The following is a 46,179-nucleotide window of genomic DNA, read 5'->3' as shown; positions in this document are numbered from 1 at the left end:
CGGGGCTCAAACCAGGCACCGAAGCCGCGGATTCACACTTATGTGTGAGTGGTAGGGGAGCGTTCTGTAAGTCTGCGAAGGTGTATCGAGAGGTATGCTGGAGATATCAGAAGTGCGAATGCTGACGTAAGTAACGATAAAGGGGGTGAAAAGCCTCCTCGCCGGAAGACCAAGGGTTCCTGTCCAACGTTAATCGGGGCAGGGTGAGTCGACCCCTAAGGCGAGGCCGAAAGGCGTAGTCGATGGGAAGCAGGTTAATATTCCTGCACGACTTGTAATTGCGATGGGGGGACGGAGAAGGCTAGGTGGGCCAGGCGACGGTTGTCCTGGTGAAAGTGCGTAGGTGGTGTTTCCAGGCAAATCCGGAGACACAACACTGAGACACGAGACGAACACACTACGGTGTGGAAGCCATTGATGCCCTGCTTCCAGGAAAAGCCTCTAAGCTTCAGATTACAAGTCATCGTACCCCAAACCGACACAGGTGGTCGGGTAGAGAATACCAAGGCGCTTGAGAGAACTCGGGTGAAGGAACTAGGCAAAATAGAACCGTAACTTCGGGAGAAGGTTCGCTCTTGATGGTGAAGTCCCTTGCGGATGGAGCTGTCGGGAGTCGCAGTGACCAGATGGCTGGGACTGTTTATCAAAAACACAGCACTCTGCAAACACGAAAGTGGACGTATAGGGTGTGACACCTGCCCGGTGCCGGAAGGTTAATTGATGGGGTTAGCGCAAGCGAAGCTCTTGATCGAAGCCCCGGTAAACGGCGGCCGTAACTATAACGGTCCTAAGGTAGCGAAATTCCTTGTCGGGTAAGTTCCGACCTGCACGAATGGTGTAACCATGGCCATGCTGTCTCCACCCGAGACTCAGTGAAATCGAATTCGCCGTGAAGATGCGGTGTACCCGCGGCTAGACGGAAAGACCCCGTGAACCTTTACTACAGCTTGGCACTGAACATTGAACCTACATGTGTAGGATAGGTGGGAGGCTTTGAAGGCGTGACGCCAGTTGCGCTGGAGCCGTCCTTGAAATACCACCCTTGTATGTTTGATGTTCTAACGCAGGGCCCTGAATCGGGCTCGCGGACAGTGCCTGGTGGGTAGTTTGACTGGGGCGGTCTCCTCCCAAAGAGTAACGGAGGAGCACGAAGGTTGGCTAATCCTGGTCGGACATCAGGAGGTTAGTGCAATGGCATAAGCCAGCTTAACTGCGAGACGGACAGGTCGAGCAGGTACGAAAGTAGGTCATAGTGATCCGGTGGTTCTGAATGGAAGGGCCATCGCTCAACGGATAAAAGGTACTCCGGGGATAACAGGCTGATACCGCCCAAGAGTTCATATCGACGGCGGTGTTTGGCACCTCGATGTCGGCTCATCACATCCTGGGGCTGAAGTCGGTCCCAAGGGTATGGCTGTTCGCCATTTAAAGTGGTACGCGAGCTGGGTTCAGAACGTCGTGAGACAGTTCGGTCCCTATCTGCCGTGGGCGTTGGATGATTGAAGGGAGTTGCTCCTAGTACGAGAGGACCGGAGTGAACGAACCTCTGGTGTTCGGGTTGTCACGCCAGTGGCACTGCCCGGTAGCTAAGTTCGGAATCGATAACCGCTGAAAGCATCTAAGCGGGAAGCGAGCCCTGAGATGAGTCATCCCTGACCCCTTGAGGGTCCTAAAGGGCCGTTGGAGACCACAACGTTGATAGGCGGGGTGTGTAAGTGCAGCGATGCATTGAGCTAACCCGTACTAATTACCCGTGAGGCTTAACCATACAACACCCAAGAAGTGTTCTAAGGCTTGTAGCAAATACCAAGCGAACTACTAATTCAGTGATAACGACAAGCCACGAGCAACATCGTTATTCACGTCAGCTTTCTGGATTGAAGAATTTGCCTGGCGGCCATAGCGCCGTGGAACCACCTGATCCCATGCCGAACTCAGAAGTGAAACGCGGTAGCGCCGATGGTAGTGTGGCATTCGCCATGCGAGAGTAGGACACTGCCAGGCATCCAATTTAAGAACCCCGCTCATCGAGCGGGGTTTTTTATTGCCTGCAATTCAGCAAATCGTCTGATAACTGACCTTTTATTCCCTCTTCCCTGCCGTTTTCTCCATTTTTCCTCCTCGACTTTCTCCGGTTCTGCCATCGCCGCTGGCGTTGGTTGTCGTTATAATGGCCACCCTCAAGCAAGGTGGTGGTATGAAAGCAGAATATCTACAGCGATTCGGGGGCATTGCCCGTCTTTATGGTCAGAACGCCCTGCGTTCCTTTAGCCAGGCGAAAGTCTGTGTTGTGGGGATCGGTGGCGTGGGCTCCTGGGCGGCGGAGGCGCTGGCCCGCGCCGGTATCAACCAGATCACCCTGATCGACATGGACGATATCTGCATCACCAACACCAATCGCCAGATCCACGCCATGAAGGGGACAGTTGGTCGCCTCAAGACCGAGGTGATGGCCGAGCGCATTCGCGCCATCAATCCGGATTGCGAAGTGATCGAGGTGGATGATTTCGTCACCGCCGATAACCTGGCCGAGCATATCAAGCGGGAGTTTGACTATGTGGTGGATGCCATCGACTCGGTCAAGGCCAAGGTGGCGCTGATTGCCTTCTGCAAGCGCAACAAAATCCCGGTGATTGTGGCGGGTGGTGCCGGCGGGCAGATGGATCCGACCCAGATCACTGTGGCGGATCTGGCCAAGACTATTCAAGACCCGTTGGCGGCCAAGGTGCGCTCCGACCTGCGCCGATTGCACAACTTCAGCAAGAATCCGGCGCGCAAATTCGGGGTGGAGTGTGTCTTCTCAACCGAGCAGTTGAGTTATCCGGATGGCAATGGCGGTACCTGTCAGGCCAAGGCGGCCAGCGATGGCACCATGAAGATGGATTGCGCCTCCGGCTTTGGCGCTGTGACGCCGGTGACGGCAACCTTCGGGCTGGTTGCCGCATCCCGGGTATTAAAGAAGATTGCCGAACGGGGCGCCCGAGCCGAGAAAGAGGCAGGGAATGAAAACGCGGGCTCGATTGGCGAAGCCTAATCGACCACTGAACAAGGCGGGTTAGACCGCTTGCTCCCGGATCGCCAGCGCGATCGCTCTGAGCCCGTTACCTCGTGACGGGCTCAAGTGTTTCTCAAGTCCCAGTTCGGTGAAATACCCTTCCATATCAAAAGCCTGGATCGCCGTAGACGATTGGTGGTTGAGTGCCGCCAGCACGATGACGATAAGGCCACGCACGATGCGGGCATCGGAATCACAGGCAAAGTGCCAGCAGCCATCCTCGCTTTGTTCTCCCTTCAGCCAAGCCTGGCTTTCACACCCCTTGAGGCGGAACTCCTCCTGCTGCCATTCGCTGGGTAGCACGGGTAACAGCTTGCCGAGCTGGATGATGAGCCGGTACTGGTTCTCCCAGCCGTGGGCGGCGGCAAACTGCTGGCGGATGGTGTTGGCGTTGGGCTCAAGGCCAATCTGGGTATAGCTTGCGAGGTCACTCATTCGGTTGTCTGCCTTAGAAGAAGTCACTGAGTTTGTGCAGGGCGGCTAGCAGGGCGTCGACATCATCCCGATTGTTGTAGCAAGCCAGCGAGGTGCGCATGGTTCCGCCGATCTCGAGCGATTCCATCAATGGCATGGCGCAGTGATGGCCGACTCGCAGGGCGATCCCCTGCATATCGAGCAGGGTGGCGGCATCTTGCGGGTGGATGTCGTCTAGCAAGAAAGAGACCGAACCGGCGCGTTGGCTGGGTTCGCCGACCAGACGCAGCCCCGGCACCTGTTGCAGGCCAGCTACCAGATAGTCGGTCAGTGCCTGCTCATGTTGGGCAAGCCATTGCCGATCTTGCCCCATCACAAAGTCGATGGCGGCGGCGAGGCCGATAGCACCAGCGATATGGGGGGTACCCGCCTCGAACTTGAAGGGCAGGGTATTGAAGGTGGTGCCGCTGAAACTGACCCGATCGATCATCTCGCCACCGGCTTGCCAGGGCGGCATCCGCTCCAGTAGTTCGGTGCAGCCCCACAACACACCGATGCCGGTCGGGCCATAGAGCTTGTGGCCGGAGAAGGCGTAGAAGTCGCAGCCGATGGCTTGCACATCCACCTCGAGATGAGCCACTGCCTGGGCGCCGTCGATCAGCGTCACGGCGCCAACCGTTTTGGCGGCCGTCACTATCTCTTTGACCGGATTGACGGTACCGAGGGCATTGGAGACGTGGGCTACGCTCACCAGTCGGGTCCGTGGCCCCAGCATGGCGTGATAGGCGGCCAGATCGAGATCGCCCCGCTCATCAAGGGGAATAACCCGGATGACTGCGCCGGTGCGCTGGGCGACCAGTTGCCACGGGACGATATTGGCGTGGTGCTCCAGGGTGCTGAGGATGATTTCGTCCCCTGTCTTGAGCTCGCTCATCCCCCAGCTCTGGGCCACCAGATTGATCGCCTCCGTGGTGCCGCGAGTCCAGATCACCTCGTGGCTGCGGGGCGCATTGATAAAGCGGGTGACAGTCTCGCGGGCAGCCTCAAAGGCGCGGGTCGCGCGGCCACTCAGGGCGTGGGCGGCGCGGTGCACGTTGGCGTTGTCGGCCCGATAGTAGTGAGCGATGGCATCCAGTACCGCTTGCGGTTTCTGGGTGGTGGCCGCGTTGTCCAGATAGACCAGAGGGTGGCCGTTTACCTCCTGCGCCAAGGCCGGAAACTGGCTGCGCAGTTGGGTGTGCTGTTGCTGATTCATGCTCCCCTCATCATCCGGAAAAAGTCATCATCTCGAAAGGTCGGCCATGATCCTGAAAATAGCGCCCGAACACAAGGCGCGATAAGCCGGAATGGCGGTTGCCTGCCGTGCAGCAGGTACGGCTCGTCGGGTGATTTCTGGTACAATGCCGCCCCTCATCATAAGCCAAGAGATCCGGCCCATGAAGCTCAACCCCAATCAGAACGAAGCGGTCAAGTATGTCTCCGGCCCTTGCCTGGTGCTGGCGGGTGCCGGATCGGGCAAGACCCGCGTCATCACCAACAAGATTGCCTATCTGGTGCAGCAGTGCGGCTACAGTGCGCGCAATATCGCTGCGGTCACCTTTACCAACAAGGCGGCGCGGGAGATGAAGGAGCGGGTCGGCCAGACTTTGGGTCGCAAGGAGGCGCGGGGGCTGATGGTCTCCACCTTCCATACCCTGGGCCTCGATATCATTCGCCGTGAGCACAAGAGCCTGAATCTCAAGGCCAACTTCTCCCTGTTCGATGACACCGACCAGCTGGCGCTGTTGAAAGAATTGACTGAAGACGAGCTCGACAACGACAAGGACAAGCTCTCGGCCCTTATCAGCCAAATCTCCAACTGGAAGAACGATCTTATCCTGCCCGCCCGCGCCATGCGTATTGCTCGCGGGCCGGACGAGGTGTTGATGGCCCAGCTCTATGAGCGTTATCACCGCCAGATGGTGGCCTATAACGCGCTGGATTTTGACGACCTCATCGTGATGCCGACCCTGCTGCTCAAGAGCAATCAGGAGGTGCGCGAGCGCTGGCAGAACAAGATCCGCTATCTGCTGGTCGATGAGTACCAAGACACCAACACCAGCCAGTACGAGCTGGTGAAGCAGATCGTCGGCGAGCGTGCCCGTTTTACCGTGGTAGGGGACGATGACCAGTCCATCTACTCCTGGCGCGGTGCCAAGCCGCAGAATCTGGTGCTGCTGAGTGAAGATTTCCCCAGCCTCAAGCTGATCAAGCTGGAGCAGAACTACCGCTCCAAGCGGCGGATCCTCAAGTGCGCCAACATCCTGATCGCCAACAACCCGCACGTCTATGACAAGGCGCTCTTCTCCGAATTGGATGAGGGGGTGAAGCTCAAGGTGCTGTTCGCCAAGAACGAGGAGCACGAAGCGGAGCGGATCGCTGCCGAGATGATGGGCCACAAGTTTATGAACCGCACCCGGTTCAAGGATTACGCCATCCTCTATCGGGGCAACCATCAGTCGCGCATCTTCGAAAAGGCGCTGATGACCAACCGGATCCCTTACCGTATCTCCGGCGGCACCTCGTTTTTCTCCCGTACCGAGATCAAGGACATCATGGCCTACCTCAAGCTGCTGGTGAATCCGGATGAGGACACTGCCTTCCTGAGGGTGGTCAACCTGCCGCGTCGCGAGATCGGTCCCACCACCCTCGAAAAACTGGGTCAGTATGCCAATCAACGCGGCAAGAGCCTGTTTGCCGCCAGCTTCGAGCTGGGGCTGGAGCAGCACCTCTCTGGCCGTGGCCTCACTGCATTACAGGCCTTCACCAACTGGTTGGTACGCCTTGGCGATCAGGCGTTGCGCGGCAATCCGGTAGAAGCGGTGCGGGACATGATCAAGGAGATCCACTACGAAGAGTGGCTCTACGAGACCTCGCCCAGCCCGAAAGCGGCCGAGATGCGGATGCAGAACGTCTCCACCCTCTATCGCTGGATCACCGAGATGCTGGAAGGGGATGAGCTGGAGGAGTCGATGACGCTGGCTCAGGTGGTCACTCGCCTCACCCTGCGCGACATGATGGAGCGCAACGAAGGTGAGGATGATGCGGATCAGGTGCAGTTGATGACGCTGCATGCCTCAAAGGGGCTGGAGTTCCCCTATGTCTACATGGTGGGGATGGAGGAAGGCTTGCTGCCCCACCAGACCAGCATAGACGAGGACAACGTGGAGGAGGAGCGGCGTCTCGCCTACGTGGGGATCACCCGGGCTCAGACCGAACTGACCTTCACCCTCTGCAAGGAGCGGCGTCAGTTTGGCGAGTCGGTACGGCCAGAGCCGAGCCGCTTCCTGCTGGAGCTGCCGCAGGATGATCTGGATTGGGAGAATAAAAAAGTAGTCAGCCCTGAAGAGCGTCAGCAAAGAGGTTTGGATGCTCTTGCTCAGATAAGAGCACAACATAATTTGAAAAAGGGGTAGGGCGATTCTTCTCTACTTCTTGAGTTATCCCCAAGGGGAAAACCAGAAGAAGGTGACCGCCAAGGAGCGCCAGCAGAAGGGGCAGGTCGGTGTTGCCAACCTGCGGGCGTTGTTCAAGAAGGATTAACCCTAAGGATTGGCCGGGGTCAGTAGCGGTACTATGTCTGCTCCCGGCATGGGCGGTGAGATATAGCGCCCTTGCCCCATCCGGCAGCCAATATCGATGAGCTTCTGTAACTGCTGCTGGTTCTCGATCCCCTCGACGACCAGGGTGTAATCAAGATCCTGACAGATATCCCGCATGGCGCGGATCAGCGCCAAATCTTTGGGTGATTGCAGCATCCGCTGGGTAAAGCTGTCATCCACCTTGATGTAATCCACCGGGAAGTGGAACAGGGCGTTGAGAGAGGAGAAGCCAGTACCAAAATCATCGAGGCTGATCTGGATACCCTTGGCGCGCAGCTCGTGCAGGGATGCCAGCGCATCGGAATCTTGCCGCGACAGCTCCCGCTCGTTGAATTCAAAAATCAGATAGCCGGGGGCGACCCCTTCCTCTTCGATGATCCCCATCAGTCGCATGATGTGGTCATGGTTGACCAGATGCTTGCCCGACAGATTGATGGCGATCTTGAACTTGCCCTGCCCGGAGATTGGCAGCCAGTTCTTCAGTTGCTGACAGGTGTGGCGCAGGATCTGGTAATCCAGCTCCAGAATCAGGCCGCACTGCTCTGCCAGCGGAATAAAGTCGAACGCATCCTTCAGAATCCCCTCCTCGGTCAGCCAGCGCGCCATCACCTCCAGTCCGGTCAGGCGGCTATCTTGCAGCCGGATCACCGGCTGGAAATAGGGGACGATACGCCCCTCCCGCAGGGCTCTGGCCAGCATCTCTTCCGGCGAATTCCAGTTCTGGTTGATGCAATCATCCGAGTAGCTGACGATGCGACTGCGACCATTGCGTTTGGCCTGATACATGGCCAGATCGGCCTGATGGAGCAGCTGGCTGATATCTGAGGTTTGCTCGGATACGCTCGATACCCCAAGGCTGACGGTAATGCTCAGCTCGTTGCCGAGTAGCCGGAACGGGTAGGAGAGACGGCTGATAATGCGGTTGAGCACCGGGCTGATGTCATCGTCGCTCTTGCTGCTGTCCAGATAGATGACGAACTCATCGCCCCCCAGTCTGGCCACCAGATCGTTTTGCCGGATGCAGGTTTGCAGGCGGCGGCTCACCTCCTTGAGCAGCTGATCGCCAGCACTGTGGCCAAGGGTGTCATTGATCTGCTTGAAGTGATCCACATCGATAAAAATCACCGCAAATCCCGGCGACTTGTAGCGGTTGTAGTGGGTCATGGCATGGTTGAGGTGGTTCATCAACAGCGCGCGGTTGGGCAGCTGGGTCAGCGGGTCGTGAAGCGCATCGAATTGCAGCCGCCGTTCCAGCTCCTGATGCTGCTTGAGCTGCTTTTGCAGCCTTAGGTTGGTCTGACGCAGCTGTTGCAGCCGCTGGTTGATGGAGTCTTCGGTATTGATGTCGTTGAGCTGCTGGCGGATCCGTCTCAGCTCCAGCAGCAGGGTGAGCTGGCCACGCAGGAAGTCGAGAAACAGCTTGTCGTCGGTCTCCAGCGGTTGAGCCGTGCTGATGATGAAGTGGGCGAAGTACTGTTGTTGCAGCCGCAGCGGCATGCTGTGCCAGTAGCGAGACTCCCTGCTCACCTCGATATTGCTGGTGCTGTGGCACAGGCCGCTGATGAACTCGTCTCCCTGATGGGGATGGGCGGGGTAGATTTTTTCCAGCTTTTGACTGGTTAACCTGACCAGCAGCATGTCCTCAATGGTGAGCATCTGGCGCAGTACCGCTTCCAGCTGGGAGAAGAGCGCCTGAGCCGGCAGGGTATTGGCGAGCCGCATGATGCGGCTGATGCTCTCGATTTTCTTTTTCCAGTTCGGGTCTTTGCGGATCAGCGGTGAAGGGAGCTCGGTGAGATGGGATCCCGCCTGGGTTTCGGTCAGCCGTTTGGCCAGACACTCCAGCAGCAGACGCAGGGTCGGCAGGTCGGCTGGTGTGCCACGCGCCAGCAACCACTGTATCTGGCCATGCTCGATGGGGAAGACGCACCACCCTTCGGCCTCATCCAGCTGGGTGAGCTGATCGGTGATGCGGGACTGCTCCCGGCCCATCTGTTGCTTGAAGATGTCGCTGACCTTGTAGGCGTAAAGCCAGTTCAGACCGGTATCGGAGAGGCCCAGCATGCCGAAATGTTGCAGCGGGCAGAGTTGGTCAATCTGCTGGATCAGGGAATCGTAATCGTCAGACGTGGCGGTTTGTGGAGCCGGGAAGTCCATAATGGCAGAGACCAACGCCAACAGAGGAGTTGAGTAGTGGGGTTCGATGGATTGGGCCGACATGTGCAACTCCCGATATGTCTACCTTACAAGAGTAGTCGGAAGCCGATAGATTGAAAGGGCCGCAATTGCGGCCCTTTCAAATACTTACAGCTTGTCGATCATGTAGTGGATGGCGTTTTCAATCTCTTCATCACTACAGTTCGCACAGGTGCCGCGCGGAGGCATCATGCCGGACTTGCCGGTAAAGCCTTCAATGGCATGTTTCTTGAGAGTATCAATGCCCTGGGCGATGCGAGGATCCCAGGCTGCCTTGTCACCCCGTTTGGGGGCACCGGCGGCGCCGGTGTCGTGACAGGCAAAGCAGGCGCCCTTGTATACCGTTTCGCCATCGCGGGGACCGGAAGAGGCGGCCGCCGCCGGAGCAGCACTCGCGCCGGCAATACCTTCCAGATCCTTGGCGGTATAGACCTGACCGATTGGTTTGATCCGCTCGGCAATGGCTTCCGGTGACATCTCATCGGCAGCAAGCACTGCCCCAGACAAGCTGGCGGCCGTCATCCCGACAGCCAGCAAATAGCTCAGTTTTTTCAACACGCTCATATACTCCCAGCAGTCTTTTATTATCCATGTAAACGACGGGATTATAACCGAATAGTTACAGCCATTTAAACGCTTGTGTGTGAAGTGTTAAACACTCTGCGTACAAAGTTTTGGGTGATATCACGGCAATTCGGGCGGTGGAGATAAAAAGAAACCCGGCCTTTGCCGGGTTTCGGGTACCCAAAGGGTGAAATGGGTTATTTGTCCCAGCTCAATATCACCTTGCCGGAGTGGCCGGAGCGCATCGCATCGAATCCCTGCTGGAACTCGTCGATGTGGAATCTGTGGGTGATGATGGGGGAGAGATCCAGCCCGGACTGGATCAGGCTGGCCATCTTGTACCAGGTCTCGAACATCTCGCGGCCATAGATCCCTTTGATAAACAGCCCCTTGAAGATCACCTTGTTCCAGTCGATGGCCATGGTGGAGGGGGGGATGCCGAGCATGGCGATCTTGCCGCCGTGGTTCATCTTGTCGAGCATCTCCTGAAAGGCGCTTGGGACGCCAGACATCTCCAGCCCCACGTCGAACCCTTCGGTCATGCCCAGCTCGCTCATCACGTCGGCCAGCTTCTCTTTGCTGACGTTGACCGCGCGGGTGGCGCCCATCTTGCGGGCCAGCTCCAGTCGGTATTCATTGACGTCGGTGATCACCACGTGGCGCGCACCCACATGGCGGCAGACTGCGGCAGCCATGATGCCGATAGGGCCAGCACCTGTGATGAGCACATCCTCGCCCACCAGATCGAAGGAGAGGGCTGTGTGCACCGCATTGCCAAAGGGGTCGAAGATGGCGGCTAGCTCGTCCGGGATGTTGTCCGGCAGCTTGAAGGCGTTGAAGGCGGGGATCACCAGATACTCGGCAAAGGCGCCCGGGCGGTTGACGCCAACGCCAATGGTGTTGCGGCAGAGATGGGTGCGCCCGGCGCGGCAGTTGCGGCAGTGACCGCAGGTGATGTGCCCTTCGCCGGAGACCCGATCGCCGATGGCGAAGCCCCGCACCTCCTGACCGATGGCGACGACTTCCCCAACATATTCGTGGCCGACCACCATGGGTACCGGAATGGTCTTCTGGGACCACTCGTCCCAGTTGTAGATGTGGATATCGGTGCCGCAGATGGCGGTTTTGCGGATCTTGATCAGCAGGTCGTTGTGGCCGAGCTCGGGGGCCGGTACGTCCGTCATCCAGATGCCGACCTCTTTGTGCAGTTTGGAGAGTGCTTTCATGGCTGTTCCTTCAATATGAATGCAGAAAAAAGGGGCTGCAGCCCCTTGATTCAAATCAGATAACGCCGAGTTCACGGCCGATGCGGATGAAGGCGTCGATCGCCTTGTCCAACTGCTCGCGGGTGTGAGCGGCAGACATCTGGGTGCGAATACGCGCCTGACCCTTGGGCACGACCGGGAAGGAGAAGCCCACCACATAGATGCCAGCTGCCAGCATGCGGCTTGCCATTTCGGAGGCCAGTTTGGCATCCCCCAGCATCACCGGAATGATGGCGTGGTCGGCGCCTGCCAAGGTGAAACCGGCGGCGCTCATCCGCTCGCGGAAGTAACGGCTGTTCTCTTTCAGGCGGGCGCGCAGGTCATGACCCTCGGCCAGCATGTCGATCACCTTGATGGTGGCGGCAACGATGGAGGGGGCCAGCGAGTTGGAGAAGAGGTAAGGGCGGGAGCGCTGACGCAGCCAGTCGATCACCTCTTTCTTGCCGGAGGTATAGCCGCCGGATGCGCCGCCGAGCGCCTTGCCCAAGGTGCCGGTGATGATGTCGACCCGATCCATCACGCCGCAATATTCGTGGGTGCCACGACCGTTTTCGCCGATAAAGCCGACGGCGTGGGAGTCATCCACCATCACCAGCGCATCGTATTTGTCTGCCAGATCGCAGATGGATTTGAGGTCGGCGATGACGCCATCCATGGAGAAGACACCGTCGGTGGCGATTAGCTTGAAGCGGGCGCCATCGGCGTCAGCCTGCTTGAGCTGGGCTTCCAGCTCGGCCATGTCGTTGTTGGCGTAGCGATAACGCTTGGCCTTGCACAGCCGCACGCCGTCGATGATGGAGGCGTGGTTGAGGGCATCGGAGATGATGGCATCCTCGGCGCCGAACAGGGTCTCGAACAGACCGCCATTGGCATCGAAACAGGAGGAGTAGAGGATGGTATCTTCGGTGCCGAGGAAGGCAGACATCTTCTGCTCCAGCGCTTTGTGCTGATCCTGGGTGCCACAGATGAAGCGCACCGAGGCCATGCCGAAGCCGTGGCTGTCGAGTCCCTGATGGGCGGCAGCGATCAGATCCGGGTGGTTGGCCAGCCCAAGATAGTTGTTGGCACAGAAGTTCAGTACCTGCTCACCGCCGACGGCGATGCTGGCCTGCTGGGCGGAGGTGATGATGCGCTCCTGCTTGTACAACCCTTCAGCTTGCACCTGGTTCAGTTGCTCGGTCAGGTGACGATAGAATCCGTTAGACATCCTCGATCCTTAGTGGCTATTTCAGCTGCGTATCAACAGAGGGCGACATTTTACTGCAATCTGTTGCGGTAAATTCAAATGATTGTGCTGATATTCAACAAATGTGAAACAGATCTCACCCAGCTGGTTGGGCCAGCTGGCGGTAGTGCTGTTCCAGCTGCTGGATCTGTCCGGCAACCTGGGGTTGCACATAGGGGCGCAGCAGGAACAGCACCTTCAACACGCCCTGATAGAGCAGCGGTTTGGTGATGCGGGTGTTGGGGGCCTGGGCAATCTGGAACGGGATCCAGCAGGTCACCACCATCTTGATGGTCTGGCCCAGATCTGGCAGGTCTTCATCGCTGACATCTATGATGCCCCCTTCGCGCAGACTCCTGAGCAGGGCGACCACGGAGGAGCGCATCTGCTCCTGGGCCTTGAGGTACTTCTGTTGCAGCGGTTCGTCACGGCTCAGGATGTCCGGCAGGTTGGCGTAGAAGAAGCGGAACTGCCACATCAGATAGAAGATGGCATCGAGATAGCCCATCAGATCCTGCAGAGTGATTTCACGGTTGCGGGTCGGCACGAAGCTCTCGCTCAGGTGACGGGCATACTGGTCGAAGATGGAGTGGATGATGTCTTCTTTATTGCGGAAGTGGTAGTAGAGGTTGCCCGGGCTGATACCCATGTGCGCCGCAATATGGTTGGTGGTGATGTTGCGTTCACCCTGATCGTTGAACAGCTCGGTCGCGCTGTGAATGATCCTGTCTCTGGTTTTCATCACTCATTCCTCCAACAGGTTCCGCTCGGGGCAGTTTTGAACAAGGTCGAATCCCCGGACGGCCCGTGATAAACTTTTCGGCAATTTCAAATTGGCTCACTATACACAGCTTTAACAAGCAGTCACATGTAGCCATCAACGTACGAGAGGCAAACTCCATGATCGTAGTAACTGGCGGTGCTGGCTTTATCGGCAGCAATCTGGTCAAGCAGCTGAACGCTCAAGGACGGACCGATATCGTGGTCATTGATGACCTGACCGACGGCACCAAGTTCGTCAACCTGGTCGATCTGACCATCGCTGACTACATGGACAAAGACGAGTTTCAGGCGCGCATCGTCTCCGGTGACGAGTTTGAAGAGTGGGACAACGGCATCGAGGTGATCTTCCACGAAGGCGCCTGCTCTGCTACCACCGAGTGGAACGGCAAGTTCATCATGGAGGTCAACTACGAGTACTCCAAGGATCTGTTCCACTACTGCATCGAGCGTGAAATCCCGTTCATTTACGCCTCTTCTGCCGCGACCTACGGTGGCCGCAACGACAACTTCATCGAAGATCCCAAGTTCGAACAGCCGCTCAACGTCTACGGCTACTCCAAGCAGCTGTTTGACCAGTACGTGCGCCGCTGGATGCCGGAGATCAACTCTCAGGTCGTCGGCCTCAAGTACTTCAACGTCTACGGCCCGCGCGAGCAGCACAAAGGCTCCATGGCTTCCGTCGCCTTCCACCTCAATACCCAGGTGAAGAAGGGCGAGAATCCCAAGCTGTTCGAAGGTTGCGATGGCTTCCCGAACGGTGGCCAGATGCGTGACTTCATCTATATCGATGACGTCTGCAAGGTAAACCTCTGGTTCTGGCAGAACCCGCAACACTCCGGCATCTTCAACTGCGGTACCGGCCGTGCCGAGCCGTTCCAGAACGTGGCCGAAGCAGTGATCAAGCATCATCAGAAGGGAGCCATTGAGTACATTCCCTTCCCAGATCACCTCAAGGGCCGCTACCAGAGCTTCACCCAGGCTGATATGACCAAGCTGCGCAGCGTGGGTTATGACGCCGAGTTCAAAACCGTTGCCGAAGGGGTAGCGGATTACATGACCTGGCTCAACCGGGCCTGATTATTCGCTTTTGCGGAATGGCCGCCAATGAGGCGGCTTTTTCATTATTTCCTATGTGGTTAGCATGAAGAAAAAAGTTTTATTTATAATGGAAACATTGGGCGGAGGAGGCGCCGAAAAGGTCCTTATTGAAACGCTTAAGCGTTTGGATTTTAGTAAATACGCTATTACGCTGCTGTTATTAAGGCGTGAGGGTGTATATTTATCTCAAGTTCCTAAAAATGTAAAAGTAGAATTTCTGTTGCCGACCGAACCATCGGGGTTGTTTCAGCGTAGAATTTTTTTCTCTATTAAAAAACGCTGGTGGAATTTCGTGCTAAATAGCAAGTGGTTAGCAAATATCGTATTTAATGAACGATATGATGTTGGTATCGCATTTTTGGAAGGGAATAGCTCTCTGTTGTTATCGCACCTGAATTCTGTTGTTCGAAAGATAGCATGGGTCCATATAGACTTGTTGTGCCATCAAATTCTCTCCAGAAAAATTGAGCGTACCGTTTATAAAAAAATGGATAACATTGTCTGTGTCTCTAAAGGTGCACAGAATGCATTATTGAAATTGTATCCTGAAGTGAAACCATATACTCAAGTGGTTTATAACCCTGTTGATATAGAAGGCATAATGCGGAAAAGTCATGAGCCTATTACGAGTGAGGGGCAAATAAAAGTTATTGCTATTGGACGGCTATGCAATGCCCAGAAAGGATTTGACATCTTGCTGGCTGCTCATAAAATAAATATTGATGCAGGGGTTAAATATCACCTTACTATTTTGGGAGAAGGTGATGATAGAGCTGGGTTAGAGTCATTTATCAATATTAATAATATTGGTGATAGTACGAAATTACTTGGATTCAAGGAAAATCCATATCCATATCTTGCTGATGGCGATCTATTCGTTATGTCCTCACATTATGAGGGTTACCCAGTTGTACTCGTAGAAGCAATGGCATTGGGGAAGGCCATTGTATCGACAAATTGTACTGGACCTAATGAAGCTCTCGATGGCGGGAAATATGGTGTTCTCGTTCCTGTCGGGGATGCAAATGCGCTTGCATTGGCAATACGAAAAATGATTGAAAATCAAAAAATGCTATCAACATATAGTTCCTTATCGAAGGAGCGAGCCAAGATTTTCAATCTCCGAGAGAGTATGAGGCAGATCGAGCAATTATTAGATGGGGAGAGCAAACATCCTTCCAGTTGCACTCTTCATTCGAGTCTTGCGAACGGAGGTGTAGGGTGAATATATTGATGGCACTCTCCCAGCTCGAGGTAACGGGAGCTGAGGTCTATGCCACCACGGTCGGTAACGAACTGACCCGGCGTGGTCACAACGTCTTTTATGTATCAGATACCCTGACCAAGCCGACTCTTGGCCCAGTCTTCAAGCTGAGATTCAACAAGCGCAGCATTCTGCGCCGCTTCTGGCACGTCTTCTACCTTATCTATCTCATCAAAAAGCACCATATCCAGTTGGTGCATGCTCACTCCCGCGCCTCCGGCTGGAGCAGTTATGTGGCCTGCAAGCTGACTGGCACCCCGATGATCACCACGGTTCATGGTCGCCAGCCGGTGCACGCTTCGCGCAAGGCATTCCATGCTCTCGGCTATCGGGCAGTTGCCGTTTGTGAGGATATTGCCCATCAGATTGTCGACAATCTGGGGGTCGATCCCGCGATAGTGCAGGTGCTGCGCAACGGTATCGAAACCGACAAATTCCAGCCTGTGCCAGCGCCGGACAATCCCAAGCCGGTGATTGCCATCATTGGCCGTTTGAGCGGCCCCAAAGGGGAGCTCTGTTACCGTCTGCTCGATGAAGTGCTCGATCTGGATGCCTGTCGGGTGCGGATTGTCAGCGGTACCAAGGTACCGGAGCGCTTTGCCCGTTTCGAAGGACGCGCCGAGTTTGTTGGCTATGTCGATGATGTCCCCGCTCTGCTGGCGAGTTGCGATCTGGTGATCGGTGCCGGTCGGGTAGCGATGGAAGCACTGCTCTGTGGTCGGCCCGCCTTTGCCATTGGTGAAGCCAGGGCCATTGGTCTGGTGACCGAACAGAATCTGGATGATGCTCTGGCGAGTAATTTTGGCGATATCGGCCCCAAGGATCTGGCTATCGATTTTGCTGCCCTGAAGGGAGAAATCGAGACCACCCTGGCCAGCAAGACAGTGCCGGAAGTCATTCGGCAGCGCATTCAGGATGAGTATGGCTTGCAGGGGGTCGTATCCGGGCTGGAGTCCATCTATCAGGATGCGGTAGTCGAGACCCTGCGCCGCGAGATGCCGATCATCATGTATCACCGCTTTATCGAACACGAGAGTGAGAAAGGGGTGCATGGCACCTGGATGCCGATCGCCATGTTCGAGAAGCACCTACGCCTGATGAAGTGGCTCGGCTACGAAACCCTGACTTTCCGCGATTTGGCGGACAAAGGCTTTATCCACCGTCTGCAATACGGCAAGAAGTACCTGATGATCACCGCCGATGACGGCTATCAGGACAACCTGACCCGCATGCTGCCGCTGCTGGAAAAATATGGTTATAAAGCCGTGGTGTACGTGGTCACCGGTGAAGGCTATAACCGTTGGGATGTGGAGCATCCGACCAATCCGGACACCAAGGTTTCATTGATGAGTGGTGAGCAGGTCAAGGCGTTGGCCGCCAGCGGTCATGTGGAAATTGGTGGTCATACCCTGACTCACCCCCGCTTGAGCAAGCTCACACCCGAACAACAAGCCCATGAAATTCAGGAGAATAAACGCCAACTGGAGGCCTTGCTTGGCCATCCGCTGCTCTCGTTCGCCTATCCTTACGGAGATATGAACGAGAGTGCCAAGGAGCAGGCTATCGCTGCCGGGTATCGTTTTGCCGTTGCTACCAATAGCGGCCCCAAAGCAATGCACCAGGACCCTTTCCAGATCCGCCGGATCGCCATCTTTCCCCGCACAGATGTGTTTGGGTTATGGCGCAAAATTCGCGGAAATTATGTATTCAGGAAGTAATCAATGTCTTCAGTCTTACAGGTCAGGATTGATCGTCTGACCACAGCACTTTTTTCCTTGACCTTGGCATTTACATTTTGTGGGCTTTTTTTACTACCTAACGGCAAGACAATCCTTTCCAATATGTTGGTTATCTCGATTTTGGCTGGCATTGTGAATCTGGTCATTTGTAAGAGCAGGGATGTAGGGCTACATGATCGTCGCATTCTATGGCTCTTTCTTGGGTATGCTGCTTTTATTCAAATAAACCGTCTTATTCATGGTGATCAGTATGGAGTTATGCGTAGTCTTGGCTATGTTGCCTTATTCGGCCTCTTGGTACCGAGAAAAGAAATCGTTCTAAAAGTTAGCCGATACGCCATCATGCTGGGTGGAGTGGGAATGGGCTGTATCAGTTTGTGGCAACAGTCTCAGGGTGTCTATAGGGTTGAGGGGTTTACTAATGCAATCCTTTTTTCACAGGCAAGCTTGGTGATAGCTTTGTTGGCTTGGGGGCTATACACAGAGGTGTCGATTGCCAGATGGGAGAAGGCGGGGGCTTTGTTATCTGTCTTGATGGCGCTCTACAGCCTCTATGTATCGCAGAGCCGTGGTGTTTGGCTGGCATTTATGACAATTGTTGGCTTGATGGTGATTGTTAAGGCAATAAAAAAACCACTAAAATATATTGTTTTTTTGCTTCTGATATTGGGCAGCGGAACCGCTTTTTACCACCAGAGTTCTGTGTTGCAAGAACGAGTTCAGGCTAGTATCTCCGATCTCAGTAACGCAGAGAAGGGGCAGTATGATACCTCTTGGGGGCTACGCCTAGTTGCATGGCAGGGAGCATGGCAAGGCTTTCTAACCTCACCCATTCTTGGGGTGGGAACTGATGGGTTTGATGCCGTAAAAAAATCACTGGTTGCATCCGGTGTTAGCTCTCCTTTATTACTCAATCCTGTGTTGGCCCATTCTCACAATCAATATATGCAAAACTTGATCATTCGTGGGACGGTTGGGGGCGTGGCACTGCTATTATTCTTGGGATGGCCCATGTGGTGGGCGGTAAAATGTTGGGGTGTGAGTTCAGTTGGTGTATTGTTACCACTTTCCTTTGCCATCGGCAGTGTAAGTGATGTTCCATTTGAGCATCAAAATACATTGTTACTATATGCGCTGGGGCTGTTGTTCATATGGCTTTGTGGTCTAAATGATATTAGAGGTACTCGATGATTCCAATTTTTGTCATCAGTTTGTTGCGAAGCCATGAGCGGCGTGAAGCTATTGAGAAACAAATGGCTCGTTTAGGATTGTCTTTTACTTTTTTTGATGCGGTAGATGGAAAGTTACTGAATGATAACGATCTCTCTAAGGTCGATCTGAAGCTGGCTAAGGTCTTTTGTGGGCATTCCTTAAGCTTGGGTGAAGTGGGTTGTGCATTGAGTCATATCAGACTCTATGAAATGATGGTAAAAAACAATATAGATAAGGCTATCATATTAGAGGATGATATCCATCTTCACATGCATTTCAAGAATGTTGTGGAGGGGGCGATAAAAAAATCATCTTCAGAAATTATATTTATTCATCATGGAAAAGCAAAGCAGTGGCCTTGGGCTAGGAAATTACCAGAGGGTTATCGCTTATCCCGTTATCTTCGACCGAGTAAAAAATCAAACAGAGGAATTATATCGACAGCTGGATATATATTAAATCTGGCTGGTGCGCGAAAGTTATTGAAATGTGCTTATCCTGTAAGAATGCCATCTGATTACTTGACGGGGCGGCTTCAATTAAATGCACTTAATGCGTCAGGTATTGAACCATGTTGCTTAGATGTGGGTTATTTTGATACGACGATTGATGATCGTAACTATGGTCAACATATAAAGTAATTAAGGTAATAGTTGTGATTAGAACTTTTCAGCTGTGGAGAGATGCACTTCGCCGCAAGCTTGGTATTTTATTTTTTATCGTCATTTATCAGTGAGATCGTCATCACATGGTGCCACTGTTTTTGTTAGGTGGGATGCTAAGCTTGGTGATGCAATCGTCTCTTCCTGGGTAGCAAGGGAGATTAAAAATAAATTTCCGGAGCGGAAAGTCTATGTCATTACCAGCTCTGAAATGGCACCATTGTTTAGAGACTTTTTTAACTTTGATTACGTCTTTGAAATACCCAAGAGGGCTGGCTATATGGAGCTCAAAAAATTAGCCAATGAAATTGGGGATGTGGATTATCTTGTGCATTTTAGCCAAAAGATGAAGATGAAAGACCTTTATTTCATCTCCAAAGTTGGGAGCAAAAATGTAGCAGGAGTCGATGATGAGCTTGACTGTATTAATATCAAGCTGGGCCAAAAAACAGCAGGGATGCACTTCGCTAAGAAATTTAAGGTGCTGTTGGAGCATATGGGGATTGCTAACCCTGATACCAGTTATATAGTTCCTTCGTGTCAGGGGGTTGAGGATAGGGTTGGCTCTTGGTGGCCAAGTAATAAAACGTTGTGCTTCAATCCATATGGCAGTGGGACATCCCGTTGTTTCAGTGTTGAGAAAACCATAGCGTTAATTAACACGATGCTTGATTCATCAAATTACAACATTTGTCTCTTGTATCCACCTGGGCGTGAGAGGGACGTTGAACGAATTTTATCTCATGTTTGTGACCCAACCAGGGTTGTTAGTGATCATGAGAAACCATCTTTGGCTGCGCTCTTTGCACAGATAAGGCATTGTGCCGGTATGGTATCGGTGGATACTGCAACAGTGCATATTGCAACAGGTTTGAATAAACCTGTTCTTGGTATTTACAATGATAATTTCGGGATGCCAGAAAATGTGGAGTGGCATCCAAATAATCCTCGCTCAAGTGTTATCTACGCAGAAACTAGGTCTGCACAACAAGACGTAAATTTTATAAACGTTGCTGAATTTAAAACAGTATTCAACAAATGGGTGGCTGATTATCTATAGAGAGTTGGGGTTTTCCCCAACTCTTTCTCATAAAGATATAAACTGTTCGGTCACACTTTCACTAGAAAATGGTTGATAACAGTTTGAATTAATGGAAATTCTTATTTGATCAACACTTGTAATTGCCATGGCAAGTTCACTGATATCTTCCATCGGGATTAGAAATTTATCGAGTGGTTTCGTCAATATCTCTGCCGGCCCAGACGGACAATCCACACTGATCACCGGGGTATGGCAGATAAGTGCTTCAATAAGCACTGTTGGCAATCCTTCAGCATCCGATGTCAGGATAAGTGCTTGGGCCGCTTTGATATAGGGATAGGGATTCTTCTGAAAATCGATGATTTTCACCTTGTTGGCAAGGTTCATCTCCTCGATCATGGCTTCAATGTGAGGGCGTCGCTCCCCTTTGCCCATCAGAACAAGTGGCGTAGCAACGCCGCTTAGCTGATATGCCTGCAAGAGACGATCATGGCGTTTCCGCTCTTCGAAGGTGCCGACATGGATAAAATACTTGTCGAATGGCTTGCTGAAAGGCTCATTAGCCAACGCCTGAATTTTCTCGATATCAAACGGATTGTAGATAACCTGACACGATTTTGGTGTGGCTTTTACATTGTGCAAAATGTCATCCGCGATGCCACGAGATACGCAGATCAGTTTTTTGCCATTATAGAAACGCTTGAATTTTTCATATCCTTTGGCATTGTCTTTGGCAAAGCCGGTGACATTTCCGTGGATCCAGTAATAAATATTCAGTGTATCAGGCAGGTGTCTGGTAATTTTGTCACATGAGCATGAGATAATTACGTCAGGCGAGATCTCTTTGACTTTTTTAAAGATCAGAGATGCTTGTATTTTTTCAACCGCAACATTGGATATGGCTTTAGTCAGCTTTGTGACAATGCCAAGATTAATCGGGTGAATGTTGTCAGGTAGCGTATGGTCTATTTTTTCTCGCAAGGTAAACAAGGTAACATCGGCACCTGCATCTTTAGCAATGATGCGGTATTGAGCAAAACCTTTTCCGCACCACCACCATACAAGTCTTCAACAATGAATAAAAACTTTTTAACTGGTGGGGTCATAACTGCTCCGCGGGTCTCATAACTGACTGGTAAATCTACTAAAAATGTGAATCGTAAACGAGCAAAATCAGGTGGCAACTGTTAAAGTCGTTAGCAATTTATTTCAATAGGTGTGGATCAATGATTGGTCTTAGTGGGCGCTACCATAACGCATTATTCGCGGTCTGTATATTTGCCGGGCTGCTGCTTTCCTGGTTGTTTTCCGATCACCAACTCCTCACCGGCGATCAGACCCAGATGCTCTACAAGGGTTACCTTGGGGCTTATGAGGGGGTCTGGCTCAGCTATGGCAATGCGGCGAGTGCGGTGGGCAATGTGCCGGGGAGCTTGTCGGCCTGGCTGATTGGCGGGCCGCTGCTGCTGTGGGATTCTCCCTATGCCCCCATGGTGTTGCTACTGGCGATGCGGTTGGTCGGATTCCTGCTGTTTGATGCGGTGATCCGTCAGGTGTTTGATGACAGGGTGCGTCTGCTGTTTCTGGTGCTCTGCTGGCTCAACCCCTGGTTCCAGTACGAGAGTCTGCTCTACAACCCCTCCTATCTGTTCCTCTTCTCGGCCATGCACTGCTGGTCTGCCTGGCATATGCGCGAGCGGGCCTCCTTCTGGCACATGATCGTTCACCTGCTGGCCATCGGTATGGCGATGCAACTGCACTACTCCTGGCCGCTGCTGGCGGTGATGTCTACCTACCTCTTCTGGCGCCGCATTCTCAAGGTGAGCTGGAGCGGGGTGGTGGTGGCTACCCTGCTGATCGGTGCCTCCCTGATCCCTTACGCCATGGAAGTGATGAGCAATAGCCACATCACCCAGAACGTCGATCCCGAGGCACGCCAGCGCTATATCGGCTGGGGGCTGGTGCATGTCTATCCGGTGCTGAAATCAGTGCTCTACTGGCTGCGTTACGGCCCTGGCTGTTTGCCAGCAAGCTGGTCAACGACACCCAGTTCATCTGGCTGGCTGGGCACGAATACCTGCAGATGGCGGCAGTCTGGCTGTGGCGGGTGGTGATCTACGGAGTGGGCTCGGCGACCGTATTGCTGGCGGCCAAGGCCAACTGGCAGCTGTGGCGTGAACTCAAGCCGCGTCTGTTGCGTAGTGATCGCGTGCCAGTGGATGGCGAGAGCTGGCTCGGTCTCTATGCGCTGGCGGCGGTGCTGGCGGTGCTGGTGAGTGCGGCGCTCTCGCCCATCATCTTCAACTACTGGCACCTGATGCTGATCTTCCCCTACGCCCTGTTCCCGATCCTGCTGTTACTGGTGCGCTGGAGCTGCCGTTATCCGCAGTGGGTTGGCAAGGGGCTGCTGGCAGCCACCCTGTTCTGCACCGCTGTGAACCTGATCGCGGCGTGCGACAGCACCAAGTTCTCCTATCAGGCGGACTACAAAACCCAGGTGCTGGAGTATCTGCAAGAGATGAAGCTGCAACCCAAGCGGTGAGTCATCTACGGCCAGCTCCCCGATCTCGGTGGGCTGGCTGTCACTATTCGAAACGGTCCATATGGGCGAAGTTTTTGGCTTCGGCAACCCAACCCTCACGCCCCTGCTTGTCCCGAATTTTTACCCACCACTGGTTCTGCGGTGACCGGCCGTATCTGAGCTCTTTGCGCGCATAGTCATAATCGAGAATGTAGGTTTTTCCCTTGTACCAGAACAGGCTATTGCCTTCGCCCAGTCCGCCGAGGATATAAAGTGTTTCCCCTGCCTTCATATTCAACAGCGGCCCTTTGCCCTCTTTGCTGTAGCCCAGCTTGACCGATCTGAGTATCTCGACGATCCCCGGTTGTTCGGTAATGACGACCCCGGTCAGCCCTTCCACCTGCTGGCCGCGGGGTAGCCGGAACAGCGCTTTGGCCGTCAGGGATGGCTCGGTTCTGACGATCACCTCTTGCTTGGTGGTCCATGTCTGATAGGTGCAGCCTTCAAACGGGCAGCGACCCCAGTCGTAATAGGGCAGGCGCGGCTTTTCATCAGAATTTACAGTCGTGGCAAACAACGACAACAGCAGCAAAAACAGTCTCATGAATTTACCTGTCCGGCGGGGCGCTCATCCGCCGGTTTGATGAATGGGGCCGCACTATATCTCAAGAGACCAAAATCCATCAAAGCAGCGGGATTATTGATTTTCACCGCAATAAAACGGGGCCCATTGGTCATGTGAGTAGGCGGCGCAAGAGGCCGAAGCGCGGCAGGAGCAGATAGCCCGCTCATTTGCCTTGTGCCATGCTGATGGCTATCAGGGCATCGGATCGGCATTTATGGGTATCTCTCGTTCGGGCACGCGTTTGGTATTACTGCTATCGGCACTTCTCCTCCCTCTTATGACCATCAGCCAGGCCGTGGCGATCAACGCGCCACTGCGGGGATGTGTCTTCCAGCTGGCGCCGCTGGTCACCATTGATCAGCAGCAAGGTCTCCGGGCCGGTGATCGACTACTTTCGCCGTCATATCGAACCCGTAATCGGACGCACCATCGAGTGGCAGGGGCTCAATGTGGCTCGGCTGCTCAGCAACCTCGAGAGCGGCGAGTGCGATCTGACCCCGCTGCTGAGTTACAGTCCCGAGCGTGCCCGTCACTTCCGCTATATCGACCCCCACTTGTTGCTGCTGCGGCCGGTGCTGGTGGTACTGGTGCCATCGCGGCTTCACTCGGTCGAGCGGCAGGAAGATCTCTTCGGCACCACCATCGGCTGGTCGAGTCAGGCGATCGTACCGCCTCTGTTGCAGCATCCGCAGATCCATATCGACACCCTCTCCCAGCTCAGCTGGGAGCATGGCAACATGCAGAAGTTGCTGCGCGGGCGGATTGATGCGGCGCTCTTCTCCAACGATATTTCCGCCAACCATTTTCGTGCCAAGCTCCCTGCTGCGACCCGCCTCATCTACCTGCCGGTCACCCCGCTGCAGGTGCATATCGTGCTGAACAAGTCGTTGGGGGAAGGCAATCCCGAACTGGTGCAACGTATGCGTCAGATGGTGGAGCGGGTGCCGCTCGCCTCTCTGGTGGAGCCAACCCCGCAGCTGTGGGGGCGTTGAGAGGGGGTTGCGTGCAATAATCTACAAGCCCAAGGCCCGTTTCTGGTGTATCTATAACCCATGAATACCACCGATTCCCTTATCCGCTACTGGCAATCCCCGCACCTGCCGGGGGTCGAGCTGTCACACTCCCACCACAGGGCGTTCAGCTACGGCCGCCATGTCCATCTCGACTACCATATCGGGCTGGTGCAGCGGGGTGGCCAGAAGTTTATCCACAAGGGAAACAGCCACCATCTGGTGCGCGGGGTGCTCTCTACCGTCAACCCGGATGAGGTGCACGATGGCCTCAGCCTGTTGCCGGAAGGGTATGAGGTGCGGGTCTTCGCCATCGATCCGCAGCAGCTGGCGCTCTGGCTGCCGGAGCAGCCGCCCTTCTTCAACAAGGGATTGCAGAGCCGCCCCGACCTCTACCAGGGCTTTGCCCAGCTGCACGGCGATCTCGACAACCCCAAGGCCGATGGCCTGCTCATCGAGAGCCAGCTGCTCGCCCTGCTGGGGGAGCTGCTGCATCTGGCCCCCGAGGTACACCAGCTGGCCGATCCCCAACTGCGATTCCTGCGCGACTACCTGATGGCGGCCCTCGACGAGCCCCACTCGCTGGAAGAACTGGCGGGGCTGCTCGGGCTCGATCGTTTCGCCTTCCTGCGCCAGTTCAAGAAGCGCAGCGGCATGACCCCCTACGCCTGGCTGAAACGGCTGCGGCTGGAGCAGGGCAAGCGGCTGCTGGCGAGCGGGATGGCGGTGAGCGAGGTGGCGCTGGCGGTCGGTTTCTTCGATCAGAGTCACTTCCACCACGGCTTTCGCCAGGCATTCGGTCTGACGCCCGCCGAATTTCGTGCCCAGATGCAATCTTTTACAAGCCGCGCCCCCCGCTGATCCGCCATGCTGGCTCTCCGTCGTTAAAGCGAGAGTTGTTATGCTGACCAGTTTGTTCGTTACCCTCGGCCTGATGCACCTGATTGCACTGGCCAGCCCCGGCCCCGATTTCGCCCTGATCCTGCGCACCAGCCTGCACCGGCCGACCGCTCTTGGCGCGGCGCTGGGCATCTCGCTGGCGATCATGGTACACGCCACCCTGAGCCTGACCGGGATCAGCATGCTGATCGCCAGTCACCCGCTGCTGTTTATGGTGATCAAGTGCTGCGGCGCCCTCTATCTGGGCTGGTTGGGGTGGGGGGCCTTGATGGCGGCTCGGCAGCAGAGCAGTACCGTGATGGCCAGCGCCGCCAACGAGCTGCGCGGCTGGGGCAGGGGCGTGCGCACTGGCCTTGCCACCAATCTGCTCAACCCCAAGGCGCTGGTGTTCTTTATCGGTCTGCTGGCTGCCATGGTGACGCCAGAGGTGGATGGAATGACCCGCAGCCTGCTGGTGGGCGAGCTCTTCATCATCTCCCTCTGCTGGTTCGGGCTGCTGGCGTGGAGCCTCTCCACCGATCGTGCCCAGCGCCTGCTGCTGCGGGTGCAGCGGCCACTCAATCTGGTGACCGGCGTGCTGTTTGCGGTGGTCAGCCTCTCCATTCTGGCGAGCATGGGAGCCGAGCTGGTGGCCTGACGAGTCGGCGCATGGGCCTATACTCCAGCAAGGTTTACCTGTCAGGAGTGCCCGGCCATGCGTCTACTGCCTCTTTGCTGGTTGTTGGGGATGACCCCGGCGCTGGCGGCCCCGGTTCAGCTCAAATTGCTGGAGTGGGGCTATCTGCCAGCGGGTTATGAACAACAGTTTGCCGACTACGCCAAAACCCATGGGGTGGAGGCGACGGTCAGCCGGGTTGAGCCCCTGCTGACCGATTTCGACAGTGTCTACCGCGCCCTGCGCACCCGCAGCGCCGATGTGGTGCTGCCGACCAGCTACTTCTACAAGGCCCATCACCAGCCGCTGTTCAAGCTGCTGCTCCCCATCGATTTCAGTCGCCTGCAGCACTACGCCGAGGTGAAGCCCGCCCTCAAGAACACCGAGTATGACAAGCAGGGGGAGCGCAACTACTCGGTGCCCTTCTCCTACGCCATGTTCAGCCTCGCCTACGACAGCAAGCAGATGTCGCAAGCGCCCACCAGTTGGCAGGTGCTCGCCAACAGCTCGCCGCCGGGTCAGTTTGCCGAGTTCTGCGACCAGTTCGAGCCGCTGCTCTTTTCGGTGCTGCTCTCGCTGGGCAAGTCGCCCGCCCTGTTTGCCAGCGGCGAGATGCTGGCCGACAAGACCTTGCAGCAAGAGGTGGAGCAGCAGCTCTCGCAGCGGCTGCGAGCCAGTCGCGGCTTCTGGTTCAATCAGGCCAACCGCTGTGAGGATCTGCGCCAGCAGACCTTTGCCACCACCTGGGGGCTGGAGCTGGTGGAGTGCAACAAGCAGAACGAGCAGCAGTGGCGGATCGCCATGGTGCAGGAGGGGGCCATCTATGCCCTCGATGCGATCTCCATCGCCCGTCATGTCGGCGATGATCCCGCTCGGCTCAAGGCCGCCTACCTGCTGGTGGATTTTCTGCTGAGCGCGCCGCTGCAACGCCAGATGCTGGTGGGCACGCCCACCATCTCGGCCAGCAATATTGCCTCCCGGCCGCCCCTCAGCCCGCAGGAGCAGGCGGTGCTGCCGGATCGCCCGCTGCCGGAGTTTGACGAGCGGCTGCTGGTGCCTGCGCTGCCCGCCCATATCAAGAATCGCTACAAACGGATGGTGCAGCAGGCGATCGTCGCCAGCGGCAAAGAGGGGATGGTCAAGCAGTGCCCCTGGGATCTCGATAACTGATGAATGAGCCTGCCGCTTCTCCGGCGGCAGGCAAGTTTGCGGAAGATGGCTGATGATCGGTCATCGCGCGTTCCAGGGCATTCCCCCGTTCAACTCACGCCGCTCGCTGGCCTCTATCGTTTGAAAAAACTGAGCGCTTTCCGCCGCCCCATTTAGCCGGATTAAACAACCGAACCCTCGCCAGATTGCCGTTCGTACCCTGGCTGACCCTGTATAAAAGCACCGCAATTGTGACAACTTGGATGTGAGCTGAACAATCCTGATCTGTCCCTTGTGGGAAGGTGATGAATAGGTTATTTCTCTGTGACATTGGCGGCATCCGGCACGGGTTCTCCAGCCATGTGGTGCGAAATCCACAGCAAAAACAAACAGTAAAATGCAGGAGCAAATATGAAAAAGGTCGTGATGGTTGCCGTGGCTGCGGCCCTGCTGGGTGGCTGCGCCGTCAAGAATCAGGTATCCCACAGCTTGCAGGCGATCCCGCTGACAGCCTTCCAGCAGAGCGAGAGCAACCCCAATCAGCGTGTCTACAAGGAGCCGGGCGTTGACCTGCGCCAATACAATGAAGTGCTGCTCGATCCGCTGCAGTTTATTCGTCAGGAGAACGGCCAGTGGTATCTGCTGACCGCCAATGAACAGAACCAGATTGGCCGCTACTACCACGACAAGTTCCAGAGCGAGCTGATCAAGCAGGGCGTCAAGATCGCCACCGCCCCCGGCCCGAAAGTGATGCGGATCCAGGCGGCCGTCACCAACTTCGACCTGACCCGCCCCGACCCCAAGCTGCGTGACCTGCTGCCGGCCAAGATCGCCATCAACGTCACCCGTGAAGTGATCGGCAAGGAGCCCTACCTGCTCAAGGTGGGCAGCATGGCCCAGCTGCTCGACTCCCGGAGTGGCAAGCTGCTGGTGCGGGTGATGGATGCCCGTGAGAGCACGGATACCACCCACAAGGATGAGCCCATCACCGCCGAGGAGATGGAGAAGATGATCGACCAGTGGGCGGCCAGCCGCGCCAAACAGCTGGCGGACAATCTGGGGCGCTGATCGATTGGTGCGTCCAAGCGGGGCGCAGCGGGAGCCTTTTGGGCTGCAATAATGGCAAGATGTTGATAAGGTGGTCATTTTGCAGGCAGGAGAAAATGATATGAAACGTGTGTTGTTACCCATCCTTGTTGCTGGCCTGTTGAGTGCCTGCAGCACCTCGTCACCCACGCCGGAGTGTGCACCGATGGCGGGTGGCTGGCAGAGTCAGCCGTTGCCCAATGCGGAAGGGGAGGCTGCGCTGGCCAGCGTGCTGGCTCGCATGAACACGGCCGCCAAACTGCAGAGCATCCGCGAGGTGCGCAGCCAGGTGGTCTCCGGGGTCAACTACGACATCGAGTTCCAGCTCGACAACGGAGAGGTGTGGAACACCCGTGTCTATCGGGATCTTGCCGGCAACTACCAGATGACCCGCCCGGCTGCACAGGGCGAGCTTCCTCCCTTGCCTTGCGTCAAGGCCAAGTAATTCCTGCTTGTTGAGCCCCTCGTCAGAGGGGCTCATCTGACCAGAAAATTTCTGCTTTTCTCCCCGCATTCTGACAGTCAGGATGACCCTTCCCGTGACTGCATCCTCATGGAAAAGGAACCGCTATGAATCGCCACCCCTGCATCAAACACTGGCGCGAGCTGCAAGAGCAGACGCCGCGCTACTACTCCGGTAGTCAGGAGCCCCTTTCTCGCGGCTGCGCCCTCGGCAAACACTTCGGCTTTAGCCGCATCGGCATTCACCACGAGATTGTCGAACCCGGCCATCGCACCAGTTGGCCCCATGCCGAAAAGACCGAAGACGAGTTTGTCCACGTGCTGGAAGGGACGCCGGATGTCTGGCTCGATGGCGTGCTCTATCGGCTGCAACCGGGGGATTCGGTGGGCTTCAAGGCCGGTGACGGACTGGCCCACGCCTTTATCAACAACACCGAAGAGACTGTCCGCCTACTCTGCATTGGCGATACCGATCGGGAGGACAACCGCATCCACTACGCCGTGCATCCCGAGCGCAATATCACCCTCGGCAAGCTGCACTGGGATGACGTGCCCGAGCGCGAGCTGGGGGATCACGATGGCCTGCCCGACAAGCTGCGCGAGCGCAATGGCCCCTTCTAGGACGCAGCCCTTCTGCGCACCAGATCTGCACCACCCGATATAAAAAAGCCTGCCGCTTGGCAGGCTTTTGCTATCTGTTTGCCGCCAGTGGCGTGCAGCGCTTATTGCAGGTTGAGCCCGCCCAGATAGTCACGCTTGCCGAGATCGACCCCGGCGCGGCGCAGCAGGGCGTAGGCCATGGTGAGGTGGAAGTAGAAGTTGGGAATGCCGTACTCATGGACGCAGGTATGGCCATCCATCCCCTTGCCACCCGCCCAGTGGGGCACGTAGCGACCGCTGGCATACTGGCTGTAGTCCGCCTCCAGCTTGCCTTGCAGATAGCTGATGGTCTTGCCGATATGGGCGCGCAGATCCGCGATGGTCTTGGGGTCATCCCCCATGGCCGGCAGTTCGCTGTGGCTGGCGGTGGCGACCACGGCGCGGGCCGAATCGCAGCAGATCAGCACCTGCTTGGACAGCGGCAGCATATCGACGATCAGCCGCTCGCCGAAGAAGTTATCCACGTTGAACTGCTTCGCCGCGGCGTGGGCCTCGGCCTTGGCCAGACAGTGGTCGAGGTTGGTCAGCATCTTGATGAACTGGGCGGTGATATCGCGATTCATGAGTACTCTCCATCTTGTTGAAACAGCGGCCCGTGTGCGCGGCCACGGTGAATGAGACTGGCTAATCGGCCACCAATATACCCCAACCGCAGCCGGGTTCGAGCCCGCCACGACGAAAAGGGCAGGGTAGCGCTACTTTGCGCGACAGCCGTTGGCCAAGGGGCCATGCTCGCTTTTTGAGCCTGCGAGTCCCTTATCGCCCCTTTTTTGATCTGTGACATAAATCACCTTTTTTCTGAGGCGTAGGCTGAATGCCGTTGTCCTGGACACGCGCCTGCGCATTCGCCAGGACACAAGAAAAGGAGAATGAGATGAAGATCTATGACCGTAACCGCAATGTGCTGAACCTGGGTCAGCGCGTGATGATTGCCGCCACTGGCGCAGTCGATTTTCTGAAAGAGGCCCACACCGACAATATGACCCCCTATCAGGCGGAGCATGAGAAGTGCGTGCTGCTGGCAAACTCCGGTGAGCGCTACGCCCCCATCGAGTTGATTAGACTAGGCTGATCCCTTTCCCTGTCACCCTACTCTTTACAATTCACCCGACCGCCGCGCCCCATCTGGCGGCCGGGTTTCTGATTTCCTCCTTCATCCCACCAAATGCTGAAAAATTGAGCCGGGTCACATCCCGCTCGATTTGAGCGATTGTCAGCCAGTGCAGGCTCATGCGAACCTTTAAATCCCGTTAACCCACTAAAAAATAACGACTATGTTCAGGCAAATAATGATGAGTGCCGCCCTGCTGTCGGCGGCGCTGCTCTCCGGTTGTGCTTCCGTACCCATGGCCGATGCCACCGCAGATGCGCAGGCCAAGCAGTTTGTGGCGCCCAAGGATGCGGCCAACCTCTATATCTATCGCAACGAGACCTTCGGCACGGCCGTGAAAATGCCGGTGCTGGTGGATGGTATGGCGGTCGGCGACACCGTGGCTCACAGCTATATCCTCAAGCAGGTGACGCCGGGCAGCCACACCATCACCTCCAAGTCGGAGAACGATGCCACCCTGACCCTCAGCACCGAGGCGGGTAAAAACTACTACGTCTGGCAAGAGGTCAAGATGGGCCTGCTGATGGCCCGCTCCAAGCTGAGCCAGGTCAGTGAGGAGGAAGGCAAACAAGGGGTGATGGAGAGCAAGTTGGTTAAGTGACCATATATCTTCAATTCAAGAACACGGCGTAGCTTCACAAGCTACGCCATCTATTAAAGTATGAGAGTGCCAGAATTTCATTAAATTTAAATCATCTGTAACTAGCTATCGATGTACGATATTCAGCATCGCTAAATCCGTTTAAACTTAACAATGTATCTATGTCGTACTTAGACAGTTTCGATTTTGGACCGAGGATGATTTCACTTATGGGTGGAATGTCATTATTTCCAGTTGATATATCTAGCTCAAAAAACGATGTTATTCTTTTTCCTGAAACACGATGTTGCATTTCAGATATATTTCCATGCACTATGGTTTTTCCAATTTTACTATCACCTTCAAATCCCATAACCATAGGTGTATGTATTATCCTTACTTCATTTTCTTCAGCGAAAGCTGGATTTTTACTTGCATATGATAATCTTACGAGATGGCTTACTGAGTTAATAACAACTTCACCTGCCTTTTCAAGTGAATTAAAATCTTTTAATTGGTTTATATAGCTTTCAATGATTTTATCCTGAATGGATTCATCATAAATCACATCTGTAATGCCTATCGTGTGATCTTTACAATGAGAAAGGTAGGGTAGCTCTACTTTAAAATCAAAATAAGCCTTATTGAATCCAATGGCAACTCCATAGCCATTGTCAGCATAAGCTCTCCACTGGCTTAATAGGTCACCATTTTTAGAGAAACTACATATATAAGGTATCCCTAGCTGTTTCCTCAGCATTTGCCAATAGGTATCTAGACAGTTATGGTTGTTATCATTTACTACCTTAGACAATTTTTTATGGATTTTATTTAAAAACCAGTCTACTTCATAGTAATCATTCAGATTATTAGCGGCGGAAAGCCATAATTTTTTATTCTTTATGATGCTAAGGAATGCATTTAAATCGGTGTAGTGGTAAATTATGTCCATTTTTCATTCCAGTATAATATTTATACGTAAGATTCAACTCCTAGTGTGAGTTTACATGCTGTAGTATTCACGTGCAATGCTACAGTATGTTTTATTAATACAATCAAGTAAAGGTTTCTGCGGCAGCATAACGTGCAACAATGAATTTGGTCATCAAGGTTAAATCACAAGGTTAATTTTATTATCTTCATACACTCCGATAATAAAAAGTTGAAGCAGGGATATTTTGAAATTGGCATTAGCTATGCCCCTTAACTAAAAGTTATCTGAAAGGCTAATTTAATTGACTTTTCAGCGAGATGAATATGGACATCCGTCTTTTGTGTATTTGTGCATCCTTTTTATCACGATATAACTGGTAAGGTCAGGGCTACCATTATTTATAGGCAGCCCGTAGGTTCGAATAGCGCAGCGTATTCGGACGATCGCGTATTTAAAGTTGTCGCGATAGGCAATATAAAAACCAACCCGGCCTAAGCCGGGTTGGTTGTATCAAAAGGCGGGAAAAATCAGAGTGCTTCCAATCTGGCATACGCCGTCACCAACCACTTGGCGCCGACGTCGTCGAACTGGATCTGCACCCGGCTCTGCTGGCCGACCCCTTCGAAGTTGAGTACCACCCCTTCGCCGAATTTCGGATGGAGCACCCGCTGGCCGAGCTTGATGCCGCTGGCGTCAAAGCTCTGCTGCACCTCGTTCTGGCTAAAGCGGCCGTACTGGGTGGGTCTGCTCACCTGGGTGCGCAGCCGGATCTCTTCCAGACACTCGGCGGGCATCTCGCGAATAAAGCGGCTCGGTTTGTGGAACATCTCGCGGCCATAGATGCGGCGGCTCTCGGCGTAACAGATGTAGAGCTTCTCCATGGCGCGGGTCATGCCGACGTAACAGAGGCGGCGTTCCTCCTCCAGCCGGCCCGACTCCTCGGTCGATTGCTGGCTGGGGAACATCCCTTCTTCGACGCCGACCAGCAGCACCAGCGGGAACTCCAGTCCCTTGGCGCTGTGCAATGTCATCAGCTGCACCGCGTCGGCATATTCGTCCGCCTGATTCTCGCCGGATTCCAGCGCCGCGTGGGCGAGGAAGGCGGAGAGATCGCTCATATCTTCCAGCTCGTCCGGGCGCTGGTATTGGCGGCAGGCGGTGACCAGTTCGTCCAGGTTCTCTACCCGCGCCTGGGATTTCTCGCCTTTTTCCGCCAGATACATCGCCTTGAGGCCGGAGTTCTGGATGGCGATATCCGCCTGCTGGTGCAGCGGCAGCAGGGAGACCTGCTCCTCCAGCGCGTCGATCAGATCGACAAAGCCGCGCACCGCGTTACCGGCGCGACCGGTCAGCACCTTGTCGTTGAGCAGCGCCTTGGCCGATTGCCACAGGTTGAGCCCCTGATCCCGTGCGTTGCCGCGCAGGATCTCGAGGGTGCGATCGCCGATGCCGCGGGTCGGGGTGTTGACTACCCGCTCGAAGCTGGCGTCGTCGCCACGGTTGTTGATAAGCCGCAGGTAGGCCATGGCGTCTTTAATTTCCTGCCGCTCGAAGAAGCGCAGGCCGCCGTAGATGCGATAGGGCATGGCGTCCTGCATCAGCGCCTCTTCCAGCACCCGCGACTGGGCGTTGGAGCGATAGAGGATGGCGCAGTCGGCCAGGAGGCCGCCCTTTTCCTTCCAATCCTTGAGGCGGCCGACCACGAAGCGGGCCTCGTCCACCTCGTTGAAGGCGGCGTAAAGGGAAATCGGTTCGCCCTCGGCCCCTTCGGTCCACAGCTCCTTGCCAAGGCGCTCGGCGTTGTTGGCGATGACGCTGTTAGCCGCTTTGAGGATATTGGCGGTGGAGCGGTAGTTCTGCTCGAGGCGGATGGTCTCGGCCCCCTGATAGTCGGTCAGGAAGCGCTGGATGTTCTCGATCTTGGCGCCGCGCCAGCCGTAGATGGACTGGTCATCGTCGCCGACGATCATCACCTTGCCGCTGTTGCCCGCCAGCATCCGCAGCCAGGCGTACTGGATGCCGTTGGTATCCTGAAACTCGTCCACCAGGATGTTCTGGAAGCGGTCGCGGTAGTGCTCGAGGATATGCGGCTTGTTCAGCCACAGCTCATGGGCGCGCAGCAGCAGTTCGGCAAAATCCACCAGACCGGAGCGATCGCAGGTCTCCTGATAGGTCTTGTAGATCTGCTGATAGGTGCGGGTGACGGGATCGCCGTAGAGGTCGATGTCGCCGGGGCGCAGCCCCTCGTCCTTCTTGCCGTTGATGTAGCCCATCACGGCGCGCGGGGCCCAGTGCTTCTCGTCGAGGTTGAGCGCCTTGAGCACCCGGCGGATGAGACGGTACTGGTCGTCGGAGTCGAGGATCTGGAAATCTTGCGGCAGGCCCGCATCCAGATGGTGGGCCCGCAGCAATCGGTGGGCGATGCCGTGGAAGGTGCCGATCCACATGCCGCGCACACCGTCGCCGATCACCTTCTCGACCCGACCGCGCATCTCGGCCGCCGCCTTGTTGGTAAAGGTGACCGCGATGATGGAGAAGGGTGAACAGCGTTCCACCTGCATCAGCCAGGCGATACGGTGCACCAGCACCCGGGTCTTGCCCGAACCGGCACCGGCCAGCACCAGCAGGTTGCAACGGGGGGCCGCCACCGCGTCTCTTTGCTTGTCATTGAGCCCGTCGAGCAGGGTTGAAACGTCCATCACCACTCCTGTTTATTTATACAGGCGGGGATTATACGGCCATCCCCCCTGCCAGACCAAATCCAAACTCGGGGGAGGGGGCGAGATGGGGGCTTGCAGGGGAGTCGGTGCGGCCATTTTTGGCTGGCGCAGAGAGAGGAGGGCGGGGAGGTCTCCAGCTGTAGCCAATCCTTGCTCGCGCGGTTTGTGGGGATTTTGCGAGCCGGATCACGGGCTTGCCGGGGGGCTGGATGAATAAGAGGGGAAAACGGTTTACAGTAACTTGCTGAACAATAAGAGAAATGTCGTTTGGGTCTTGTTGTTGTTAGCATAAAAAACTGAAAAGTAGCTAAAAAACAACTGCTTATAAGGTTATTTGCTTAGAATTCAAACCGTTAACGCAAACGTTTTTCCCTTATCATTTGCTTGACCCGCATCGGGGCTGACTTAGAGTAAGCCTGCGTGCTAGATAGCCTGCTCTGACAGGCAAGCAAGTTCCCTCACTTAATAACAATCAAGGATACGATCGTGACTAAAGTGCTCAAGCTGGCCACTGTGGCCTCCCTCACTCTCGCTGCTCTCTCTGCTCAGGCTGCTTCCGAGCCAGCCGTCATTTATGACACCGCGGGCAAGTATGACAAATCATTCAACGAAGCCGTGTTCCGTAACGGCGTCGAGCTCTACAACAAGGACAAGGGCGTCAAGGTCAAAGAGTTTGAACCCCAGAACGAAGCCCAGCGCGAGCAGGGTCTGCGTCGTCTGGCCAGCCGTGGCAACGGCCCGATCGTGGCTGTCGGTTTCAACATGGGTTCTGCGGTAGAGAAGGTTGCGACCGAATTCCCGAAAACCCAGTTCACCATCATCGACATGGTGGTCGACAAGCCGAACGTCCAGTCCGTCATCTTCAAGGAGCATGAAGGTTCCTTCCTGGTGGGCGCGCTGGCAGCCATCGCTTCCAAGAGTGGCAAGGTCGGCTTCGTGGGCGGCATGGATATCCCGCTGATCCGTAAATTCCAGTGCGGTTACGAGCAGGGTGCCAAGTTCGTCAATCCGAAGATCGAAGTGTTCCAGAACATGGCGGGCTCTACCCCGGCTGCGTTTGCTGACCCGGCCAAAGGTGCCGAGCTGGCCAAGTCCCAGTTCGCCAAAGGTGCTGACGTGGTTTACGCCGCAGCTGGCGGTACCGGTATCGGTGTCTATCAGGCAGCCAAGGACAGCGGCAAGTTCGCCATCGGTGTGGATTCCAACCAGAACCACCTGCAACCGGGCACCATGCTGACCTCCATGGTCAAGTCTGTGGGTCTGGCCGCTTACCAGACCTGGGATGACGCTGCCAAAGGCGAGTGGAAGCCGGGTATCAAGAACCTGGGTCTGGCCGAAGGCGGTGTGGATTGGGCGCTCGACAAGGACAACGAGAAGCTGATCACCCCGGAAATGAAAGCCAAGGTAGATGCCATCAAGGCTGAAATCATCGCTGGCAAGGTCAAGGTTCATGACTACATGAGCGATAACACCTGCAAATACTAATTAGATAGTTGCTACGACTCTCAACGCACCACCGGCCCGCACGGGCCGGTTTTTAGTCTTATTTCATGAAACGCAGGGCTGCATCATGGACCAGACAGATCGCTATGCCATCGAATTAAGAGGTATCGATAAGCGGTTCGGCGAAGTGTACGCCAACAAGCTGATCGACCTTAAGGTTCGCAAAGGCAGTATCCACGGCATTGTCGGCGAAAATGGCGCCGGTAAGTCCACCCTGATGAGCATCATTTATGGTTTCTACCATGCCGACAAAGGCGAGATGCTGATCGACGGGAATCCTTTCAAACCCCATGGCTCACAAGATGCGATTGCCGCAGGGGTGGGCATGGTTCACCAGCACTTCATGCTGGTCAATAACTTCACCGTATTGGAAAACGTCATCCTCGGCGCTGAGAACGGCTGGCACCTTCAGCAGAGCGTGGCGTCAGCCGAAAAGTTGCTGGGCGAACTGGCGCGGGATTATGGCCTCGACGTGCCGCTGCACGAAAAGGTCGAAGATCTGCCGGTTGGCTTGCAACAGCGGGTCGAAATTCTCAAGGCGCTCTATCGCGGCGCCCGCATCCTGATCCTCGACGAGCCGACCGGGGTACTGACCCCGCAAGAGGCGGATCACCTGTTCGAGGTGCTGAAAAAGCTGCGGGATCAGGGGGCAACCATCATCCTCATCACCCACAAGCTGCGGGAGATCCTGGCCATTACCGATCAGGTCTCCATCATGCGCCGTGGCGAGATGGTGGCGCACGTCGCCACCAAGGATACCGACAAGGAGCAGCTGGCCGAGCTGATGGTGGGCCGCAAGGTGCGCCTCAAGGTCGACAAGGGGCCAACCCAGCCCGGTGAAGCCAAGCTGAAGATCGAAGGGCTCAGCTACTTCGATGCCAGCAAGGTGGAGCGGGTCAAATCGGTCAGCTTCGAGGTGCGGGCCGGTGAAGTGGTCGGCATCGCCGGGGTCTCCGGCAACGGTCAGTCCGAACTGCTCAGTCTGCTTGGCGGCATTCTCAAGCCGAGCAAAGGCAGCTTCACCATCAGCAGCCGCAGCGGCGTGCACAAAGTGAGCGCGGAGCATCCGGCCGATCCCGAGCTGGTGCGCAACTACGGCCTCGGCCATGTGCCGGAAGATCGCCACAAGATGGGGCTGATCAACCGCTTCGAGGCGAAAGAGGCCTTCATTCTCGGTTATCACCGTCGCCCGCAATACAACAAGGGGTGGCTGCAGAACAAGGAGGCGATCCAGCAGGATTGTCAGGCCAAGATGGAGAAGTGGGACGTGCGCCCGCCCCATCCCGATCACAAGACCGCCAACTTCTCCGGTGGCAACCAGCAGAAGCTGGTGATCGCCCGTGAAGTGGAGCAGGACCCGGATGTGCTGTTGATCGGCCAGCCGACCCGCGGGGTCGACATCGGCGCCATCGAGTATATCCACCAGCAGATCATCGCCATGCGCGATAAGGGCAAGGCTGTCTTGCTGGTCTCGGTGGAGCTGGACGAGATCATGAGCCTCGCTGACCGGATTCTGGTCATTGCCGATGGTCGCATCGTCGGCGAGCTGGATGGTGCCAAGGCGGATGAGCGCACCATTGGTCTGATGATGGCGAATATCGTTCCCGATGACGTTGCCAAGGAGGCCCACTGATGAGCCAAGTACGTATTCCTGCCTGGGTCTCCGTGGGCGTCTTGTCTGCGGTCAATATCCTGCTGGCCTTCCTGGTGTCGGCCATCCTGTTCTACTACCTCGACATCAACCCGGTCGATGCCGCCAAGATCATGTGGTACGGCGCGTTTGGCTCTGGTGAAGGGGTCGGCTTCACCCTCTACTACGCAACCGGCTTTATCTTTACCGGTCTGTCGGTGGCGGTCGCCTTCCACGCCGGTCTGTTCAACATCGGTGGCGAAGGTCAGGCCTATATCGGCGGTCTCGGTGTCGGTCTGGTCTGTCTGATGCTCGGCGATGTGCTGCCGTTTGCCCTGCTGTTGCCGCTCTCCATCATTGCCGGTGGTCTGTTTGGTGCGGCCTGGGCCTTTATTCCGGCCTGGCTGCAAGCCAAGCGCGGTAGCCACATTGTCATCACCACCATCATGTTCAACTTCATCGCCGCCTCGCTGATGGCCTATCTGCTGGTGGAGGTGTTCAAGCCGCCCGGCTCGATGGCGACCGAGAGCAAGGTGTTTGCCGAGGCAAGCTGGCTGCCCAAGATGAGCGGGCTGGCGAGCCTGTTCGGGATGGAGATCCCCAACAGCCCCCTTAACATCAGCTTCTTCTGGGCGCTGATCTGTGCGGCGCTGGTGTGGGTCTTTATCTGGCACACCCGCTGGGGCTACGAGATCCGCTCGGTCGGGGCCAGCCAAAGCGCCTCCGCCTACGCCGGTATCTCCTATCCCAAGGTGGTGATCCTGGCGATGGTCATCTCCGGCATGCTGTCGGGCTTCTTTGCCCTCAACGTGCTGCAGGGTGAGCTGCACCAGATCAAGCTCAACTTCGTGGAAGGGTTCGGCTTCACCGGTATCGCGGTGGCGCTGATGGGGCGCAACCATCCGGTCGGCGTCATCATCGCCAGCCTGCTGTTCGGTTTCCTCTATCAAGGGGGTGCCGAGCTCAGCTTCGAGTTCGGTGTCGACCGCAACATCGTGGTGGTGTTGCAGGGTCTGGTGATCCTGTTCTGTGGCGCCCTTGAGCACATGATGCGTCCGCGCATCGAGCAGCTCTATCTGGCGTTTGCCAACCGCTCAGCCGCACAAGCTAAAGGAGTCTGATCATGTTTGAAATTCTGATCCTGATGCTGGATGCGACCATTCGAACTGCGCCGCCGCTCATTCTCGCCGCCATGGCGGGCATGTTTTGCGAGCGCTCCGGGGTGGTCAACATCGCGCTGGAAGGCAAACTGCTGGCAGCAGCGTTCGCCAGTGGTGCGGCTGCGGCGGTCTCCGGTTCTGCCTGGATAGGTCTGGGTGCCGGGGTGGGTGTCTCCATCCTGTTTGCCCTGATGCACGGCTTTGCCACCATCACCCATCGCGGTGATCAGGTGGTGAGCGGGATGGCCATCAACATTCTGGCGGCCGGTCTGACCGTAACCCTGGGCCGTTACTGGTTCGATCAGGGTGGCCAGACCCCGGCGCTCTCTGGTGATGCCCGTTTCGCCCCCATCGATCTGCCCTATGCCAAGGAGTTGTGGGATGTGCCGGTGATCGGCCAGCTCTACAGCGAGCTGCTGAGCGGCCACTCCCTGCTGGAGTACGTGGCGTTCGCCTGCGTACCGCTGGCCTGGTGGGTGATGTTCCGTACCCGCTTCGGTCTGCGTCTGCGGGCGGTGGGCGAGGCGCCCGCAGCGGTCGATACCGCCGGTATCTCTGTGGTGCGGATGCGCTACACCGCGCTCCTCATCGGCGGCCTGCTGGCCGGTATCGGTGGCACCTATCTGGCGGTGGCCCAGACGGCCCAGTTCATCCCCAACATGAGCGCGGGCAAGGGCTTTATGGCGCTAGCGGCGCTGGTGTTCGGCAAGTGGCGCCCCTGGAATGCCATGGCTGCCTGTCTGCTGTTCGGCTTCCTCGATGCGGTCGCCATCCGCCTGCAAGGGGTCAGCATCGGTGGCTTCGCCATTCCGGTGCAGGCCATCGAGGCACTGCCCTACATCTTGACCGTGTTCCTGCTAGCCGGTTTTATCGGCCGTGCGGTGGCACCCAAGGCGCTCGGCACCCCCTATGTGAAGGAGCGGGAGTAGCGCCTTTTATCGCGATATTCCCGATCACACAGATAACAGCAGGCCCACTTCGGTGGGCCTGTTTTTTTATGGGCGGAATGGGGCAGACCAGCCGGGATCTGGATGGTGTGATAGAGAGAGGCGATGGCGTGAAGGGATAAAGGGGCTGCGTGAGTTGCTGCGGGGAGCGGCTGGCGTACAGGCGCTGACCCCTCCGCCAGCACCATCAAAAACCCCCTCGTATCAGGAGGGGGTTGCAGAAGTTATTGCCGGATTAACCCTGAGGATCAGGGGGCCAGCACCAGCTTGTAGACGCCAAAGCCGGGGTGTTTGGCATCGGTGGGCGGCAGGGTCTCCACATAGTTCAGCTTGCCGCCGGTCAGGGCTTGCGCTTCGCTGCGTGGCGAGCTGTAGATGCGCAGATCCAGATTGGCGGGCAGGGGGGCCAGCTGCCAGTTGTTGTCTGCCGGGGGCTCGAAACCGGCCGGATTCTTCTCTGCCAGATCCTTGAGGTATTCGGAGAGCACTTCGCGGGTTTCGAACTGATCTTCATGGACGATCACCTTGGCGTTGATGCCCGGGAAGTTGCCACCACCGCTGGCGCGGTAGTTGTTGGTCACCACGTAGAACATCTGGGCCGGGTCGATTGCCTTGCCCTGATAGGTGAGGTTGGTGATGCGATAGCTGTCGCTCACCTTGTTGCCATCCACATCGTAACGGGCGGGTTTGGTCACATCGACCTGATAGTTCACTCCGTCGATCACGTCGAAGTTGTAGGTGCGGTACTTCTCGTTCACCAGCCACTGGGTCGCGGTGCTGGCGGCATCGATCTTGTTGAACTGGACGGCGCTCTTCTCCAGCCACTCCTGTACGGTCGCGCCATTGATGGCGACCACCTGCAGGGTGTTGGGGTAGACATAGAGGTCGGCCACGTTGCGCAGGGAGATATCGCCAGCCGGTACATAGGTGAAGTCGGTCGGACCGTTGCGACCGCCACGGAATGGCGCGGCGGCGGAGAGGATGGGCCATTTCTCCTTGAGCTGACCATCCTGTTGCAGTTTCTTGGCGTGCCACAGCTGGGCGTCGCTGACGATCTGGATGGAGGGGTCATCCTGCACCAGCGCGAAGAAGCTGTGGATTGGCTTGGTGATCTTGCTGAGGGGCTCGTCCAGCCACTGGTTGGCCTGCTCGTGCTCGGCAATGACCTGATCGACCACCGCCTGATCTTCGGTGCTGCTGGCGCTGCTGTCGATCTTGCGCAGCTGGGACTGGCTGGAGGCCACTTCCCAGCGACCCTCTTTCCAGGTCATGTGCAGGTCGATGATGCCGAGGTGGTTGCCCCAGACGCCCGGCATCACGGTCGGTACGCCCGCCAGGGTGCCTTTCTCGTTGTCCACGTCGGTCATGTTGGGGTAGTCGCCCGGGAAGGTGCGATGGGCATGGCCCAGCAGCAGGGCATCGACCCCTTTCACCTTGGCCAGCGGCAGAGCGGCGTTCTCCATCATGGGTTCGCGCGGGTCACCTATGATGCCGGTGTGGGCCACGACCACGACGATGTCAGCGCCCTTGGCGCGGATTTCGGGCACATAGTGCTCGGCGGTCTCGACCATATCGGCCACCACCACCTTGCCCTCCAGATTGCGCTTGTCCCACTGGGTGATCTGGGGCGGGGTCAGCCCCAGCACCCCGACCTTGATGGTCTGGGTATTGCCGTTGGCATCCTTCACCTGACGATCCAGCACCACATAGGGTTTGAACTTCTGCTTGCTCCAGTCGATGGTGCCCTTGCCATCACGGCTGAAGGCATCGGCCTGGAAGACGTTGGCGTTGATGTAGGGGTAGTTGGCCCCTTTCAGGGTCTCGGAGAGGAAGTCGAGACCGAAGTTGAATTCGTGGTTGCCCAGGTTGCCGACATCATAGCTCATGGTGTTGAGCGCCTTGATGGCGGGGTGGGTCTGCTTGCTCAGCCACTGCTGTTTGACCTGCTGGTCGTGGATATAGTCGGCCAGCGGGGTGCCCTGGATCAGGTCGCCGTTGTCGATCAGCAAGTTGTTGGCGTTCTCTTCGCGGGCCTTGCGGATCAGCACAGCGGTGCGGGCGAAGCCCAGCGAGGCATCCGGCTTGTTCTGGTAGTAGTCGTAACTCAGCAGGTTGGAGTGGATATCAGAGGTTTCGATCAGCCGCAGGGTGAGATCACCGGGGGCCTGAGAGTTGTTGTCGTCACAGCCGGACAGCAAAAAGATAACTGCCACCGCGCTCAGTTTGAGGGTGGTTTTCATTGTTGGATTCTCTTGTTATGGGTATGCCAGCGTGGTGCATTCTATCGACAGCAAAAGAATCCGATTGTGAGCAGGCTGGCAATTCGGGCTAATTACCCTCCTGTTAATAGAGTTATGACTCTGATTTTCATCTGTTTTTTTGTCTTTATTCAGGGCCGCTACTTTCGCTGCTTTTCCGCCGTGAGTCACCCTGTCGTCACCGCCGTGCGGTCGGGGCAAGCGGCGCGGTCTGCCGCTCCTGCGAGGCTGTAATGGTTGGTTACAGATCTCCATTCGACTGATAGATGACCTTTCCCTTAAATTCAGCGGCGATTGATTGCATCTAAAAATTACAAAGCGACAGCAAGGAATAAAAACTCATGAAAATGCACAACAAAGCGCTGCTGGCCATCGCCTGCGCTGCGGCCCTGTCTGCCTGTGACAGCGAAAAAGCTGCCAACAGCATCGCCAAGCGGGTGCCACTGGCCCTGCCGGAGGCGGGTCTTTACCAAGCGAATCTGATGAGCCGCGATGGCGACAAGGCGACGCCGCGCATGATCAAGGATCTGGATGGTCTGGCGCTGGTCTACCCGAAGGGTCAAACCGTGCAGCACTGGGGTGTCTGGGTGGATCATCAGGTGGGCAAGGTCGAGACCAACAGCCAGTGGTTGGGTCAGGCTGACCAGAAAGCCGACAAAGACGGGATCTACCCGGTGCAGTTGATCCGCAACAGCGAGCGACTCGGCACCAGCACGGCGCTCAGCTCGGTGACCAACGACCACAACCTCATCACCTTCCAGGATCAGCCGGTCATCGATCTGCAGGGCAAGGAGATCAAGCGCTGGGTTTTTGATTTCACCCGGACCGGCACCAAGTTCTCCGACAACTCCCCCATCTATTCCGGTTTCAGCGGTCATGTGGCGGTGACGGCCCTGACCACCAAAGCGGTGACCACGGCCAGCTGGAGTGCCACGGACAGCGATGGCTTCAGCAGCGACATGGTGGGCAAGGTGGATACCACCAACAACGGCGGCAAGTTGACGGTAGCGATCGAGTTCCCGGCGGCAGGTTGTACGCTGGTGGGCGAGGGGAGTGCCACTGCCGGGTTGAGCAAGCTGACCATGACCGGGTTTGGCAAGTGCAACTTCAAGCAATCCGCTGCCGCCACGCCGATCGAAAACCTCTGGAATGCCGCTCTGGCCCGGGCGATGGATAACCGCGTCGCCTATGTCACCACCTTTACCACGGATGCCAAAAAAGAGGCGCTGGTCATCGGCTTCCCCGACACCAATGGCTTGCTGATCACCGCTGACAAGCGATAAGCAGCCCAACGGCAGGGGCGGGCAAACGCGCCTGAAACAACAAGGGAGCCAGTGGCTCCCTTGTTGTTTTCAACGCACGGTTTACAGCAGGAACAGGGTCGCCAGCCCGAGGAAGATAAAGAAGCCGCCGGTATCGGTGATGGCGGTGATCATCACGCTGGCACCGACTGCCGGGTCGCGGCCGAGGCGGGTCATGGTCATGGGGATAATGACCCCCATCAGCGCCGCCACCAGCAGGTTGAGCATCATGGCCAGGGTCATCACGGCGCCGAGCGCCGCATCCTGATAGAGCAGATAGGTGGCGATGCCCATGGTGCCGCCCCACACCAGCCCGTTGATAAAGGCGACGCCAAGTTCCCGTAGCAGCAGGAAGGAGAGGTTGCCTGCCTGAATGTGCTGCAGCGCCAGCGCCCGCACTATCATGGTGATGGTCTGGTTGCCGGTGTTGCCGCCGATCCCGGCGACGATGGGCATCAGGGCCGCCAGCGCCACCAGTTGGGAGATGGTGTGCTCGAACAGACCGATCACCCTCGAGGCGACAAAGGCGGTGCAGAGGTTGATGGCAAGCCAGGCCCAGCGGGTCTTGACCGCCTTGGAGACAGGGGCGAACACGTCTTCATCCTCGCTGATACCCCCCATCCGGCGCAGGTCGGTGTCACTCTCCTCATAGACCAGATCCACCACCTCTTCGACGGTGAGGCGGCCCATCAGCTTGCCCTTGCCATCCACTACGGCGGCGGAGAGCAGGTCATCCCGCTCGAAGGTGCGGGCCGCCGCTTCGTCGTTATCCTCCGGATCGAAGGTGACCGGATCACGCTCCATCACGTCGCTCACCAGGGTGGCGGGCTTGTGCAGCAGTACAGTGGTGAGGGCCAGCTCCCCCAGCAGGTGGTTGCGCCGATCGATGACGAACAGCTTGTCGGTGTTGGCGGGGATCTTGCCGCGCAGCCGCAGATAGCGCTGCACCGCGGCCAGACTCACCTCGGGGCGGATGGTGATGATCTCGAAGTCCATCATGGCGCCGACGGTGTGCTTGCCGTAGCGGATCACCTCCCGCACCCGATCCCGGTCGGCAGGGGCCATATAGGTGAGTAGCCGCCCCATCAGGTTGCGTGGCAGGTACTGGCCCAGATAGATCTGGTCGTCGATATCCAGGGTGCGCAGGGCGTGCAGCAGCTCCTTGTCGCTCATCCCGCTGATCAGGCTGTCCCACACCGTCTCCGACGCTTCGACCAGGATCTGGCCGCGTTTCTCCTCCTCCACCAGCGCCCACAGGGCATGACGCTCATCGGGCGGCAGCGACTCCAGCGCATCGGCGACGTCGGCGGCGGGCAACCCGTTGACCAGCGTGGTGAGTTCGCTGGTCTGATCGCGCTGCTCGGCATCCTGCACCACCTGCGGGTCGAGCAGGCTGTCGGTGAGGGCATCATCGCGCAGCAGCAGGGTGAGAATGCGGGATCTGTCATCCGCGCGCTGCCGGGCGCTGTTCTTGATGGGAAGAGACATGGGATGAATTCCTGAGATGGTAGCCAAGGGCTCAATGCCCATAGGATACCAGACTTAAAACAACAGGTTATGACCGTGATAGGAGAAGAGGGAGGTAAAAGTGAGGCCACCTGCTGGTGGCCTCATGGTGAGTTGCCGAGGATCCCTCAGGCGAGGGCTTGCTGGCGCTGTGGTGCCTCGCCAAACCAGGCGAGCCGGTCGGCAAGGGTCACCACGGATCCCACCATGATCAGGGCCGGGCTTTCGACCCCCACCGCCAGCGCGGGTAGCTCATCGAGAGTGCCGCGAATGACCCGCTGGCAGGGCTGGGTGCCGCGCTCGATCAGCGCCACCGGGGTGTTGCCCGCCTTGCCGTGGGCCAGCAGCTGCTCGCGGATGGTGGCGCAGGATGAGAGCCCCATATAGAAGACCAGCGTCTGCCGGTCTTTGGCCAGCAGCGGCCAGTCGAGATCCCGGGCGCCCCCCTTGCCGTGGGCGGTGACGAAACGCACGCTCTGGGCGTGATCGCGGTGAGTGAGCGGAATGCCGGCGTAGGCGGCGCAGCCGCTGGCCGCGGTGATCCCCGGCACCACCTGAAAACCGATGCCGCTGCCGACCAGCGTCTCCAGCTCCTCGCCGCCACGGCCGAAGATGAAGGGGTCGCCCCCCTTCAGCCGCACCACCCGTTGCCCCTTCTTCGCCTCCTCCAGCAAGAGCTGGTTGATCCCCTCCTGCGGCACGCAGTGGTTGCCCGCCTGCTTGCCGACGAAGATGCGCTTGGCATCTCGGCGCACCAGCGCCATCACCTCGTCGGAGACCAGTCGGTCATAGACCACCACGTCGGCCTGCTGCATCTGGCGCAGGGCGTGTAGGGTGAGCAGGCCCGGATCGCCGGGGCCAGCCCCCACCAGCACCACTTCGCCTCCGGTCTGGCTTTCATCGGCAAACAGGTTGTCGGCCAGCTGGTGGGCAGAGGCGCTATCGCCTCGCGCCAGCGCCTGACCGAGCCGATCCGCCCCGAGCAGCCGCTCCCAGAAGCGGCGCCGCTCCCCCATGCTGGCGAAGCGGGCCTTGACCCGCTCCCGCAGGCTGCCGGCAAAGGCCGCCACGGCCCCCAGATGTTGCGGCAGCATGGCTTCCAGTTTTTCCCGCAGCAGCCGGGCCAGCACCGGCGCCTTGCCGCCGGAGGAGATGGCCACCATCAGCGGCGAGCGATCGATGATCGACGGCATGATGAAGCTGGAGCGTTTCGGGTCATCTACCACGTTGGCAAAGATCCGCGCCTGATTGGCGCTCTGGTAGACCAGTGCATTCACCTCGCGCCGATCGGTGGCGGCCAC

At 56.7% G+C, this 46,179-nt stretch carries 40 protein-coding genes and 2 rRNA genes (2 of these 42 only partly in view); 26 read left to right on the top strand and 16 right to left on the bottom strand.

All coding sequences use genetic code 11. From position 1 onward, the window contains the following. The 3 genes from ACTG2O_RS02940 to tcdA all read left to right on the top strand — a co-directional run. Positions 1–1,768 (top strand): 23S ribosomal RNA (locus ACTG2O_RS02940); it begins 1,122 nt to the left of the window's first position. A 121-nt stretch (positions 1,769–1,889) separates the two neighbouring features. Further along, positions 1,890–2,004 (top strand): 5S ribosomal RNA (gene rrf / locus ACTG2O_RS02935). A 193-nt stretch (positions 2,005–2,197) separates the two neighbouring features. Next, the gene (gene tcdA / locus ACTG2O_RS02930) at positions 2,198–3,034 is read left to right on the top strand and encodes a tRNA cyclic N6-threonylcarbamoyladenosine(37) synthase TcdA (RefSeq protein ID WP_100644762.1); all 837 of its coding nucleotides are present in this window, start codon (positions 2,198–2,200) and stop codon (positions 3,032–3,034) included. Positions 3,035–3,055: 21 nt separating this feature from the next. On the opposite strand, the gene ACTG2O_RS02925 is transcribed toward tcdA, so the two are convergent. Beyond that, a complete protein-coding gene (locus tag ACTG2O_RS02925; RefSeq protein WP_439975316.1) occupies positions 3,056–3,490 on the bottom strand; it encodes a SufE family protein in 435 nt (144 codons plus the stop codon). Positions 3,491–3,503: 13 nt separating this feature from the next. Further along, the gene (locus tag ACTG2O_RS02920; protein WP_439975315.1) at positions 3,504–4,724 is read right to left on the bottom strand and encodes an aminotransferase class V-fold PLP-dependent enzyme; all 1,221 of its coding nucleotides are present in this window, start codon (positions 4,722–4,724) and stop codon (positions 3,504–3,506) included. A gap of 181 nt (positions 4,725–4,905) precedes the next feature. Between ACTG2O_RS02920 and rep the strand changes: the two genes are divergently transcribed. After that, positions 4,906–6,924, top strand: coding sequence for a DNA helicase Rep (gene rep / locus ACTG2O_RS02915; protein ID WP_158110147.1), 2,019 nt, complete (start codon positions 4,906–4,908; stop codon positions 6,922–6,924). A gap of 129 nt (positions 6,925–7,053) precedes the next feature. Here rep and ACTG2O_RS02910 read toward each other — a convergent pair whose 3' ends face one another. From ACTG2O_RS02910 to ACTG2O_RS02890, 5 genes are all read right to left on the bottom strand, one after another. Next, entirely contained in the window at positions 7,054–9,330 is a 2,277-nt protein-coding gene (locus ACTG2O_RS02910) for a putative bifunctional diguanylate cyclase/phosphodiesterase (RefSeq protein WP_236285132.1), read from the bottom strand. Between the two features lie 84 nt (positions 9,331–9,414). Next, positions 9,415–9,870 carry a c-type cytochrome gene (locus tag ACTG2O_RS02905; RefSeq protein ID WP_019444987.1) on the bottom strand — a complete coding sequence of 152 codons (456 nt, stop codon included), beginning with the start codon at positions 9,868–9,870 and terminating at the stop codon, positions 9,415–9,417. 197 nt (positions 9,871–10,067) lie between these two features. Continuing rightward, entirely contained in the window at positions 10,068–11,096 is a 1,029-nt protein-coding gene (gene tdh, locus ACTG2O_RS02900; RefSeq protein ID WP_033137598.1) for an L-threonine 3-dehydrogenase, read from the bottom strand. 55 nt (positions 11,097–11,151) lie between these two features. Next, the gene (locus ACTG2O_RS02895) at positions 11,152–12,342 is read right to left on the bottom strand and encodes a glycine C-acetyltransferase (protein WP_005342487.1); all 1,191 of its coding nucleotides are present in this window, start codon (positions 12,340–12,342) and stop codon (positions 11,152–11,154) included. A gap of 115 nt (positions 12,343–12,457) precedes the next feature. Beyond that, on the bottom strand, positions 12,458–13,102 hold the full coding sequence (locus tag ACTG2O_RS02890) for a TetR/AcrR family transcriptional regulator (RefSeq protein ID WP_005340848.1): 645 nt from the start codon (positions 13,100–13,102) through the stop codon (positions 12,458–12,460). A 158-nt stretch (positions 13,103–13,260) separates the two neighbouring features. On the opposite strand from ACTG2O_RS02890, the gene rfaD reads away from it, so the two are divergent. The 6 genes from rfaD (at position 13,261) to ACTG2O_RS02860 (ending at position 20,178) form a co-directional block, all read left to right on the top strand. Beyond that, on the top strand, positions 13,261–14,220 hold the full coding sequence (gene rfaD / locus ACTG2O_RS02885; protein WP_019444989.1) for an ADP-glyceromanno-heptose 6-epimerase: 960 nt from the start codon (positions 13,261–13,263) through the stop codon (positions 14,218–14,220). A 64-nt stretch (positions 14,221–14,284) separates the two neighbouring features. Continuing rightward, a complete protein-coding gene (locus tag ACTG2O_RS02880) occupies positions 14,285–15,466 on the top strand; it encodes a glycosyltransferase (protein WP_019444990.1) in 1,182 nt (393 codons plus the stop codon). Then, on the top strand, positions 15,463–17,223 hold the full coding sequence (locus ACTG2O_RS02875; protein ID WP_439975314.1) for a polysaccharide deacetylase family protein: 1,761 nt from the start codon (positions 15,463–15,465) through the stop codon (positions 17,221–17,223). Before ACTG2O_RS02880 ends, ACTG2O_RS02875 begins: the two co-directional genes overlap by 4 nt. A 3-nt stretch (positions 17,224–17,226) precedes the next feature. Beyond that, positions 17,227–18,435 carry an O-antigen ligase family protein gene (locus ACTG2O_RS02870; protein WP_019444992.1) on the top strand — a complete coding sequence of 403 codons (1,209 nt, stop codon included), beginning with the start codon at positions 17,227–17,229 and terminating at the stop codon, positions 18,433–18,435. After that, positions 18,432–19,097: a glycosyltransferase family 25 protein gene (locus ACTG2O_RS02865; protein WP_075116170.1), complete on the top strand. Its 666-nt coding sequence runs from the start codon at positions 18,432–18,434 to the stop codon at positions 19,095–19,097. Before ACTG2O_RS02870 ends, ACTG2O_RS02865 begins: the two co-directional genes overlap by 4 nt. A gap of 34 nt (positions 19,098–19,131) precedes the next feature. Then, positions 19,132–20,178 carry a glycosyltransferase family 9 protein gene (locus tag ACTG2O_RS02860; RefSeq protein WP_439975313.1) on the top strand — a complete coding sequence of 349 codons (1,047 nt, stop codon included), beginning with the start codon at positions 19,132–19,134 and terminating at the stop codon, positions 20,176–20,178. Positions 20,179–20,205: 27 nt separating this feature from the next. On the opposite strand, the gene ACTG2O_RS02855 is transcribed toward ACTG2O_RS02860, so the two are convergent. Next, positions 20,206–21,150, bottom strand: coding sequence for a glycosyltransferase (locus ACTG2O_RS02855; RefSeq protein WP_439975312.1), 945 nt, complete (start codon positions 21,148–21,150; stop codon positions 20,206–20,208). Positions 21,151–21,461: 311 nt separating this feature from the next. Here ACTG2O_RS02855 and ACTG2O_RS02850 point away from each other — a divergent pair, with 311 nt between their 5' ends. Together ACTG2O_RS02850 and ACTG2O_RS02845 are read left to right on the top strand one after the other, a co-directional pair. After that, positions 21,462–22,274, top strand: a complete 813-nt coding sequence (locus tag ACTG2O_RS02850; RefSeq protein WP_439975311.1) for a hypothetical protein — start codon at positions 21,462–21,464, stop codon at positions 22,272–22,274. Then, entirely contained in the window at positions 22,244–22,702 is a 459-nt protein-coding gene (locus ACTG2O_RS02845) for a hypothetical protein (protein WP_439975310.1), read from the top strand. Before ACTG2O_RS02850 ends, ACTG2O_RS02845 begins: the two co-directional genes overlap by 31 nt. Positions 22,703–22,745: 43 nt before the next feature. Here ACTG2O_RS02845 and ACTG2O_RS02840 read toward each other — a convergent pair whose 3' ends face one another. After that, on the bottom strand, positions 22,746–23,285 hold the full coding sequence (locus ACTG2O_RS02840) for a hypothetical protein (RefSeq protein ID WP_005340832.1): 540 nt from the start codon (positions 23,283–23,285) through the stop codon (positions 22,746–22,748). 344 nt (positions 23,286–23,629) lie between these two features. Here ACTG2O_RS02840 and ACTG2O_RS02835 point away from each other — a divergent pair, with 344 nt between their 5' ends. The 7 genes from ACTG2O_RS02835 to ACTG2O_RS02805 all read left to right on the top strand — a co-directional run bounded on the left by ACTG2O_RS02835 (position 23,630) and on the right by ACTG2O_RS02805 (position 29,189). Then, positions 23,630–24,298 (top strand): substrate-binding periplasmic protein, encoded by a 669-nt coding sequence (locus tag ACTG2O_RS02835; protein WP_439975309.1) that lies wholly within the window; start codon positions 23,630–23,632, stop codon positions 24,296–24,298. Between the two features lie 60 nt (positions 24,299–24,358). Continuing rightward, positions 24,359–25,177, top strand: coding sequence for an AraC family transcriptional regulator (locus tag ACTG2O_RS02830; RefSeq protein ID WP_439975308.1), 819 nt, complete (start codon positions 24,359–24,361; stop codon positions 25,175–25,177). Positions 25,178–25,217: 40 nt separating this feature from the next. Beyond that, a complete protein-coding gene (locus ACTG2O_RS02825; protein WP_058059345.1) occupies positions 25,218–25,853 on the top strand; it encodes a LysE family translocator in 636 nt (211 codons plus the stop codon). A 57-nt stretch (positions 25,854–25,910) separates the two neighbouring features. Continuing rightward, complete coding sequence (locus ACTG2O_RS02820) at positions 25,911–27,041, top strand: ABC transporter substrate-binding protein (protein ID WP_421269018.1); 1,131 nt, start codon at positions 25,911–25,913, stop codon at positions 27,039–27,041. Positions 27,042–27,431: 390 nt separating this feature from the next. Beyond that, positions 27,432–28,088 (top strand): DUF3313 domain-containing protein, encoded by a 657-nt coding sequence (locus ACTG2O_RS02815; protein ID WP_100644777.1) that lies wholly within the window; start codon positions 27,432–27,434, stop codon positions 28,086–28,088. A 100-nt stretch (positions 28,089–28,188) separates the two neighbouring features. Beyond that, positions 28,189–28,551 (top strand): cystatin domain-containing protein, encoded by a 363-nt coding sequence (locus tag ACTG2O_RS02810; RefSeq protein WP_042054283.1) that lies wholly within the window; start codon positions 28,189–28,191, stop codon positions 28,549–28,551. Positions 28,552–28,676: 125 nt separating this feature from the next. Beyond that, complete coding sequence (locus ACTG2O_RS02805) at positions 28,677–29,189, top strand: cupin domain-containing protein (protein ID WP_107683288.1); 513 nt, start codon at positions 28,677–28,679, stop codon at positions 29,187–29,189. 101 nt (positions 29,190–29,290) lie between these two features. On the opposite strand, the gene ACTG2O_RS02800 is transcribed toward ACTG2O_RS02805, so the two are convergent. After that, complete coding sequence (locus ACTG2O_RS02800) at positions 29,291–29,791, bottom strand: DUF1993 domain-containing protein (RefSeq protein WP_421269019.1); 501 nt, start codon at positions 29,789–29,791, stop codon at positions 29,291–29,293. Between the two features lie 311 nt (positions 29,792–30,102). On the opposite strand from ACTG2O_RS02800, the gene ydfZ reads away from it, so the two are divergent. Then, entirely contained in the window at positions 30,103–30,300 is a 198-nt protein-coding gene (ydfZ, locus tag ACTG2O_RS02795) for a putative selenium delivery protein YdfZ (RefSeq protein WP_005342516.1), read from the top strand. 31 nt (positions 30,301–30,331) lie between these two features. Here ydfZ and ACTG2O_RS02790 read toward each other — a convergent pair whose 3' ends face one another. Further along, on the bottom strand, positions 30,332–30,460 hold the full coding sequence (locus ACTG2O_RS02790) for a hypothetical protein (RefSeq protein ID WP_279460030.1): 129 nt from the start codon (positions 30,458–30,460) through the stop codon (positions 30,332–30,334). Positions 30,461–30,502: 42 nt separating this feature from the next. On the opposite strand from ACTG2O_RS02790, the gene ACTG2O_RS02785 reads away from it, so the two are divergent. Continuing rightward, the gene (locus tag ACTG2O_RS02785) at positions 30,503–30,940 is read left to right on the top strand and encodes a DUF2846 domain-containing protein (RefSeq protein ID WP_195879528.1); all 438 of its coding nucleotides are present in this window, start codon (positions 30,503–30,505) and stop codon (positions 30,938–30,940) included. 91 nt (positions 30,941–31,031) lie between these two features. On the opposite strand, the gene ACTG2O_RS02780 is transcribed toward ACTG2O_RS02785, so the two are convergent. Beyond that, a complete protein-coding gene (locus tag ACTG2O_RS02780; protein ID WP_421269020.1) occupies positions 31,032–31,871 on the bottom strand; it encodes a DUF2971 domain-containing protein in 840 nt (279 codons plus the stop codon). Positions 31,872–32,380: 509 nt separating this feature from the next. After that, positions 32,381–34,552: a DNA helicase II gene (gene uvrD, locus ACTG2O_RS02775; RefSeq protein ID WP_421269021.1), complete on the bottom strand. Its 2,172-nt coding sequence runs from the start codon at positions 34,550–34,552 to the stop codon at positions 32,381–32,383. A gap of 507 nt (positions 34,553–35,059) precedes the next feature. On the opposite strand from uvrD, the gene ACTG2O_RS02770 reads away from it, so the two are divergent. The 4 genes from ACTG2O_RS02770 to ACTG2O_RS02755 all read left to right on the top strand — a co-directional run bounded on the left by ACTG2O_RS02770 (position 35,060) and on the right by ACTG2O_RS02755 (position 39,795). Next, complete coding sequence (locus ACTG2O_RS02770; RefSeq protein ID WP_005340803.1) at positions 35,060–36,058, top strand: BMP family lipoprotein; 999 nt, start codon at positions 35,060–35,062, stop codon at positions 36,056–36,058. Between the two features lie 85 nt (positions 36,059–36,143). Beyond that, positions 36,144–37,709 (top strand): ABC transporter ATP-binding protein, encoded by a 1,566-nt coding sequence (locus ACTG2O_RS02765; protein WP_005355628.1) that lies wholly within the window; start codon positions 36,144–36,146, stop codon positions 37,707–37,709. Next, positions 37,709–38,827: an ABC transporter permease gene (locus ACTG2O_RS02760; RefSeq protein WP_421249933.1), complete on the top strand. Its 1,119-nt coding sequence runs from the start codon at positions 37,709–37,711 to the stop codon at positions 38,825–38,827. The genes ACTG2O_RS02765 and ACTG2O_RS02760 overlap by 1 nt, the downstream gene beginning before the upstream one ends. Positions 38,828–38,829: 2 nt before the next feature. Beyond that, entirely contained in the window at positions 38,830–39,795 is a 966-nt protein-coding gene (locus ACTG2O_RS02755) for an ABC transporter permease (RefSeq protein ID WP_021230728.1), read from the top strand. Positions 39,796–40,061: 266 nt separating this feature from the next. On the opposite strand, the gene ACTG2O_RS02750 is transcribed toward ACTG2O_RS02755, so the two are convergent. After that, positions 40,062–42,053 carry a bifunctional 2',3'-cyclic-nucleotide 2'-phosphodiesterase/3'-nucleotidase gene (locus ACTG2O_RS02750; protein ID WP_021230729.1) on the bottom strand — a complete coding sequence of 664 codons (1,992 nt, stop codon included), beginning with the start codon at positions 42,051–42,053 and terminating at the stop codon, positions 40,062–40,064. 359 nt (positions 42,054–42,412) lie between these two features. Here ACTG2O_RS02750 and ACTG2O_RS02745 point away from each other — a divergent pair, with 359 nt between their 5' ends. Beyond that, entirely contained in the window at positions 42,413–43,354 is a 942-nt protein-coding gene (locus ACTG2O_RS02745; protein WP_439975307.1) for a hypothetical protein, read from the top strand. 81 nt (positions 43,355–43,435) lie between these two features. Here the strand turns inward: ACTG2O_RS02745 and mgtE are convergent, their stop codons facing one another. Together mgtE and cysG are read right to left on the bottom strand one after the other, a co-directional pair. Next, entirely contained in the window at positions 43,436–44,860 is a 1,425-nt protein-coding gene (mgtE, locus tag ACTG2O_RS02740; protein ID WP_139746974.1) for a magnesium transporter, read from the bottom strand. A gap of 146 nt (positions 44,861–45,006) precedes the next feature. Further along, positions 45,007–46,179: the 3' portion of a siroheme synthase CysG gene (cysG, locus tag ACTG2O_RS02735; RefSeq protein WP_439975306.1), read on the bottom strand. The gene runs 228 nt beyond the window's last position; only the last 1,173 of its 1,401 coding nucleotides appear in the window; the start codon falls outside the window, past its right edge; it ends in the stop codon at positions 45,007–45,009.

Source organism: Aeromonas sp. 61P (genome assembly GCF_051919545.1).
GTDB classification, from domain to species: Bacteria; Pseudomonadota; Gammaproteobacteria; order Enterobacterales; family Aeromonadaceae; genus Aeromonas; species Aeromonas veronii.
Note: the sequence above shows the minus strand (reverse complement) of the source record. Positions and strands in the feature narration are given on the sequence as shown.

Coding starts and splice junctions, on each gene's coding strand:
- tcdA (WP_100644762.1), top strand. CDS start 2,198: ATGAAAGCAGAATATCTACAGCGATTCGGGGGCATTGCCCGTCTTTAT.
- ACTG2O_RS02925 (WP_439975316.1), bottom strand. CDS start 3,490: ATGAGTGACCTCGCAAGCTATACCCAGATTGGCCTTGAGCCCAACGCC.
- ACTG2O_RS02920 (WP_439975315.1), bottom strand. CDS start 4,724: ATGAATCAGCAACAGCACACCCAACTGCGCAGCCAGTTTCCGGCCTTG.
- rep (WP_158110147.1), top strand. CDS start 4,906: ATGAAGCTCAACCCCAATCAGAACGAAGCGGTCAAGTATGTCTCCGGC.
- ACTG2O_RS02910 (WP_236285132.1), bottom strand. CDS start 9,330: ATGTCGGCCCAATCCATCGAACCCCACTACTCAACTCCTCTGTTGGCG.
- ACTG2O_RS02905 (WP_019444987.1), bottom strand. CDS start 9,870: ATGAGCGTGTTGAAAAAACTGAGCTATTTGCTGGCTGTCGGGATGACG.
- tdh (WP_033137598.1), bottom strand. CDS start 11,096: ATGAAAGCACTCTCCAAACTGCACAAAGAGGTCGGCATCTGGATGACG.
- ACTG2O_RS02895 (WP_005342487.1), bottom strand. CDS start 12,342: ATGTCTAACGGATTCTATCGTCACCTGACCGAGCAACTGAACCAGGTG.
- ACTG2O_RS02890 (WP_005340848.1), bottom strand. CDS start 13,102: ATGAAAACCAGAGACAGGATCATTCACAGCGCGACCGAGCTGTTCAAC.
- rfaD (WP_019444989.1), top strand. CDS start 13,261: ATGATCGTAGTAACTGGCGGTGCTGGCTTTATCGGCAGCAATCTGGTC.
- ACTG2O_RS02880 (WP_019444990.1), top strand. CDS start 14,285: ATGAAGAAAAAAGTTTTATTTATAATGGAAACATTGGGCGGAGGAGGC.
- ACTG2O_RS02870 (WP_019444992.1), top strand. CDS start 17,227: ATGTCTTCAGTCTTACAGGTCAGGATTGATCGTCTGACCACAGCACTT.
- ACTG2O_RS02865 (WP_075116170.1), top strand. CDS start 18,432: ATGATTCCAATTTTTGTCATCAGTTTGTTGCGAAGCCATGAGCGGCGT.
- ACTG2O_RS02845 (WP_439975310.1), top strand. CDS start 22,244: ATGGCGGCAGTCTGGCTGTGGCGGGTGGTGATCTACGGAGTGGGCTCG.
- ACTG2O_RS02840 (WP_005340832.1), bottom strand. CDS start 23,285: ATGAGACTGTTTTTGCTGCTGTTGTCGTTGTTTGCCACGACTGTAAAT.
- ACTG2O_RS02830 (WP_439975308.1), top strand. CDS start 24,359: ATGAATACCACCGATTCCCTTATCCGCTACTGGCAATCCCCGCACCTG.
- ACTG2O_RS02825 (WP_058059345.1), top strand. CDS start 25,218: ATGCTGACCAGTTTGTTCGTTACCCTCGGCCTGATGCACCTGATTGCA.
- ACTG2O_RS02820 (WP_421269018.1), top strand. CDS start 25,911: ATGCGTCTACTGCCTCTTTGCTGGTTGTTGGGGATGACCCCGGCGCTG.
- ACTG2O_RS02815 (WP_100644777.1), top strand. CDS start 27,432: ATGAAAAAGGTCGTGATGGTTGCCGTGGCTGCGGCCCTGCTGGGTGGC.
- ACTG2O_RS02810 (WP_042054283.1), top strand. CDS start 28,189: ATGAAACGTGTGTTGTTACCCATCCTTGTTGCTGGCCTGTTGAGTGCC.
- ACTG2O_RS02805 (WP_107683288.1), top strand. CDS start 28,677: ATGAATCGCCACCCCTGCATCAAACACTGGCGCGAGCTGCAAGAGCAG.
- ACTG2O_RS02800 (WP_421269019.1), bottom strand. CDS start 29,791: ATGAATCGCGATATCACCGCCCAGTTCATCAAGATGCTGACCAACCTC.
- ydfZ (WP_005342516.1), top strand. CDS start 30,103: ATGAAGATCTATGACCGTAACCGCAATGTGCTGAACCTGGGTCAGCGC.
- ACTG2O_RS02790 (WP_279460030.1), bottom strand. CDS start 30,460: ATGAGCCTGCACTGGCTGACAATCGCTCAAATCGAGCGGGATGTGACC.
- ACTG2O_RS02785 (WP_195879528.1), top strand. CDS start 30,503: ATGTTCAGGCAAATAATGATGAGTGCCGCCCTGCTGTCGGCGGCGCTG.
- ACTG2O_RS02780 (WP_421269020.1), bottom strand. CDS start 31,871: ATGGACATAATTTACCACTACACCGATTTAAATGCATTCCTTAGCATC.
- uvrD (WP_421269021.1), bottom strand. CDS start 34,552: ATGGACGTTTCAACCCTGCTCGACGGGCTCAATGACAAGCAAAGAGAC.
- ACTG2O_RS02765 (WP_005355628.1), top strand. CDS start 36,144: ATGGACCAGACAGATCGCTATGCCATCGAATTAAGAGGTATCGATAAG.
- ACTG2O_RS02760 (WP_421249933.1), top strand. CDS start 37,709: ATGAGCCAAGTACGTATTCCTGCCTGGGTCTCCGTGGGCGTCTTGTCT.
- ACTG2O_RS02755 (WP_021230728.1), top strand. CDS start 38,830: ATGTTTGAAATTCTGATCCTGATGCTGGATGCGACCATTCGAACTGCG.
- ACTG2O_RS02750 (WP_021230729.1), bottom strand. CDS start 42,053: ATGAAAACCACCCTCAAACTGAGCGCGGTGGCAGTTATCTTTTTGCTG.
- ACTG2O_RS02745 (WP_439975307.1), top strand. CDS start 42,413: ATGAAAATGCACAACAAAGCGCTGCTGGCCATCGCCTGCGCTGCGGCC.
- mgtE (WP_139746974.1), bottom strand. CDS start 44,860: ATGTCTCTTCCCATCAAGAACAGCGCCCGGCAGCGCGCGGATGACAGA.